This window comes from Bosea sp. RAC05, from assembly GCF_001713455.1.
Taxonomy (GTDB): Bacteria; Pseudomonadota; Alphaproteobacteria; order Rhizobiales; family Beijerinckiaceae; genus Allobosea.
The window spans coordinates 617,414-673,853 of sequence record NZ_CP016463.1 but is presented as its reverse complement, the minus strand read 5'-3'; the positions used below and the strand labels follow the sequence as shown (position 1 = coordinate 673,853).

The 56,440-nt window shown below is 62.0% G+C and carries 56 protein-coding genes and 1 other RNA gene (2 of these 57 cut by a window edge); 28 read left to right on the top strand and 29 right to left on the bottom strand.

The genetic code is table 11. The annotated features are described in order from the left end of the window. Together BSY19_RS26890 and BSY19_RS03425 are read left to right on the top strand one after the other, a co-directional pair. Positions 1-66: the 3' portion of a DUF4031 domain-containing protein gene (locus BSY19_RS26890; RefSeq protein WP_236840347.1), read on the top strand. Its footprint begins 225 nt before the window's first position; only the last 66 of its 291 coding nucleotides appear in the window; the start codon falls outside the window, past its left edge; the stop codon is at positions 64-66. Between the two features lie 193 nt (positions 67-259). After that, on the top strand, positions 260-1,099 hold the full coding sequence (locus tag BSY19_RS03425) for a hypothetical protein (protein ID WP_150129476.1): 840 nt from the start codon (positions 260-262) through the stop codon (positions 1,097-1,099). Between the two features lie 52 nt (positions 1,100-1,151). On the opposite strand, the gene BSY19_RS03420 is transcribed toward BSY19_RS03425, so the two are convergent. The 3 genes from BSY19_RS03420 to BSY19_RS03410 form a co-directional block, all read right to left on the bottom strand. Beyond that, positions 1,152-6,098, bottom strand: a complete 4,947-nt coding sequence (locus tag BSY19_RS03420) for an Ig domain-containing protein (RefSeq protein ID WP_069052888.1) — start codon at positions 6,096-6,098, stop codon at positions 1,152-1,154. Positions 6,099-6,296: 198 nt separating this feature from the next. Next, positions 6,297-7,928 (bottom strand): CTP synthase, encoded by a 1,632-nt coding sequence (locus BSY19_RS03415; protein ID WP_069052887.1) that lies wholly within the window; start codon positions 7,926-7,928, stop codon positions 6,297-6,299. A 24-nt stretch (positions 7,929-7,952) separates the two neighbouring features. Then, a complete protein-coding gene (locus BSY19_RS03410) occupies positions 7,953-8,561 on the bottom strand; it encodes a hypothetical protein (RefSeq protein WP_150129475.1) in 609 nt (202 codons plus the stop codon). A 159-nt stretch (positions 8,562-8,720) separates the two neighbouring features. Here BSY19_RS03410 and BSY19_RS03405 point away from each other — a divergent pair, with 159 nt between their 5' ends. Continuing rightward, a complete protein-coding gene (locus BSY19_RS03405) occupies positions 8,721-9,644 on the top strand; it encodes a hypothetical protein (RefSeq protein WP_150129474.1) in 924 nt (307 codons plus the stop codon). An 11-nt stretch (positions 9,645-9,655) separates the two neighbouring features. Here the strand turns inward: BSY19_RS03405 and BSY19_RS03400 are convergent, their stop codons facing one another. From BSY19_RS03400 to BSY19_RS03390, 3 genes are all read right to left on the bottom strand, one after another. Further along, positions 9,656-10,057, bottom strand: coding sequence for a hypothetical protein (locus BSY19_RS03400; RefSeq protein WP_069052884.1), 402 nt, complete (start codon positions 10,055-10,057; stop codon positions 9,656-9,658). Between the two features lie 57 nt (positions 10,058-10,114). Next, positions 10,115-10,894, bottom strand: coding sequence for a hypothetical protein (locus BSY19_RS03395; protein ID WP_069052883.1), 780 nt, complete (start codon positions 10,892-10,894; stop codon positions 10,115-10,117). A 96-nt stretch (positions 10,895-10,990) separates the two neighbouring features. Beyond that, on the bottom strand, positions 10,991-11,779 hold the full coding sequence (locus tag BSY19_RS03390; protein ID WP_150129473.1) for a hypothetical protein: 789 nt from the start codon (positions 11,777-11,779) through the stop codon (positions 10,991-10,993). Positions 11,780-12,015: 236 nt separating this feature from the next. Here BSY19_RS03390 and BSY19_RS03385 point away from each other — a divergent pair, with 236 nt between their 5' ends. Both BSY19_RS03385 and BSY19_RS03380 read left to right on the top strand, forming a co-directional pair. Further along, positions 12,016-13,005: a tRNA(His) guanylyltransferase Thg1 family protein gene (locus tag BSY19_RS03385; RefSeq protein WP_069052881.1), complete on the top strand. Its 990-nt coding sequence runs from the start codon at positions 12,016-12,018 to the stop codon at positions 13,003-13,005. 66 nt (positions 13,006-13,071) lie between these two features. Next, positions 13,072-13,455, top strand: coding sequence for a response regulator (locus tag BSY19_RS03380; protein ID WP_083247356.1), 384 nt, complete (start codon positions 13,072-13,074; stop codon positions 13,453-13,455). A 38-nt stretch (positions 13,456-13,493) separates the two neighbouring features. Here BSY19_RS03380 and BSY19_RS03375 read toward each other — a convergent pair whose 3' ends face one another. Continuing rightward, positions 13,494-13,784, bottom strand: a complete 291-nt coding sequence (locus BSY19_RS03375; protein ID WP_069052880.1) for a hypothetical protein — start codon at positions 13,782-13,784, stop codon at positions 13,494-13,496. A gap of 88 nt (positions 13,785-13,872) precedes the next feature. Between BSY19_RS03375 and BSY19_RS03370 the strand changes: the two genes are divergently transcribed. The 3 genes from BSY19_RS03370 (at position 13,873) to BSY19_RS27415 (ending at position 17,207) form a co-directional block, all read left to right on the top strand. Further along, positions 13,873-14,610, top strand: coding sequence for a hypothetical protein (locus tag BSY19_RS03370; RefSeq protein WP_150129472.1), 738 nt, complete (start codon positions 13,873-13,875; stop codon positions 14,608-14,610). Further along, a complete protein-coding gene (locus BSY19_RS03365) occupies positions 14,600-15,073 on the top strand; it encodes a hypothetical protein (protein WP_069052878.1) in 474 nt (157 codons plus the stop codon). The genes BSY19_RS03370 and BSY19_RS03365 overlap by 11 nt, the downstream gene beginning before the upstream one ends. Positions 15,074-15,173: 100 nt before the next feature. Beyond that, positions 15,174-17,207: a hypothetical protein gene (locus BSY19_RS27415; RefSeq protein WP_150129471.1), complete on the top strand. Its 2,034-nt coding sequence runs from the start codon at positions 15,174-15,176 to the stop codon at positions 17,205-17,207. A 21-nt stretch (positions 17,208-17,228) separates the two neighbouring features. On the opposite strand, the gene BSY19_RS03350 is transcribed toward BSY19_RS27415, so the two are convergent. Together BSY19_RS03350 and BSY19_RS03345 are read right to left on the bottom strand one after the other, a co-directional pair. Beyond that, positions 17,229-18,728, bottom strand: a complete 1,500-nt coding sequence (locus BSY19_RS03350; protein ID WP_069052875.1) for a hypothetical protein — start codon at positions 18,726-18,728, stop codon at positions 17,229-17,231. Then, a complete protein-coding gene (locus BSY19_RS03345) occupies positions 18,725-20,137 on the bottom strand; it encodes a hypothetical protein (protein WP_069052874.1) in 1,413 nt (470 codons plus the stop codon). Before BSY19_RS03345 ends, BSY19_RS03350 begins: the two co-directional genes overlap by 4 nt. A gap of 26 nt (positions 20,138-20,163) precedes the next feature. Here BSY19_RS03345 and BSY19_RS03340 point away from each other — a divergent pair, with 26 nt between their 5' ends. From BSY19_RS03340 to BSY19_RS03325, 4 genes are all read left to right on the top strand, one after another. Next, positions 20,164-20,556 (top strand): hypothetical protein, encoded by a 393-nt coding sequence (locus BSY19_RS03340; protein WP_069052873.1) that lies wholly within the window; start codon positions 20,164-20,166, stop codon positions 20,554-20,556. 55 nt (positions 20,557-20,611) lie between these two features. After that, a complete protein-coding gene (locus tag BSY19_RS03335; RefSeq protein ID WP_150129470.1) occupies positions 20,612-22,123 on the top strand; it encodes a hypothetical protein in 1,512 nt (503 codons plus the stop codon). A 39-nt stretch (positions 22,124-22,162) separates the two neighbouring features. After that, positions 22,163-22,948: an SIR2 family NAD-dependent protein deacylase gene (locus tag BSY19_RS03330; RefSeq protein ID WP_069052871.1), complete on the top strand. Its 786-nt coding sequence runs from the start codon at positions 22,163-22,165 to the stop codon at positions 22,946-22,948. 98 nt (positions 22,949-23,046) lie between these two features. After that, complete coding sequence (locus tag BSY19_RS03325; RefSeq protein ID WP_069052870.1) at positions 23,047-23,517, top strand: hypothetical protein; 471 nt, start codon at positions 23,047-23,049, stop codon at positions 23,515-23,517. Positions 23,518-23,526: 9 nt separating this feature from the next. Here the strand turns inward: BSY19_RS03325 and BSY19_RS03320 are convergent, their stop codons facing one another. The 5 genes from BSY19_RS03320 to BSY19_RS03300 all read right to left on the bottom strand — a co-directional run bounded on the left by BSY19_RS03320 (position 23,527) and on the right by BSY19_RS03300 (position 26,308). Then, positions 23,527-23,913 (bottom strand): hypothetical protein, encoded by a 387-nt coding sequence (locus BSY19_RS03320; protein ID WP_069052869.1) that lies wholly within the window; start codon positions 23,911-23,913, stop codon positions 23,527-23,529. Continuing rightward, positions 23,910-24,404 carry a hypothetical protein gene (locus tag BSY19_RS03315; RefSeq protein WP_150129469.1) on the bottom strand — a complete coding sequence of 165 codons (495 nt, stop codon included), beginning with the start codon at positions 24,402-24,404 and terminating at the stop codon, positions 23,910-23,912. Before BSY19_RS03315 ends, BSY19_RS03320 begins: the two co-directional genes overlap by 4 nt. Positions 24,405-24,488: 84 nt before the next feature. Next, on the bottom strand, positions 24,489-24,746 hold the full coding sequence (locus BSY19_RS03310; protein ID WP_069052867.1) for a hypothetical protein: 258 nt from the start codon (positions 24,744-24,746) through the stop codon (positions 24,489-24,491). Beyond that, on the bottom strand, positions 24,743-25,585 hold the full coding sequence (locus BSY19_RS03305) for a DNA/RNA non-specific endonuclease (protein WP_069052866.1): 843 nt from the start codon (positions 25,583-25,585) through the stop codon (positions 24,743-24,745). The genes BSY19_RS03310 and BSY19_RS03305 overlap by 4 nt, the downstream gene beginning before the upstream one ends. Positions 25,586-25,666: 81 nt before the next feature. Further along, complete coding sequence (locus tag BSY19_RS03300; RefSeq protein ID WP_069052865.1) at positions 25,667-26,308, bottom strand: hypothetical protein; 642 nt, start codon at positions 26,306-26,308, stop codon at positions 25,667-25,669. A gap of 161 nt (positions 26,309-26,469) precedes the next feature. Here BSY19_RS03300 and BSY19_RS03295 point away from each other — a divergent pair, with 161 nt between their 5' ends. Next, positions 26,470-28,254 carry an ATP-dependent metallopeptidase FtsH/Yme1/Tma family protein gene (locus BSY19_RS03295; protein ID WP_069052864.1) on the top strand — a complete coding sequence of 595 codons (1,785 nt, stop codon included), beginning with the start codon at positions 26,470-26,472 and terminating at the stop codon, positions 28,252-28,254. Positions 28,255-28,267: 13 nt separating this feature from the next. Here the strand turns inward: BSY19_RS03295 and BSY19_RS03290 are convergent, their stop codons facing one another. Then, positions 28,268-28,492, bottom strand: a complete 225-nt coding sequence (locus BSY19_RS03290) for a hypothetical protein (RefSeq protein WP_069052863.1) — start codon at positions 28,490-28,492, stop codon at positions 28,268-28,270. A 107-nt stretch (positions 28,493-28,599) separates the two neighbouring features. Between BSY19_RS03290 and BSY19_RS03285 the strand changes: the two genes are divergently transcribed. Beyond that, positions 28,600-28,944: a hypothetical protein gene (locus tag BSY19_RS03285; protein WP_069052862.1), complete on the top strand. Its 345-nt coding sequence runs from the start codon at positions 28,600-28,602 to the stop codon at positions 28,942-28,944. Positions 28,945-29,138: 194 nt separating this feature from the next. Here the strand turns inward: BSY19_RS03285 and BSY19_RS03280 are convergent, their stop codons facing one another. The 3 genes from BSY19_RS03280 to BSY19_RS27825 are packed head-to-tail and all read right to left on the bottom strand — an operon-like array spanning position 29,139 to position 31,373. Continuing rightward, on the bottom strand, positions 29,139-30,104 hold the full coding sequence (locus BSY19_RS03280; protein WP_150129468.1) for a metallophosphoesterase: 966 nt from the start codon (positions 30,102-30,104) through the stop codon (positions 29,139-29,141). Positions 30,105-30,114: 10 nt separating this feature from the next. Continuing rightward, the gene (locus BSY19_RS03275) at positions 30,115-30,939 is read right to left on the bottom strand and encodes a metallophosphoesterase (protein ID WP_069052861.1); all 825 of its coding nucleotides are present in this window, start codon (positions 30,937-30,939) and stop codon (positions 30,115-30,117) included. Positions 30,940-30,977: 38 nt separating this feature from the next. Continuing rightward, positions 30,978-31,373, bottom strand: a complete 396-nt coding sequence (locus BSY19_RS27825) for a hypothetical protein (protein ID WP_171905074.1) — start codon at positions 31,371-31,373, stop codon at positions 30,978-30,980. A gap of 97 nt (positions 31,374-31,470) precedes the next feature. Between BSY19_RS27825 and BSY19_RS03265 the strand changes: the two genes are divergently transcribed. Then, entirely contained in the window at positions 31,471-32,079 is a 609-nt protein-coding gene (locus BSY19_RS03265; RefSeq protein ID WP_069052860.1) for a YqgE/AlgH family protein, read from the top strand. Then, a complete protein-coding gene (locus BSY19_RS03260) occupies positions 32,079-32,762 on the top strand; it encodes a hypothetical protein (RefSeq protein ID WP_069052859.1) in 684 nt (227 codons plus the stop codon). Before BSY19_RS03265 ends, BSY19_RS03260 begins: the two co-directional genes overlap by 1 nt. Before the next feature lie 4 nt (positions 32,763-32,766). Here the strand turns inward: BSY19_RS03260 and BSY19_RS03255 are convergent, their stop codons facing one another. Then, a complete protein-coding gene (locus BSY19_RS03255) occupies positions 32,767-33,285 on the bottom strand; it encodes a hypothetical protein (protein ID WP_150129467.1) in 519 nt (172 codons plus the stop codon). Between the two features lie 122 nt (positions 33,286-33,407). On the opposite strand from BSY19_RS03255, the gene BSY19_RS03250 reads away from it, so the two are divergent. Together BSY19_RS03250 and BSY19_RS03245 are read left to right on the top strand one after the other, a co-directional pair. Then, on the top strand, positions 33,408-33,788 hold the full coding sequence (locus tag BSY19_RS03250; RefSeq protein WP_069052857.1) for a hypothetical protein: 381 nt from the start codon (positions 33,408-33,410) through the stop codon (positions 33,786-33,788). Between the two features lie 52 nt (positions 33,789-33,840). Next, on the top strand, positions 33,841-34,599 hold the full coding sequence (locus BSY19_RS03245) for a hypothetical protein (RefSeq protein ID WP_150129466.1): 759 nt from the start codon (positions 33,841-33,843) through the stop codon (positions 34,597-34,599). On the opposite strand, the gene BSY19_RS03240 is transcribed toward BSY19_RS03245, so the two are convergent. Genes BSY19_RS03240 through BSY19_RS03220 form a run of 5 tightly spaced genes read right to left on the bottom strand, consistent with a single transcriptional unit; the run spans position 34,587 to position 40,187 of the window. Further along, on the bottom strand, positions 34,587-35,576 hold the full coding sequence (locus BSY19_RS03240) for an NUDIX domain-containing protein (RefSeq protein ID WP_069052855.1): 990 nt from the start codon (positions 35,574-35,576) through the stop codon (positions 34,587-34,589). The two genes, BSY19_RS03245 and BSY19_RS03240, sit on opposite strands and share 13 nt — an antisense overlap. After that, positions 35,573-36,292, bottom strand: coding sequence for an isochorismatase family protein (locus tag BSY19_RS03235; protein WP_069052938.1), 720 nt, complete (start codon positions 36,290-36,292; stop codon positions 35,573-35,575). The genes BSY19_RS03240 and BSY19_RS03235 overlap by 4 nt, the downstream gene beginning before the upstream one ends. 13 nt (positions 36,293-36,305) lie before the next feature. Continuing rightward, positions 36,306-37,100, bottom strand: coding sequence for a hypothetical protein (locus BSY19_RS03230; protein ID WP_069052854.1), 795 nt, complete (start codon positions 37,098-37,100; stop codon positions 36,306-36,308). Positions 37,101-37,146: 46 nt separating this feature from the next. Continuing rightward, positions 37,147-38,487, bottom strand: a complete 1,341-nt coding sequence (locus tag BSY19_RS03225) for a nicotinate phosphoribosyltransferase (protein ID WP_069052853.1) — start codon at positions 38,485-38,487, stop codon at positions 37,147-37,149. Positions 38,488-38,507: 20 nt separating this feature from the next. Beyond that, positions 38,508-40,187, bottom strand: a complete 1,680-nt coding sequence (locus BSY19_RS03220) for an NAD+ synthase (RefSeq protein WP_069052852.1) — start codon at positions 40,185-40,187, stop codon at positions 38,508-38,510. A 201-nt stretch (positions 40,188-40,388) separates the two neighbouring features. On the opposite strand from BSY19_RS03220, the gene BSY19_RS03215 reads away from it, so the two are divergent. From BSY19_RS03215 to BSY19_RS03205, 3 genes are all read left to right on the top strand, one after another. Then, entirely contained in the window at positions 40,389-41,399 is a 1,011-nt protein-coding gene (locus BSY19_RS03215) for a hypothetical protein (RefSeq protein ID WP_069052851.1), read from the top strand. A gap of 86 nt (positions 41,400-41,485) precedes the next feature. Continuing rightward, a complete protein-coding gene (locus tag BSY19_RS03210) occupies positions 41,486-42,094 on the top strand; it encodes a hypothetical protein (RefSeq protein ID WP_069052850.1) in 609 nt (202 codons plus the stop codon). A 188-nt stretch (positions 42,095-42,282) separates the two neighbouring features. Then, positions 42,283-42,477, top strand: a complete 195-nt coding sequence (locus BSY19_RS03205; protein WP_069052849.1) for a hypothetical protein — start codon at positions 42,283-42,285, stop codon at positions 42,475-42,477. A gap of 34 nt (positions 42,478-42,511) precedes the next feature. Here BSY19_RS03205 and ssrA read toward each other — a convergent pair. Continuing rightward, positions 42,512-42,932: a transfer-messenger RNA gene (gene ssrA / locus BSY19_RS03200) on the bottom strand. 116 nt (positions 42,933-43,048) lie between these two features. Here ssrA and BSY19_RS27410 point away from each other — a divergent pair. The 3 genes from BSY19_RS27410 (at position 43,049) to BSY19_RS03190 (ending at position 46,984) form a co-directional block, all read left to right on the top strand. After that, on the top strand, positions 43,049-45,061 hold the full coding sequence (locus tag BSY19_RS27410) for a hypothetical protein (RefSeq protein WP_150129464.1): 2,013 nt from the start codon (positions 43,049-43,051) through the stop codon (positions 45,059-45,061). 155 nt (positions 45,062-45,216) lie between these two features. Then, entirely contained in the window at positions 45,217-45,627 is a 411-nt protein-coding gene (locus tag BSY19_RS27405; protein WP_150129463.1) for a helix-turn-helix domain-containing protein, read from the top strand. A 439-nt stretch (positions 45,628-46,066) separates the two neighbouring features. Then, the gene (locus BSY19_RS03190) at positions 46,067-46,984 is read left to right on the top strand and encodes a hypothetical protein (protein ID WP_069052847.1); all 918 of its coding nucleotides are present in this window, start codon (positions 46,067-46,069) and stop codon (positions 46,982-46,984) included. Here the strand turns inward: BSY19_RS03190 and BSY19_RS03185 are convergent. Then, positions 46,942-49,209 (bottom strand): diguanylate cyclase domain-containing protein, encoded by a 2,268-nt coding sequence (locus BSY19_RS03185; protein WP_150129462.1) that lies wholly within the window; start codon positions 49,207-49,209, stop codon positions 46,942-46,944. The genes BSY19_RS03190 and BSY19_RS03185 overlap by 43 nt on opposite strands. Before the next feature lie 357 nt (positions 49,210-49,566). Between BSY19_RS03185 and BSY19_RS03180 the strand changes: the two genes are divergently transcribed. The 3 genes from BSY19_RS03180 (at position 49,567) to BSY19_RS03170 (ending at position 54,025) form a co-directional block, all read left to right on the top strand. Further along, on the top strand, positions 49,567-50,655 hold the full coding sequence (locus BSY19_RS03180; protein WP_150129461.1) for a hypothetical protein: 1,089 nt from the start codon (positions 49,567-49,569) through the stop codon (positions 50,653-50,655). 61 nt (positions 50,656-50,716) lie between these two features. Beyond that, positions 50,717-51,595: a crotonase/enoyl-CoA hydratase family protein gene (locus BSY19_RS03175; RefSeq protein WP_069052844.1), complete on the top strand. Its 879-nt coding sequence runs from the start codon at positions 50,717-50,719 to the stop codon at positions 51,593-51,595. A 90-nt stretch (positions 51,596-51,685) separates the two neighbouring features. Continuing rightward, the gene (locus BSY19_RS03170) at positions 51,686-54,025 is read left to right on the top strand and encodes a putative bifunctional diguanylate cyclase/phosphodiesterase (RefSeq protein WP_083247353.1); all 2,340 of its coding nucleotides are present in this window, start codon (positions 51,686-51,688) and stop codon (positions 54,023-54,025) included. A 21-nt stretch (positions 54,026-54,046) separates the two neighbouring features. Here the strand turns inward: BSY19_RS03170 and BSY19_RS03165 are convergent, their stop codons facing one another. Further along, positions 54,047-54,793 (bottom strand): Clp protease/crotonase-like domain-containing protein, encoded by a 747-nt coding sequence (locus BSY19_RS03165; RefSeq protein WP_069052843.1) that lies wholly within the window; start codon positions 54,791-54,793, stop codon positions 54,047-54,049. Between the two features lie 278 nt (positions 54,794-55,071). Between BSY19_RS03165 and BSY19_RS03160 the strand changes: the two genes are divergently transcribed. Further along, positions 55,072-55,560 carry a DUF6283 family protein gene (locus BSY19_RS03160; protein WP_069052842.1) on the top strand — a complete coding sequence of 163 codons (489 nt, stop codon included), beginning with the start codon at positions 55,072-55,074 and terminating at the stop codon, positions 55,558-55,560. Between the two features lie 5 nt (positions 55,561-55,565). On the opposite strand, the gene BSY19_RS03155 is transcribed toward BSY19_RS03160, so the two are convergent. After that, positions 55,566-56,306, bottom strand: coding sequence for a hypothetical protein (locus BSY19_RS03155; protein ID WP_069052841.1), 741 nt, complete (start codon positions 56,304-56,306; stop codon positions 55,566-55,568). 4 nt (positions 56,307-56,310) lie between these two features. Further along, positions 56,311-56,440: the 3' end of a hypothetical protein gene (locus tag BSY19_RS03150; protein WP_069052840.1), read on the bottom strand. It continues 311 nt past the right edge of the window; 130 of the gene's 441 nt are visible here — the last part of the coding sequence; its start codon lies off the right edge, out of view; its stop codon occupies positions 56,311-56,313.

Sequence of the window (56,440 nt, the reverse complement as noted above, 5' to 3'; positions counted from 1 at the left end):
ACCCGGCGTTCCTTGCGTCGAGATCCTTCTCTGGATGACCCCAATACGGCACGCTCCCCCCGTTAGACGGGCCATTTTGGTGGATTGCACGATCGATTGGCCACGCATTCGTTGCGCCCCTGCCATGTGACTTCTACCCTTGGCCGTCTGACGAAAGATGACCAAGATGAGATTGCCCCAGACAGCCCTGCCTCTGATTGCCTGCGTTCTCGTGTCGAGCCTGGCTGGCTGCTCCGACAGATCCGTTGATCGTGGCCTCATGCAGACCCTGCAATCGCTGGGTCTAAAGGATCTGTCGTATCGGTCCGCAAAGACGCACGGCTCGACCACCGACATCCAGGCACTCAGAGGAACCGACCAGTTTGGCTCGGCATTCGAAGCCGAGAACCTCGTTGCCTCGAAGACCTCGACGCCGGCGGGATCTGTTCGATGGAACTCGATCAAAATGACCGGCCTGAAGCTCGGCTCGCTCCAGGCACTCGATGCCGATGTCGTCAATCCGACTTCTGAACGGACGCGACGACCGTTCGAGGCAATGAGGTTGTCCGGTATCACGGTTGACCACGGAGGCCGCATCTCGACGATGGAGACGGCAACGCTGGCCTTTGGCCCCGGCGACGACATCGATCTCTCGCTGAACGGTCTTCGCTCGGCCGCTCAATCCGATGGGACGGGCGGACTTTTCGGTCATGCGACTGCAAAGGTCCTCGACGGCAACATCGCCTATGCGACGTTCACATCGGACATCGCGAAAGTGAGCGGCAGCCTCAGCCTGACAGGCGCGATCGCTCCTCGCAGCATCGGCGAAATGGCCAGGTTTTTGGACCTGCAAGCATGGCTCCCGGGGGCTTCCCTGATGTCGGCGGAGATAACCGTCGATATCACCCGTCCATCCGAGGCGGTTCTGATCAGGTCGCCCGAAACGGGTGCGCCGATTCCCGCTGGAGCAGGGATGCAGATCACGACGGAGTTCCGTCCTGGAGAGGCTCCGGTCTCATGGACGAATGCCGTCTCGTCGTGGAAATCAGCGCTGATAGGCACTGGCGGCCCTTGGCGCGTGACGTCACTCCAGTTTGCTGGGCATCAGCTGAGACACTGACACCTGCGCACCCGCTGGAGACGGAGTGAGGGCCGAGCCCTCAGCTCGCCCCTCACTCCACCGGGGAAAACACCCCGTAGCACATCGGTACGCCCGGCCCGCCATTCGTTGCCCCGTCAGTCGCACAGATGTGGCCTGATGGGTCTGCATCGGCGCAATAGCCCGTCGTGCAGCGATAGACCTGCACGCAGGCCCAGCGACCGTCTCCGTTGCGGCAGCTGATGGCCTGATAAGGGTTCCACTTCCCGACTGGGACAGGATCGATCACGATCTGGAACGCAACAGGATCTGCAACGGCGCCCTCGGAATCAATGAGAGACATCGAGAGATTTACATTGGCCTGAGCCTGAGCCGTTCCGGTGATCGAACCGGTTGCAGGGTCGAACGACAACCCAGGCGGCAACGTACCCGTCAACGACCATGACGTCGCTCCGACCACATTGGTGACGGAGGGATAGATCCCGACGACGGACTGGACGTGATAATCGAAGCGGACCGAGCTCAGCCGGATCGTCGGTCCTGGATTGACGACAAGCGAGAACCGGTTCGTTTGAGCACTGCCAGTGGGGTCGACGGCCTTCACCTGGAGGTTGTTGTAGGTGCCCGAGACCACCGGCTTGCCGACAAACTGCCCGGTCGTCTGGTCCACCGACATCCCGTTGGGCATCGTGCCTGCATAGTGAGACCAGGTCAGAGGCGTACCGGCGTATTTCGCCTGAGGCGCCGGATTGGTTCGAGCCGTGACACCGACGCGAGCGTAGACCTTCTCTTCGGATGTCGCATACAGGCGCGGGGTGACATTGAAATTGACAACCGCTTCGACCTTGGCGTTGTCGCAGCCTGTGTCCTCGATTTCAATGACGGCCGAGTGAACCCCCGCTTCCTCGATCGTGCCGTAGATGTAGCCTGCATAATATGTCGCAGACAGACCCTTGGGCAACGATCCTGACTTGACGGAAATTTTTGTGCCGCTGCTCCCCCAGCCGGTGATGCTTAGGCTCTGGAAGACAAAATCGCCTACCCGCGCACTCCTGACTTCCGGTCCAATGGACATGGCCAGAGGCGCTCGAATGTTGACCTTCTGCTCGTAGTAGAAGGTGTCGCCGTCCCAATCATCGGTGACGCTGAAGCGTACGCCGCTCATCTCCCACGGAGCCGTCGGTGTTCCGGACAGGATGCCGGTCGCGGTGTCGAAAGACAGGCCTGCTGGCAGCTGATAGGGCGTCTTGGTGTAATCGGTCATGGCGAAGGTCAGATTGCCCCTTTGCCCGGTGACCTTGGGTGTCGGAAACTCGAACGGCGCGCCGGTCCTGACGCAAACGGTCTGGTACCGATTGTCGATGTCGAGGTCGGCTGCGATGTCGATGTCGAAAAACTGCGAGCTCGTGACGGTCTTCCCTGCATCGTTTTTGCTGTGCCTGACTTCGAAGTTTTTCCAGAAGCCCGGCCGCGGCAAGCCGACCGCGAAGCCCGTTTTGGCATTATCAAGGCCAATCCGGGTGTCGTACTGCGGGTAATGGATCGAAGCGCTTGCCTGCGTGAAGCCAGCAGGGACAGTGATCACGTTGGGACGACGGAACTCAGTCCATTCGCGGCCGGACAGATATGTGTTGCCCCCCGGTCCACGCCGATCCGTGATCGTGATGGTGTGAAGGGCTCCGTCGCAATTCCCATCGTAACTATCGCAGGCGATCACATCGACAACAGTGACGCCAACGACGTCGGGCGTACCCGAAATTTGTCCGGTCGCAGGATCCAGCCGAGCCCAGGCCGGAAGCGTGCCTGACCCGACATGGAACGACAGCGTTCCCAGATGATAGAACACGTATGGCTTGTTTTGCGTCCCGCTATAGAACTCGAAATAGTCGCCGACCTGCCCTGACCGCTCCTTCTGGCCTCCGCCGACGCCTCCGCCATCGTTTTGGACGTTGGGGTTTGAATCGACCATGTACGACTTCTGATCTGTCGAACCGGCCTCGTCGGTGACGCGCAGGTTCCACCACCAGGAATCGCGCGGCAGTGTACCTGTCACAGCACCGGTATCGGCGTTCAGGACAAAACCCGACTGTGTCGGGACAGCCGGCGCCCAGTCGAAGGTCAGCTTGCCGATGCCACCCGTCACGTTAGGCGGGGGCAGATTGACGGCCGATCCCAAGCGGCCCGTCACCGTCGAATCCCTGGCGAGCGTCAGCGAGACTCCGCTCACCACCTGAATGGTAAAAGGAATGGTGAGCGCTGTGGCCGTCGTCGAATCCGTAACCCGCAGCTTGATCCCTCTCCAGTCACCAGTCGCGGTTGGCACACCTGAGATCCGCCCGGTCCCAGCGCTGAAGGCGAGGCCAGGAGGCAACGCTCCGCTGTCGATCGACCAGACGACATTGCCAACGGCATTCTCGGCCTTCGGCGTGAAGCCATAAGCCTTGTTGACCTGGAAAATCTGTAACGGAGCCGCGATTGCGCGCAGCCCGCCCGTGATCGCGATGCTGAACGGCTTGGTCCTCCCGACAAGCCCTTTCGCGTCCGTGACCTGAAGCTGAAGGTTGTTCTGGGTCTCCTCCGTCGTCGGCGTTCCTGCAATGGACCCGAGGGCCGAATTGACATTGAGACCGGCCGGCAGCGTCCCACTGACCAACTGCCAGGTCAGAGGCTGGGTGGCGCCATCGACCTGGAAATCTGATCCTGTATCGAACGGCACGCCGGACTTTCCATTGAGAGACGAGGGTCCGCGAACGATGAGCCCAGGGTCGATCTCAATGGCCACAGGCGGGGTCTGGGCAGACGCCCCATCGAAGCTGTCGGTGACCGTGAAGATCAGATACGGGTAGTTCGCCGCCAGTGTCGGAACACCAGACACCCTGCCACTCGTGCTGTCGAACGACAGGCCCGGCGGCAACTGCCCGCCCGAGATGGTCCAGGTCAGATTCCCGATCTGGCCGACGACGGTTGGCGCCGCACTGAAGGCGTCACCACGCTTGCCCTTCGTGACCGCCGGCATCGAGGCCTGCAGTGTCGGCGCAACTGTGACGGAGAAGGGGTTGGATTCGGCATTCGACGTGCCGTCTGTTGCCGCCATCCTCAGGCCGGTGGCGGATCCCACCGAAGCGGCAATCCCGACGATCTTGCCAGTGCTGACCTCGACGCCGAGACCCTGCGGAAGCGCACCGGTGGCCAGGCGCCAATTGACCGATCCAGCCGCGGGACCGGCGGTTGGGGCCGTCATCGAAATCGCCTTGCCGACGCGAACACTGTAGCGGTCCCAAACGCCGGTGATCGAGAATGCTTCCTGGTAATCCTCGACCTTGACGGAGAATGGAGCTGACGTTCCAGAAGCGCCGTCGGCGGTGTCGGTGACAGTGGCCTGGATGTTGTTGACGACCGACAAGGTCGTAGGTGTTCCGACCAGCCGACCCTGCTTGTCGAGCGTGACGCCTGGCGTGATCAACTGGGTCGACGGCTGCCAGTCTTCCTGACCAAGGACGTTGAGCGCCTCGACCTTGATCGCCGAAGCCACGCCACGCCGCAATGTGTAGACAGGCTGGGCGCGCGCTTCCGGCTGAGGGATCACCGCAATGGTCATCGGAGCAGACCTGCCCTTCAACCCGATCGCGTCCGTCGCCTCGAGGACGATGCCCGAGGCAGTCTTCACCTCGGTGGGCGTGCCGGCGATCTTGCCGCTCGCGGGCTCGACGGCTAGCCCTGTCGGCAGCTCGCCTGCGGCCAGAGCCCACGTCGTCGCGCCTGTCGCATTGCTGGCCACCAATGCCGTCTCGAAGGGGCTGGCGAGCCTTGTCCGGAGGTTCGAGGCACTGGTGATGGCGAGCGTGTCGGCAATGACCGAAATGCTGAAGGGCTGCGATCGGTAGGTTCCACCGACATCCACGACGTCCACGACCAGGCCCGATGCGACCTGCTCGACGGTTGGCGTTCCTGAGATCGTCCCGGTTGCGTCCGACAGATGAAGTCCTGTCGGCAGCGAACCCCTGCTGAGCATCCAGCGAGCGCCCGACTGGATCCCGACGGCTTCCGGCGCGAGCGAGTAGGGTGTCCCCAATGATGCGCTGGCCGATCGATACGAAATCGACGCCTCGCCGATCGTGATCGAAAACGCATTCGACCAGGCGGTCAGCCCATTTGCGTCGACACCCTTGAGGATCAAGCCCGAGCTCGCACCCGCAACGCGCGGCGTCCCCGCCAAAGCCCCGTTCTGATCAATTTCGATACCCTCGGGCAGCCGGCCTGCATCCAGCGACCAGGTGACCGGCCCTGTCAGACCAGCTGCTGCTATCGGCAGATTGAAGGGAAGATCCACGCGACCCGCGCCGTCGAGCACGGCCACGTCCACGGCAGCCTCGACGATTGTCAGCCTGAACGGCTGCGAAGTCGCCTGCACATTGTCGAAGTCGGTTACGGTGACCCTGAGATTGTCATAGACGCCAGGCGCGGTTGGTTTGCCCGTGAGCACTCCATTGGCGTGAGTGACGCCAGCCGGCAGCGTACCCGACAGCAAATAGGTCGCAGGGCCTGCAATGTTGGTCAGGTTTGGGCCGAGACGAACGGTCTGGGTTACGGACGTCGTGAGATTGACGTAGCCGATTGACGGCATGCCGATGACCGAGACCGCATAGGCTCCCGACACGCCGGATTTTCCGTCGCGTGTATAGCCGCGGACGCGGATTCCACCGAAGAAGCCCGGAGTGGTCGGGCGGCCGGTTATGTCGCCGGCGGGCCCGAGGTTCGTCCCTGCAGGCAGAGGGCCCGATTCGACGCTCCAGGTGAAAGGCCCCGCATTGTTGCGCACGACAGGCGCTGGGATGGCAGCCTCGGCGTTGATGCGGCGCGTGAACAATGCACCAGGCGCATCGATCTGCAGAAGGGCCGGGTTCTCGACCGGTTCGCTGACCCGGCCCGCGCGGAAGTATGGCGTGTCTGCAGCTATGGCCCCAGCCACGGTCGCTGAGATCACGGCGGCGACGCCGAAGAACCTGAACCCAAAACGCATGCGACAGTCCCCACAGCAAGATCGCAGGATCAAATCGCCGTTTCAGATCGACGATTGCCCACCTTGCGAATTACTGAGTCATTAAACCAGAGACTGTTGCGCGAATCCAGCAAGCGCGCTGGATCAATCCATGCACGCCAAGAACGCGGGTTGCTTTGATTCTTGCAGGATCGATTAGCGACGTCGCGCGCAATGCCCTCACACGAGGCGAGACCTCTCAACCGAAGCCGCGATGAAGCTTTTGAAGAGGGGGTGCGGATCGAAAGGACGCGATTTGAGCTCCGGGTGATACTGCACGCCGACGAACCAGGGATGGCCCCTCAGCTCGACCGTCTCCGGCAATCGACCGTCAGGAGACATGCCGGAGAACGTCAGCCCTGCATCTTCGAGTCGATCCATATAGCGGGTGTTGACCTCATAGCGATGCCGATGCCGCTCGCTGATCTCGATCGCATCATAGATCCGCGCGACATGGCTGTCTGGACGCAGCATTGCCTGATAGGCCCCAAGTCGCATCGTTCCCCCGAGGTCATCCTGGGCGCCGCGCATCTGGGTGTCGTTACCCTTCACCCATTCACGCATCAGGCCGACAACCGGGTCGTCATAGGCCCCGAACTCCGAGGAGCCGGCACCGGAAACCCCTGCCAAGCCACGAGCGGCTTCGACCACGGCCATCTGCATCCCGAGACAGATGCCGAAATAGGGCACATGCCGCTCGCGGGCGAAGCGGGCAGCTAGAACCTTGCCTTCGGCGCCGCGCTTTCCGAATCCGCCTGGCACCAGAATGCCGTCGGCACGGCTCAGATGCGTCGTGAGATCGTGGGATTCCTGTTCGAGCAGCTCGGCATCGACCCAATCGATGCGAACCTTCTTCCGATTTGCGATGCCGCCATGACCGATGGCCTCGATCAAAGACTTGTAGGCATCCTTGAGCGGGTACTTTCCGACTACGGCGACGACGACTTCGCCATCGGGGTTGCGAATGCGCTCACTGACGGCATCCCACCGCGACATGTCTGGCCGCGGCGCTTGGTCGATGCCGAAGGCGCTCAGCACTTCGCGATCCAGGCCTGCTTCATGGTAGGCCCTGGGCACATCATAGATGCTTGCAACGTCGCGAGCTTCGATGACGGCCGTTTCACGGACGTTGCAGAACAGGCCGAGCTTGCGACGCTCCTGCTCAGGGATCTCGCGATCGGTCCGGCATAGAAGAATGTCGGGCTGGATCCCGATCGAGCGCAACTCCTTCACGGAGTGCTGGGTCGGCTTGGTTTTCAGCTCGCCCGCCGTGGGGATGTAGGGCAGGAGCGTCAGGTGGACATAGACGGCCGCACGCCTGGGCAGATCGTTGCCGAGCTGACGCAACGCCTCGAAGAAGGGCTGGCCCTCGATATCGCCGACCGTCCCGCCGACTTCGACGAGAACGAAGTCGATGCCTTCGTTCCCAGACAGGACGAACTCCTTGATTGCTCCCGTCACATGCGGGACGACCTGGACGGTTCCGCCGAGGAAGTCTCCGCGACGCTCGCGTGTCAGGATGTCGAGATAGATCCGTCCTGTGGTGATGTTGTCCGACCGTCGGGCGGCGATTCCGGTGAAACGCTCGTAATGGCCGAGATCGAGGTCTGTCTCAGCGCCATCATCGGTGACGAAGACCTCGCCATGCTGCGACGGGCTCATCGTGCCCGGATCGACGTTCAGATAGGGGTCGAGCTTGCGTAGCCGGACCGAGTATCCGCGGGCCTGCAGGAGCGCCGCCAGAGCTGCAGAGGCCAAGCCCTTGCCCAGCGAAGACACGACGCCACCGGTGATGAAGATGTACCTGGTCATGGAAACCTCACTGGCTGGCGCGGTTCAGAACGCCGGTTCGAGAACCGGGCTCGAAAGATCACACAGGACGACATTGATCCCGTCGGCCCAGTCGCGAAGCGTCGGAAGACGTGTCGTTCCCGCGTTGTGAGGCTGGCGGAAAAGATAGGAGCGATGACCTGCCGCGATCCCGTCATCGACATGGCCAGGCAGATCGTCGACGTAGACCGCGCCGGGAGAGAACCGGAACAGTTCGTCAGCCTTGGACCCGGCCATCGGCACGAAAGTCACGTCCTCGATGCCGAATTCGCGCAGGTTGGCTCGGCGAGCAGCGCGGGCAGCCGGGTTGCTGCCGATCGCCGTGACCGCAGAGATCTTGATGCCAGGGTGCTCCCGGCGGATCATCCTCACAGCATCATAGGCCCCTTCGATATGGGGGACGGCCGAGAAACTCTCGTCGGCCATGAACTGGTGCATGAGCGCCAGACGATCGGGCCACGACATGTCCGGCCACAGATCGCCCAGACTGTAGTCACGCGATGTATGGAGCGGGATTGCAGCCTGGTGGCCTTGCCTGCGCATGAAGGCATCGAACCCTGCGACGAAGTCGAGCAGAACGCCGTCTGCATCCAAAATCAGTTGTGACGATTCCACTGGCGACATCCTCCGACGACAGAATCGTCGGCAGGGATGAGAACATCAATGGATCGATTCATCGATCCTGCAAGATGATGCGATGGGCTCTATCCACCAATTCCCTCGGGCGGGCGCCAGCCTGGTGCGCTTGCAAGAGGGAATTCGGAGAGCTAGGCCATGCTCATGTACTTCCACCGCATCATCGATGGCTGCCGATCTGCAGAAGGCGGTATTCCGGTCATGTGCACTGGGCAAGGCGTGTCTGAGACCGCCGCGCGCGGCGCTGTGACGGCCTATGCCCGCAAGATGGAAGCGGCGCACGTCTTCAAGTTCGAATCCCTGCCCGTCAGCTATGACGGAGAGGGATCGCTCGACCTGCCGGGCCTTGAGGCCGAGGAGCAGGAGATGTTCATCGAGGGCCTGATCCCTCTGCCGTTCGACCTATGCTGGTTCGAGGCCACCGTCATGGTCCAGGAGCAGGGGCATCGCGAGACTTTTGGCTTCCTGATCGAGAAGATTCCGGCAGGGTTCGAAGTCCGTCCGATCCGGACGGTTCACATGCCGGCGCCGGTCGATCTGGGCGGTCGCGAGGTGAAAGAGTATTGCGATTTTTCGGGTGAGATCTGGCGGATCGTTTCGGTTCCCGGCGAGGACCGACTTCACATCGATGCGACAGACCCGCTTGGGGTCGCCCGCGAGCGAGCCGCCATGCTCGGATACAACGACAGCAGCCGCATCACTGGTGAGACCGGGTTCGCCTGCTGGCTGATCCTGATGCTGTCGTCACGCAGCACATCATTCGACAAAGTCGACGCGCCTGCGAAGCTGAACAAGTCGCGCCTGCTCAAGGGCAAGGCAGCAATACCGGCCTATTCGATCGTGTCCGTCATCCCGAAAGACATCGCCAAGCGGATGCGCTCCGAGGGGGACACTGCTGGCGACGGCCTGCGCTCTTCACCCCGACTCCACTGGCGCCGATCGCATCGACGCACCTACCCGAATGGCCATGTCGTGGTGATTCCGCGCCTGCTGATCGGCTACAAGACCCATGCCGGCGAAGATGTCCTGCCGACCTACTACAAGGTCGATCTCTCAGTCTGACGAGGGTGCCTTCAGGGAGAAGGAGACGGCACCACGTCCTCGTCGACGAACTTTGGCTGGATGTGGCGAACCTGGTCGGCCAGCGCTTCCACGTCTTCGAGGACGTCATAGGTCAGGAAATTGTTGGGACCGCCTGAGTAGTCCTTCATTCCCTCGCAGGTGCGGATCAGAACCCCGTTGCCCTTGTTCAGGCCGATCGTGCTCTGACTGACTTGGATGTAGACGTCCTTGTGGTGAAGCGTGATTTCACCGGACACGGCGATGCCACCCATGTTGGACCGCAGCTCGAACGTGCCCGGCTTGAAGTCGAGCTCGACAGCAAGGTGGCGGAGAACCTTCGTGGCCGCGGCATGGAAGGCGCGCTTCTGAGCGACGTCATAGGCGCAACTCTTGGCGAAATCGAACTTTGGCATGGACCCCTCGACGAGCTGCTGGGATCACCCTACCGGAGCAAGGTGAACCCAACAAACTCAATTCAGCGACTTGCGTCGGTTGAACACCTCGTTTGCCCACCGGTCGATCTCTCGCTCGACCACTTCCACCCGACCGTCAGGATAGACACGCGTGCGGACCCATTGCGGGGATCGAAAACCATCCATCTTGACGATGTCGACGGCGCCCTCGCGATACTTCTGCATCATCGCCATCATCGCGGCATCTTTCTCCGCGTTGTGGTTCGAGACAAGGACGACCGCGGCGATTGAGGTGATCGCAATCACCGAAAGCGCTCCTGCCATCGTCCACGCACCCGTGGCGCTCGTCAGCCACTGGCGCAGCCCCGGCCGAGCCGGCGCCGCCCGCGGCAGGCCGCGGATAACCGGGACCAGTCTCTGAATGGCCTGCTGAACCTTCTGCGGAAGCGTTTCGATGGGATTGCGCTCCAGGAACTCGACCCATCCCTTCGGATTGAAACGCACCCGGCTGGCTTCGATGACGACGGTGAAATTGCGCAGCTCCTCGGCGTCGTTTCGGACGATGTCCTCGGGCGCCGGCACAGCCAGATCATCGCGCTTCTTCATGACGACGGGCTTGAAAGCGAAGGAGCCACGGCTCTTCCCTTCAACCACCTTCAACATCATCGCTTCTGCACCGATATCGTCGATCCAGGGGATAATGCTGATGGTCGTAGAACGAACCTTGTCGTGATCATCGCTTTCCACGATGAGATGCCATGCACCATCGTCGAAGGGTGCCCCAAAATCCGGCGCACGAACCACGGTCAGATAGCGCTTGAAAGAAGGCTTGGACACAACACGATCTCCGGTTCCGATGCACCGATACAGCAAAACTTGAAAACAATCCTTGAAGGTATCGATTGGATTGTCTTCATTCGAAGGAATGCGAGATCAATCCAATCCAAGGATCGTTTCGCCGGCCCTCATTTCGACGACCGGAAGTTTCTGACCGAGATAGTAGTAACTCCCGGTATCGGGAACGATCTTGCGCGTCCCGTCAGGATAGACCCGTACGCGACGGACCCAGCCCGTCTCCGGATTTCTCTGCAGAATGTCATAGGCCCCGGCGCGCCATTCCTTGATGGAACGCTCTTCCGCCGCCGTCAGCGGCCGAGCTGCCTCCGGCGTCGAGCTCGCCCGCGCCACCATGCCGGTCGCGACGACGGCGAGCAGGATGGCGGCGCACACGCTGTAGCCCCTGGTCGTCCGCAGCCACTCCAGCGGAGACAGCTTCGGAGGCTCGATGACAGACCGCGGGATCATCCGCTTCAAAAGCGACACGACTTCGGAAGGCAGCCCCTCGAACGCACCGCTTTCAAGGTATTTTCGCCAAAGCGCCGTATTGTAGCGCTGATTGCTGGCCTCGACGAGGAGATTAAAGCCGCGCAGATCTGCATCATCGTCCCTGGCAATCTCGTCGAGCGCAGGGAGATTCTTATCGCTGACCCGGGCCATCAGCGACCGAAGAACGACTTTGCCGCCAATGGCATCCTCGCCCTTTATCAGCAAGGCATCGACACCAACGCCGACGACGCTGCAGGCGATGTCGGTCATCCTTGACCGCATTGCGTGGTACGTCGGGCATTCGCTCACGACATGCCAGCCGCCATCACTGAAAGGATGACCGAGCTCAGGCGCGCGGATGACGATGATGTATCGCTTTGCCGTATCGAGGATCACAACTTGGCCCCTTGTGGAGGAATCGTGATAGCGATGAAGCTAGAAGCCGGGATTACCCGTTTCATGACAATTCGAACGAAATCCATGGATGGCAATCCTAAATCATCGAGCATTTGAACGATTTACCCTTTCGTACAAAAAGGAGTGACCCAAACGAGGCGAAGGATCGATTGGCGAGTTGTCCTTGAGGCGTTAGTGTCTTGCCGCCGCCCCAAACGAAAATCCGCAGGTGAACCATGCCGCCACGCAACGATCCTTTGGGGGATCGCATCAAGGCCTTCGAACGCTCCGAGACTGATCGACGGGCCCAGCCCGGCCAGGTTGCCGTCATCAGAATCGACGGCATGGGCTTTTCCCGTTTCACCCGCTCGATGATGAAGCCCTACGACCCCGCTCTGGGTGGCCTCATGATCGAGACGTCCCGCTACCTTGTCGGGCGACTGGGGGCCCATCTTGCTTTCACGCAAAGCGACGAGATTTCGCTGATCTTCCTTGATCGAGGACCGCGCCCGTTCGACGGCCGCCTCCACAAACTCGCAACCGCGGCCGCCGCGATCGCAACGAGCTTCTTCGTGCAAAAGGGGCTTCATCATTGGCCGGACCTTTGCCGAAGATCGCCACCGGCGTTCGACGGCAGAGCCTTCTGCGTGCCATCACGCGACGATGCTGTCGCGGTTCTTGTCTGGCGTGAGCTCGATGCGTCTCGCAACTCAATGTCCATGGCCGGTCGCTCGCATTTCCCGCAGCGGGCGCTGCAAGGTGTGTCTCGCTCAGAGGTCAGACTGATGCTGTCCCAAGCCTCTGTCGCCTATGACGAGCTTTCGGTTCATTTCCGGCGCGGCTGCTATGTCGCGCGCCGGCCTCTGGCCTCGACGCTGACAGAGGCTGAGCTCTCGCGTATCCCGCCGGCCAGGCGCCCACAGGGTGCGATCGTTCGCCAGCCCGTGGTGGTCCTGGACACGCCGCCGATCGGGCAGCTGTTGAACCCGGCTGCGTTCCTTTTCGACGGTGAAGATGCGCTTTTGCGACCCAGCAACGGTGTCAAGACGATTTGCGATGATGCAGACTTGGTGTCGGCTCAGGCTGAGGCCGAAGCTCTCGCTGGCGCCATCGAGGCAACGCCACCGGACTCCCGTCGCCAGGAGTTGTTGCGGCTGATTGCAGCCTACGTGGCGACACGTGATGGTGGAGATGCTAAGGGGGACCCCGATGCATCCGCTGCATGAAGAGCCCAATCAGCGACAGCTTCTCGATGACAGCACGGCCCCGGTGTCGTGTAGGAGGACCAGTCAGTGACCGATGCGCAAGGGAACAGGGCGAGAGCTCTGGTCGTCGAGGATGAAGCCCTGATCGCGATGATGATCGAAGAGATGCTGACCGACCTGGATTGCGGGATCAGCGGCATCGCAGGGTCTGTGGCCGAAGCTCTTCAGATGGCTGAGCAACACGAGATCGATTTTGCCATTCTCGACCTCAACGTGGCCGGCGGTCAGACTTACCCCGTCGCAGACGTGCTGGTTCAGCGCGGCATTCCGGTGATTTTCGCTTCTGGTGGGCATCAGGCCATGGCGGATTATCCTGATGCCCTGCAGCTCCCGAAGCCTTTCAGCTTTCACGATCTATCCAAAGCGGTCGACGGAGTACTCTCCCGGACCCAATCGCCGCGCCCCGCCTGACGAATTGCGCCGGCGAGGACAATCGCCGCGCTTTTCCATCACGGTGACATGACTGGCCCGATCAATCGGTGGCGATGAGCCTCGACGATCGAGACGAGCTCGGCCCAGCACAGATCGCCATGCTCGATACCTAGGTGCTTGCGGTTGGCACGCTCGGCATCCCACCACTCGTCCAGTGCTTGCTCGTCCAGCGCAAAATGCACCACATTCCGTGCAAGGTCGACATAGGCCGCCCGTGCCGCGATGACGTCGCTGATAGGACGCCGCCCATTGGTTGCCTCTGTATTGCTGCGCGCTGCATAGGCCCGCCTGATTTCTGCAAGGCTCATAGTCGTAATCCTTCTATACCGGTATCCACCGATTCATGGCGGCGGTGCATTGCACAAGGATTGATAGGTTCGTTGGGATCGGTCTAGCGTGATCTCCATGAAATGCGCACCGCTCCACATCCTTCCGGTCATTCATCACGTCGATGGTCGGCTCAGTCGGGAACAGGCCAAACTCGCCCTCGATCTCGGTGCGGATGGCATCTTCCTCATCTCGCATCATGACGACGATGCTGCGCTGCTACCGCTGGCTGCAAGCATCCGGGTTTTGCGACCTGATGCGTGGATCGGGATCAACTTCCTCTCGATGACGCTCTGGGAAGCTTTCAGCCTTTCGCTGGCCTGCGATTGCCGCATCGACGCTGTCTGGACCGATCGTCCAGGCATCACCTCTCAAGGTGTTGATACCGACACCCGGGAACTCGCCGAGCTGCGCGGCGTCCTCGTGCGATCGGGGCGTCCGGCACCGCAGGTCTTCGCCTCGGTGGCTTTCAAATATCAGCCCCATGAGGCGGATCCGGCCCGCGCGGCTGCCAACGCCACCCAGCTCGGCTTCATACCGACCACCAGCGGCTCGGCGACTGGCTCGGCGCCTCACCTCGACAAGATTGTCGCGATGAGAGAGCAGCTGGGAGATGGCGATGCGCTGGCCTGCGCCAGTGGCCTTACGGTCGGCAACATCTCAGACTTTGCCCCGCACCTGTCCCACGCCCTCGTGGCCACGGGCGTTTTGCTCGACGAGCACCACTTCGATCCGGCCAGGCTGTCTGAATTCATAAGCCTCGCCAAGAGCATCCGAATGGCCGGCGCGCTTGCCGATGCCGGCTGATCGCCCGGTGATCGCGAGCCCGAAATCGCGCAGCGCCTCGGCTGGCATTGTCTGGCTGTGGCTTGTGGCTTTGTGCAGCGTTGCGGCATCGGGCCAGCCCAGCCCTTCGGATGAAGCCGTTTACTCCGACGCGCAGGCCGCGATAGCGGTACCGGTCAGCGATCTATTCTCGCCTCTCCCTGCCGCGCGGTCACAGCCGACCTTCGCCGCGGGATCGTCGGCGGCCGGCAATGGCCTCGCGGCAGCGTTCGATCCCGAACCCAGCATGCCTGACGCGACGGCCTATCTGAGCCAGGACGCTGGTGATCATCCCCAGACCGAATTGTCCAACGGCAGGCGGATGCGGATCATACTCATTGCCGTCAGCCGACACCGGGCCGACGAGCTTGGTTGGCTCGTTCGGAACACAACCTCGATCTCGATATCGCAGACGGCGTCGGCGATGCGATTCCAACGCAACTGAGATGATCAGGCCGGCCGATGTGGGTGATGCGCCTGCGTCCGATCCAGATATCACCTCGTCTTCAGCTCCCAGCAAAAGTGTTCACCTCATGCCTCGTGCAGTGACCAACACGACCCCAGCGCCGTCTCCCGAGCGCACGTCACGCGCGCAGCAGGCCATTGCCCGGCGCAAGCGTCCCGCCAAAGGCGCGCCCGATGAATCGGCGGCGAATCCGACGTCGCCCCACAGCGTCTCTCACGTCTTCGTTTTTCCGTCACTAGCAGCAGAAAACATCGCATTCTTGCGTCTCAGAATGGCTTTGGCCGGGCAGAAACTCAGATTCGACAGCGCTGCCGCCAGCGCCATTCTCCAGGATATGGTCGGCAGCGCATTGTCGCCTGGGACAGAATCACATCTCGAAGACGAGCTCGTGAGCGGCGAGACACGGCATGCTCGCAGATCTCACCAGATCGAAGTGCTGCGACAGGCGGGTATCCCCGATGATCGTGTCGCCGGCGTCTGGGCTATTGCACAGCCAACAGCGTGCGAAACGAAAACCGTCGGACGGGCTCCCGCCGAATTGCGGCTTGCGAGCATGGCCAGACATCTCGGCAAGCGTCAGCACGAGCGCTTCACATGCGCCGATGGCGAGGGTGTCGTTTGGACACCTTCTAAGGCCGCGGGATCTTCGGGCGAGGAGTTTTTCCATCTCTTCGTCAAATCAGACGGCTCGGAGATCATCTGTCTAAGATACCCTCGCAAGATGGAGGGCCTCGAGGCGCGCTCCATTGGCCAGATGCGCCATGATAGCGAGAGCGTATCTGCAGAGTGCCTGGCAGATGCCCTGGACGATTTGGGGTATTGGCCATCCAGCGATTTCAGGGTGATCGATGGGGACCATTTCGGTCTATTCGACTGTCTCAATCGCGACGCCCTTGAAGTCCTCGCGGCCGCCCATGCTCCAACCAGCTCAATGTATGGAACTCTCGCTCGTGTCAGCGACGAGGGTGGCCCCCTATGGGACCTGGTATCACGCCACCCTCTCCTGGTGGACCTGCTGCACTTCGAGCTTTCAGTGGAGCCGAGCAATCCGTTCAACCCGATCCGGATGCTCGAAAATGCCATCGCGGAAGCGGACGCCCGTGTCGCAACCACCACGCACAGGCCATCATATGTCGATCTGGCTCCGATCCAGCATGTCACGCCGCGGGCGGCCCACGGCTTCGGCAGCGCGCATCTCGGTCACTTGGTTCGGTTTGGCCAAGACCGAGCGCCTCGCACAACGTCCGAGTGGGACTCTTTTTTGAATTTTTACGGCGTCATCACTGGCAGCGCCATCGAGCTTGCCATGGAGAAAGCGCGCGAGGATGCCTGGGTAACGGCCAGGGCCACCCGGAATTTCGATGCCATCGACTGGGCCGGCAGGGTTCAAGACTGCGTGGAAGGCCTGCGCAAGCTTCCTGACGGGCTGGCTTGGCATCGCGCGATGAACCTCAGCCTCGCCTATCTCAGTGAGATCCTGGAGACGCTGAAGCTCCACTGTGAAAGCATGCTCGTGGTTCAGGCGAGCACCGCCCATCTCACCAGGAACCAGGTCAGGAACGTTCCGGCTCCGATCGATTCACCGCCGTCCGGTCCTCTCAGCTATCCGTCGACAGTGCTGGATGTTGATGGCACGGATGTCGCGATCGCGATCATCTCCGACAAGACGATCGAGATCCGCTCATCCGAGCTGTTCATTTCCGATCTGATCAGCACGATTGCGCTGGTGCAGGGCCGGCTGGTCATCAAAAACGGAACCGTTGCCCAGAACAATCTCCTTCTCACCGATGCTTCGAGCGGCGCGCCGCTTCTCCAGCAATCAGCCAAGGCCGCATGCGATCGCTTCGCCAAAAGCGTTTCAGAGGCGTTCCTCCGGCTTTCGCGGCTCGACCCGCAGATCATCGCTGAGGCGATGACGGCCTACGATCTAAGGAAGAAGAAGCGGCTCGACGCCATCCCGGCGGGAGACAGATCTCCTGCCCATGTCGCTGCGCAGAGCAGGAAGGTCGCCGAAATGCAGCGGGATCTCGCCACCGGGCTCGACAACTTCAAGGCTGAGCTCGACCGTCTCGGTCTGAGCCACTATCGCGCAGCTTTCACCCGATCTCATTGACGGGTCGGCAGAAGCCGCCGGTCACAGAGCAGGCAGCTCGGCGAGGTCGTCGCCGCCCAGTTCCGGATAGCGTTCACGCGAATGCTCGCAGTGAAGGGCGGCAACCTTTTCGAGTTGAGCCAGGGCAGCATTGTTGCCGCTCAGCTTCGCAGTCTCAATCGGTGAGGCCGCATCAGCGAAGATGAAAGCTGCCTTGGGCGCCGCGAAATCCACCACCGAGCCGGCTTCCCCCTCGCGCGTTTTTGCGAGCACAAGGCGGTCGACGCCAGGCGTGAATCCTCTCGCGATCATCTGGCGAGCGACTGGACGGGGCAGGCTGGTCCACCCTTCGATCTGCCAGGCCGTCGCAGCTTCATCGTAGGTGTCGGCAATGGGGCTGGGTGCCAGCCACGCACGCCCTGTCTCCAGGGCCATGGCATGTTCGTCCAGTGCGATCTGGATCATGGTCTTCAACCAGTCCGGCACCGCGGGATCGGCCTCGGCAGCCTGACCGAAAGCACGCAGGGCCTCCCTGGTTGCGGCCGTGCCATGTCGTGCCGTGAGGCCGAGATCTCGGAGGTCGGCCCACGTCGCCAGAACTTCTTCACTGTAGGAAAGGAGGTGGTTGGGTGAGAGCGCGGCTGTAATGGCGCACCGAATACCATGATCAGCGTCGAAAAGGACGGATGCCTTATCGATGACACCGATCAACGGCCACGCGGCCATCTCGCACGCGGGAAGGCCTTTCCCAACCGCCTCTTCGGTGACGATTGCCTGCAGATAGGCAGCGTATGCCTTGGCCTGCTCGAACCGGTCGATCGCAAAGCTCATCGTCTGCAGTCCGAATGCCCGTCGACTCTCGTCGCCATAGACGCATCTGAACGCAGCGTGGCTTGGGCCGCTTTCTGTGACACAGATCTTCACGCGGTCGGGTTCAGGCGCATCGGTGCCTTGACCGGCACCCTGCTCGATGACGACCAGGAAACGAGGTTCTGCGACCGGTACGAAAACGCTGCCATCGACGACGCGCAGCTCGCTGGCGCGCAAGGCCAGCAGTGTCTCGCTGTGCGCACCCTGATCGTCGTGGATCTCGGCAAAACCCTCATCCGATTTGCGGTTGAGCTCGTCCCTGCCGAGAGCGACGCGCGGGAGGTTTCCGCGCTCATCAGCGCGCGGGCCCATGATGGTCTCGTGCGAATAGTAGCCCTCAGGCGAGACCTCGAAGGGCGAGCGCTCGATTGCCATCGCGGGAATGTCGTTCAGATCGGCGACCGTGCAGCGCTCGACGTAAAGTCGGTTGTCGATCTCCACGACGCGGGCAGGACGGAGCGAACCATCATCGTTGATCATCGGCATGAACGCGCGATGCGATCCCTTGCTGGGCTCGGCAAGGGATGCGACCTCGAATACCATACGCACATCGCCGAGGTTCGCCTCAGGAATGTCGACCTCGGCGATTGCGAAGTTGTACCCGCTCTCAAGCGTGCGTCGCCGCGGCTTGCGCATCCGGATTTCATAGTGATGCGGGATCGAGATCCTCATGGCGCGCACTCCATTCCGTGGTTGCGCTCCAGCGCGGGATAGGCGGTATGCAACGCCTCGGCCCGCACTTCAGGGTGGGCGATAGGGGCAAAATGGTATGACGGCGAGTGCCCGGGCTCGGTGATCCTGACGCCGACAATCGTGCTTCGGGTGAAGCCGCTATTGAACTCCTGACCGTCCTTGAACCGCATTCGGGGAAGCCCTTCCTCGATCAGGACCACGTCGATCAGGCCTGCCGAAGCTCCGTCGAACAATGCAACAGGGTCGACACCGGCAATCACTGCCGCACGCATGACCTCCCCCTTCGTGTGAGCGCGTCTCATGCCGGCCTGACTTTCTGGCATGACGACCAGGTCTGCGCTTTCAGCCTGGTAGAGACGGCGCCCGACATGATCGCGCATCGCTGGAACGATCTCGGCCAATCGGCTCATGCTCTGCGCGGTCGTTCGGCGTGCGATATCGACAAGATCCTCACGTGTATGGGGGTGACGCCGATATGCATAATCATATGCCTGCCTCATGGCATCGAACTGCCGGTCGTTCCGACCGGCCGCCAGAAAAGCCTCGACTGCTTCGATAACTCGCTCGTCTGGATGAACCGAAACCCCGGCAACTGCCTCGCGCAGCCGTCGGGTTGCTACCAGGTTGGGAAGCGGCAGTTGTTGGGCGCATCGGATGAGCTCGCCCAGTGTATCGCGAAGCGCGCGCATCTCGACCCCGACAGCGAGGTCGCCGCCGAGCACTTCCGGCATCAGCACGCTGACGCCAGCAGGAGCGCCTCCGTCATGGTCGATCAGGTGCGCGAATTTGTGGTCCCATGTTGATTGCAGGTTCTGCCCGCCGATCGGCAGTTCCACACCAGGCGTTGCGGGGGCGAAGCCAAGTCCGACGACGCCTTTAAGAGTGACCACACGAACAGGCTCAGGGCACTGCTCCATGACGCGCCCGCCGACCACGATGACCCGGTCGACAGCCTCGTGGATGACAGCGACGGCCTCCGCCACCTTCGCCTTCGTTTTCGCCGTGTCGAAGGCAGAAACATGCCTCCGCATTCGCTCGGTGCCGCCCTGGAGCAACCGCGTTCTCCGGAACGGTCCGACATGAGGCTCAGACCAACCGAGATGGACATTCTCAAGCGCCGAGACAGGTCCTTGGTCGACATAGAAATTTCCGGAGACCCAGCGCACCACTCGCGTCGACGCCGTATCACTTTTGCGAAAAAGGGGGTGGCTGTGAGCCGCGCCGGCCACGGCGAGATCGACCTCGACCGCGACAGGCGCATCGGCCGGATCCACTTCCCTGACGTCGACCTCGATCGTGTTCTCGACAGCGAAACGCAGAAAGTGGCCGCGCGATCGCTGATGAGAGAGTTGCTTGAGCTCGAACTCGAAGGGGATCGTGACTTTCATCTCAGGCTCCGCGCAGGAGCTATAGCATGCGCCAACCGGCTGAAAGCCACCACACGGCGAGGTTTGGGATCAAGTTCGCCGTAGCCTGGTTGAGGATGGACATCTGCAGTCAGGAGATTGCCATGCGTGTTTCCCAACCGCTCGCCGAGCGCCGATCCGGCTCGGTCCTCGTTGCCTTCATCGTTGCCGCACTGTTTGCGGCCGCGCCACTGTTTGGCAGCCTCTCACGCCTGATCGCGCTCGATCCCGCGGCATCCGTGTCCGACCTTCTCCTTGGCCTGATCGTTTTCCTCGTCGCGTTCCTGGGTATCCTCGGGGTCCTGAAGCTGGTGTCATGGGTCGGCCGCCCCAACGATCTCGATAGCGAAGCTCAGGTCGTCGTCGTCCGGCAGGAATTGGTGGATCGCCGAATTGATTGATTGATCGTTCCGCAAAAGATCCTCTACCGTCGTCCAGATGACGACGGGCGGGACTATGGACGATCAGCCAGTTTCAGACGGTGAAGCCGCCATTTCCTATCTGAGACAGCCGTTCGAGAACTTTCCGGCTGGGGCATTCTTTTCGGAGAAGGCTCGCGCGCTGCCGCTGGCCAAAGACACCGAATTCGAGGCGATGGGATATGGCGCCACGCCGCTGCTGATGCGAGCGAGGCATCTGCCGACAACCGAGATCATCGCGTTGGTGGGCAAGGCCTACGGCGACAGAGCTACCCGTCTGTGTGAGGACTGGCGCAGGCTTTGGCACGAACTCGTCGACGATGTCGATGAGTTCGCCCGTATCGTCGGATACCAACCCACCCCCAGCCAGCCGTTTCCTGTCGACGCTTTGGACCGATGCCGCAGCAGGATCGCGGCGGGCCGGGCACAATCCTCTGACGCAAACCTGATCGAGGCCGCCGGCCGGTTTTCCGCAGAACAGGCTCGCTCGCGCGAACAGCACATCCTTGAGGATGCCAAGGTCGCCCTGGCCCTCGCAGGTAGAGGGCTTCATTTCGCTCTCTTCATCCATTCCACGAAGCAAAGCTGGATTGTCGGCAGGAACGCCATCGGCCAGCGGACCAAGCGTCGGCTGAGCAAGAAAGCCGAGGCCGAAGTTCAAGAGGGGTATCGCCAGGTCAACCCCTACTGGACGCTTCCCTCCTTTCTGGCCACGGCTTCACGCACCATTCTGGAGGTTCTAGGAACGCGGCATCTCGGCGCCGTCCTGGCCGATATGGCCAAGCTGGGCCATTCGCTTGCCTTCCTGAAGGACTGCCGGCTGAAAGGCGGAACCTGGGTTATCGATCTTGCCGGTGTGCACTGCCCGGATGATGCCCTGAAGGCCTGTCTGGCCGCGATGGGCATGAGCTTCATCCGACTGGTGGAGCGAGGGGCTGTGGATGACCGCAAGGCGCGGTTCCTCGTCCAGGAATTCCGCCCGTTTCGGTCGGAGCATCGCTTCTTCTGTGTTGCTGGACGCATCGTGGCATCCACGGCGTCCCATCGGGGCTCGACGATCCTGGATGCGCATGCGATGCGCCTCGACCCTCATGTGGCAGTCCTCGACCAGCCGGCCGCGGGGCCAGGCCCTTATGATCGTGGTTCGAGCAAGCTCGTGGAAGATCGCGCGCTTGTCGCGCGCATGACGAGGCTGGTGCGAAAGTTCCTGCGCTCTATGCGCGAAGACGAGTGCGCTCTGACAGCGCTCCCCGACAACTTCGTGATCGACGTCGGTTCGAACGGGGACATGATCGACCTCATCGAGATCAACACGTTCCGCAATGCTGGTCTCTATGGCGTCAATTACGACCGGATCGCCGACGCGCTGGCAGGCGACCTCCATTGGAGGGATGATCGCAAAGCGCTGAGGCTGCGGCTGACGCGCATGCTGGAAGAGGTTGGCTTCAGCGCCGAGACGTCGCGGTCGGCCGGACAGGGACAAGGCGGCTGGACCTGGGTCACGACCCAGCTGCCGGTTTCCAGCACGCAGTCGAGCATTCGCAAATGAGCAAGCTGCGGGTTGCCGCCTGGGTCATGGAGCTACCTCGTGAAGCGTGATCGCAGGCTTGTTCTGTTCAGTGGAGCAGGCGTCAGCGCCGACAGTGGTCTCCAGACGTTCCGCGATGCCGGCGGCCTGTGGGAGAACCACAAGGTCGACGAGATCGCAAACTACCTCACATGGCGGGATCGATCCGCCAGCGTCCATCGCTTCTACGATGCGCGACGCGCGCAGCTGGCGAGCGCATCGCCTAACGCCGCCCACCAGCTCGCAGCAAGGCTGCAGAAACGCCATGGGGCGGTCATCATGACGCAGAACGTCGATGACCTTTACGAGCGGGCTGGATGCGAAGACGTCATCCATTTGCATGGGCGGCTGACGCAAATGCGATGTGTCGCCTGCGGCCGCGTCTGGGACGTCGGCTATGAGGCCTGGCCCGAGGGTGGCCGTTGCGCCTGCAATTCCAGGCGAGGCGTGAAGCCCAATGTCGTCTTCTTTTACGAGCCTGCCCCGGAATACCCGAAAATGTTTAAGATGCTGAGCTCACTCGGCCCCGAGGACGTGCTTCTCGTATCCGGTACCAGCGGCCAGGTAATCCAGATCGGTGATCTCGCGAGGAAGTCCCGCGCAAGAACGATCCTGTCCAATCTCACAACCGACAGAGGAGACAAGGATGGAGTCGTCCATATCGACGATCGTCATTTCAACCATGTCCTGCATGGGCGGGCCATCGATACCGCGGCCAGGTTGGAACACCTGATCGACTGGTTGATGAGCGCGCCCCTGCAACGACCCGCAGAACATGAGCAGGGATCACCCGACCCCGCCTTCTGAACATGCGACTGGAAGAGCGCACCCGGCAGCCGAGACAGGGATTTGCCCATCGCATAAGCCCGCTGCATCATTTCAGGGTGCCTCATGAGGAGAGCCCTATGGCCAATGCCAGCATCCTGTTCTCGACGCCTGCAGATATGACTCGGCTCGGCCCGGCGCTTGAAGAGGCCGGCGCCACCAGCGACGATCTGCCGGGTATCCATGAGCATTCGTTGGCCGAGCTGCTCTCGGAGGTGACGGCCGGCACCGCCCTCTCGATCGACTTCGATGATGACGAGCCCATTCATGGGGTGCTCGATGCCGCCAAGGCGCTCGAAGCTGAAGGGGTCAGCTTCTGGGGTCATTTCGACGCTTTCACCGAGCGCTCAAGAGGTCTTCGTGTGCTCGGACGCGTCATCGTCAATCTGACTGGCGCGCCCGACGATCGCGTGGAGCTCGAAATTCCCTGGACCCACGGCTCTCCGAGCTTCGACGAGCGCACGCTTCGAGCGGCCGGCTTCGACCCGAGCGTGGTCGACGAGATCGTCGGCCGCTTCTTCTCGCCGGCTGCCAATCAGCCCCGTCCGTGACAGTGAACGTCAGGGGCGGGGTGTCGTTGTGACAGCGATCTCGCCCATGCCGTTGCATCGAAGCATGTGAGCGGAAACCATCCCTGAGAGGTCGATGGCAGGCAGGCGCTCGACGCCGGTCTCTCTGGCCTGAAACAGGCGATGCTTGCCGTCGAGAAACTGGCCATCGGCAATCAGGATGGGCGGGGTCTCGCTCAGATCCATGTCCCTGGCGTGAGCTTCACCCCGATCCCGCTCATCGAGGGCGACGTAGGGAAGGGTGTCGACATCCACCAAGGTCACCAAGAACGCCGCCGGATGGTCGTCCTCTTCGAGCTCCAGAAAATCCCCGATCAGCACCTGCATGTCTTCAGGCAGATCGGCGTATGCGATCGCATCCAGCTGTTCCCTGGTCACGGCGTTGGGCCTCCCACGTCCTCATCCATCGGATCCTCGGGCCACATATCGTTCCCAGTCAGGGTTGAGGCAGCGGCCGTGAAGGAGATCCCCGCCCGGCCAAGCGTGTCGAGGCTGGCCATGTCTGACGTTCGGATCCCGACCATCGAGCTCGACACGAAGGCTTCTGGAAGCAGGCTTCGAGCCTCACCGCGGCGATCTTCGCCAGCGCCGATTTCGAGATAGTCCAGTTCGGCGAGGCTGACCCGATCGACGAACTCCCAGCCGCCATGCTGGTCGATGGCGACAGCGCGGCGCAGGGCCTCCTCGAGGTCATGGCCTGCGCCGATGTAGCCGATGCAGTCGGGAACGAGGGCTTTTCGCAGATCGACCTCGGCCTCTGCGATTCGCGACAGATGCCCGATGTTGACGACGCTGCCATCGCTGCGGTGGCTGCGCTGATGAAACACGAACCACTGGGGCTCGTGCATGGAAATCCTGGCCGGCCGCATCCTTGTCGTCCCTTGCGATCATTCGATCCAGGGATGATGCCATGCCGTGATGAAACCGAGAGGGTGCGGTTCGAGCCTTTGCCCTTATGGGGCTTCGAACGGGTTCTTGACCGTCGTGACGGCATCAGCGTCGACAGTCTCGATGATGTCTGGGAGGTCAGCTCTGCTCGCCAAGGCTGCATGGACCGATGTGACGATCTCAAGGAGTTTTGCTGCGCGGTCGAGGCCCGCCTTGTCGGCAGTGATCTTGAGCTGCCCGAAGAATGCGACCTCCGACTCGCCATTCTCGATCGTCATGTCACCGATGGTGATCGATGTCCCATCGTCCGAAAACGGCTTCATTGCCAGACCTTCATCGCGCGCTTCGCCAGATCCCACGCCACCGACCCGGCTGACTCATTCGACGGCGTCGATTTCGCGGCGCGCGGCCGCGGCACAGGCAGATCCATCAGGCTTGCCTTGGCTTGCGCGGGCAAAGCCGGAAAGACGTCGATGCCTGTGTATCCCTGAAGTTCGAGCAGCGTAACCGCCTTCCAGCCAAATCCCGGTACATTCTCCGCGATATAGGCGCCGGCGCGGCGCGTGCGACCGTCATAGACCGCCTTGAACAGATGGGTGGGCACGAGCACCCTGCCTCGCAACGCCTTCAAATCGGTTCCGCTGAAGATCGGGCCAGTGACAACGTAGACCTCACCCGAGCGGATCGCGAGATCGCGCACGGCGGTTTCGATGGCTGCCCAGAGGTTGCGATTGTTGTCTGGATCCTGCGGGATCATGTTCGCCAACGAGAAGCTCTCGTCCTGAGCTTCGGGATCGGGCATATCGCCAGACGGCGCCAGGTGCCCCCGATCAAAGCCTGATCGGCTGTAGTCGGACAACTCGGCGCGCTCGGTGGCCGGCAGCCTCATCTCTGCTTTGAAAGTGTTGACCCGCTCCATAGACCGCGCATCGCCGACGCTATCGCGCGTCAGGCGCTCGGCCGACCACAGGGCTGTCCGGGTGACGCCCGAGTGCAGTACGGAGAAGGCTTTGAAGCAGAGCGGTCTCGTCTTTGCCGCGAGGCTTTCCTGAGCGACTTCCGGTGGGCGCCCGCCAAGAAAAAGCGTTGGGCATTCCGTCGCCTGCGCCGGTGCCGCGGCGAGCACGAAAAGGATTGAAGCAATGATCCGATGCGATGTCATCAGACGGTTTTGCTCGATCGCCAGGAAAGGAACAACGAGGGTGCGCCTACAGAGCCGGCACCCAACCAAGATAACGGTGGATCATCCCATACGTGGCAGCATGCCGGGCTCGTCGGGGACTTCAGGGAACTCAAGTGTCCGTGCGCAGGCCAGCACGGCTTCCGGCAATACAGCACGCCCGAAATCGCGCAAAACCAGAGAGCCGTCGGCACGGCGCCCGATATTGCTGCCACGCACATCGCCGATGTCGAACCCCAGGTGGACCCTGGCCCACAAGAGCCCGGAGTAGAGTCCGAGCAGCCCGCGTCCTGGCCACATTGCGATCGCCTGATCGATCAGCGGGAATTGGTTGTTCTGCCAACCCTGCCCGAACATCGAAGACGCGCGTCGCCAGAGCTCGATTTCGCCTCGGCTGGGATCTTCCAGTACCTCTGCGATCTCTTCCCTCAGGATCGCGTAACGGACGAATTCACGCTGTGTCCCTTGGATCTCGACCGAGCTCTTGAACCAATGCACTTCGTGAATGGCTGGAAAAGCCGGATGAAGCTTTGCCCGGAGCGAGAAGGCGTAGGATATGGCGGCTTCCGTCATCGAGCCGGTGAGTTTCAGAACCCGACCGTCTTCCAGCAGGTAGGCTGAGCCATCATCTCCCGAACCGAGATCACACATGATCTCCAGGCCCAGTCGCTGGGCAATCGCGTCGGATTCGTGAGTCCGGATCATCAGCCAAGCGTGCTATCCGATCTTGAAATCGACAAGGACGAGGCGCCGGCACGTTCACCATCATGCCGATCAAATTCGGTGGATAGCGATTACGATCCTTTAACTCGCCCCACCTCCATGCGATTTTGTTCCTCGAACTGTATCAGTCCCACCGAGGATCAATGCGCCGTTTTCTCAATATCCTCCTCGTCTGTGTTGCTCTGGCGTCGCAGCCGGCTCTTGCCGAGACGGTGGCGTCTCCTCTCTCGTTTTCCGAGACGCTTCGCCTCGGGCAGGAGGGCCAGATCAAGTCCATCGTCGTCCGGGAGGACCAGCAGGCTGTGGTCACGACCAGGGACGGGCGGGTGGCGACCATCCGTGTCCCGCTCAACCAGATATGGGCCATCGACCTGGCCAAGAATGGCGTCGATATCGAGTTCCCAGCGTCACCTCCCAATGCGGCCGGGTTCACGCTGGCGATTTTCGGGCTGATCGCACAGCTGCTCGGCATGATCCTGCTGATGGGTGTCGTGATTTTTGTCGTCCGCATGGGACGCAACAAGTTCCGCATGGGCTCATTCGAGAAGGCCCGGCCGCAAATCGAGCGGACGTTGTTCACACATGTCGCAGGCGCCGATGAGGGGAAGCAGGCGCTGATGGATGTCGTGGCCTATCTCAAAGATCCTCAGCAGTTCGAGGCTGTCGGCGCAAAGCCACGCAGGGGTGTCCTGCTGGCTGGTGATCCCGGCAACGGCAAGACGCTTCTGGCGCGCGCCGTCGCCGGCGAGGCGGGAGTTCCCTTCATGGCTGTCTCGGGTTCGTCCTTCCAGGAGATGTTCGCTGGTATCGGCGCAGCGCGAGTGCGAGCGATCTTCAAGCAGCTTCGCAAGGCGGCACCCTGCATCCTGTTCATCGATGAAATCGACTCGGTCGGTAAACGGCGATCTGACACTTCCGGGTCGGTCGAAAACGACTCCGCCAACACGCTGAACGAACTCCTCACGCAGCTCGACGGCCTGACAACGAGCGCCGGCATCATCGTGATCGGCGCCACGAACCGCATCGATGTGCTCGATCCAGCCCTGGTTCGCTCAGGTCGCTTCGATATGCACATCACGGTCCCGGCGCCCGACCAGCGTGCCAGGGAAGCGATCCTCACCGTGTCGGCAAGGGACGTCGAGATCGCGCCCGACGTGGACTTCGCCATTCTTGCACGCGGCACGCCCGGCTTTTCGGGCGCCGATCTTGCCACCCTGGTGAACGAAGCGGCTCTGCGGGCCGGTAAGCGCTCCGACTTCCAGGTCCGGATGGCGGACTTCGAGGAAGCACGCGACGCCAAGCTCCTGGGCGGGGACCATCGGAGCGGCCTCATGATCGATGCGGATGAAATGGCCACGATCATCGCCCATGAGGCCGGGCATGCGTTGGCCAACATCCTGCAGCCGGAATGCGACCCCATCCACAAGGGGACTGTCGCCGCGCGTGGTCGCGCCCTCGGCTACGTCGCGGCTCTACCGATCAAGGACCGGATCCTGCTGCGCAAATCCAAGCTGATGGCAGAACTGGTGGTGATCATGGCCGGGCGAGCCGCCGAGGAACTGAAATTCGGTCCCGACGCGATCACAAGCGGCGCCGCGGCCGACAGCCAGGAGGCGACGCGCATCGCCCGTGACATGGTTGCTCGTTTCGGGATGGGCTCGACCATGGCAAGCCGAATCGATACGGCAAGTCCGTTCTCGGCTCGGACCATCTCCGAGCACACCAAGCAGAGGGTTGACGAGGAGGTTGAGCAGCTTCTGCAGGAGCGCTACGTGCGAGCCCTGTCGCTACTGCGCGATAACCAGGCCGCACTCGACGCTCTCATCGCACGCTTCGAGGAGGTCGACACCCTGAGCGGCGACGAGATGCGGGCCATTGTCGGCAAGGCAACCGCCAGCGCGAACGCTAGCCTCGTCGTGGCCGCGTGACGACTGCGGCGCCTCAGGGCGAGGGCGTCGGCGCGATTTCCTCGTACTCGTCCGGATCGGGCAGATAGGCGCTGCGGGCCAGGTTCTCGTCGTCGATCTCGAACGTGGCGTTGGCCGGGTCGTTGAACCATGACGGCTTCAGGGCGATCTCCTGGGCGGCCTCGATCGTATCGGCTTCCACCTCGACCTGGGCGGTGGCCGTGATGTCCTTGGTGATCTGAAAGCTGAACTTCGGCATGGGTAATCTCCTGTTCGACCGACAGTGAGCGGTGCCCTCGCAAGCCACCAGCGTTGTCCCATGCGTGATGTCGACGGAAGCTCGGAACTCACGACAGGAGCAGGGCTATGGACTTCATCGAAACCGATCGCAGCTCGACCGAGCTCTTCGCAGCCATCAACAAGGGCGCAATCGACGCGCTCGTCGCCGAGATCCGTGCATTTGGATCAGACGACGGCTGCCTTGATGAGCTTGTCCTGGATGGCGCGGCCGCGCTTGGGTCGCAGGCCGCCAACCAGGTCGGCGATGGCGCCGAAGCAGCTATCACGAACGCCGAGGGGTATGGTTCGTCGATCAACAACGATGGTCTGGAAGCACAGGTCGCGTTCATCCTCGCCGGCAACGGGATTACAGACGGCGAGCGGCTCGTGCGCGACGCAGCCGGCATTCCCTCGGCTCCCGTGCCAGCCTGACCGCGTCAGCCATAGCTCGAATCTTCGGATGGCGCCGGCTTCGCGGGCCATCCGAAGCATCCCCAAAACCGGCTTGAGCATAGCGAAGGCACGAGTCCCAGGATTCCACTGAAGGTCTCGGAATCCCACTTAAAGCGAACACGGTCTCAGTTGCGCACTCGCAAAGGCGCGGCGGATGCGAGAACGATTTCGCCCTATCGAGCCATGACAGCGATTTCCGGCTCGCAATCATGCTCAGCTGAAACCCAGATCAGCCTGGAAGGATCGAGTTCCCGCTCCCCGGGCGACATTCGATAGGCCGTCAGGTAGCCCGACCGCGCGACCGAGAAGTCGAGACATGCCTTCGTGGGCGATGTCAGCTCGGGCAGGCCGTTCATCCAATAGTGCCCGAAGAAGACCGGTTTCTCGTCGTCGTACGGCACCAAAGCGGTTTCGGGCAGGGGCTCGTCGGGCATTTGGGATGCCGTCGTCTCGTCGACCAGAGCCGCCTTGCGATAGGTATCGGCTTGGCCATCCCACCAGCGGATGCGGGTATTGCGTCGTTCATGCCCGTCCTTGTCGAAGAAAGTCACGCCAGCAGGGAGTGCAACCTCAGGGCCCTTCAGGATGACTTCGACCGCCTCATAGGCGGCGCTACCCCTCTGATGGACGGCGTGGATCCCTTCCGGCGTCAGGACATTGCCGCTGTCGACCCATGGAGCGAGCGCGGCCATGTGACGGGGATGCCAGCAAGCGTGGACGAGCCTGCAATCCCCGTCATCGATCCAGAGCGGCAGGGTCTTGAACCACGCGACGACTTCCCGATGAAGGTCGCTGTCCTCGCCGACCGCGTCGAGAAAGGCCTGATGCTGATGCCGGTTCTTCGAGCCGCGGATCCGGTAATGACGGCCAGGCCTCTCCGGATTTTCCGTTCCCCAGCCGATCGCGTTGAACTCGTGGTTGCCCATCACGATCGAGCCCGACCCGTCGTCAACCATGCGGCGGACGATATCGATGACTTCGAGCTGCTCGCCTCCTCGATCGATCAAATCGCCGACGAAGTTCGCGTGGCAGTCGCTGCTGCGCCAGACGCCGCGAGTGCAGACGAAGCCGGCTTTCGCCAGCAACCGCTTCAAAGCGTCGGCGTGCCCGTGAATGTCGCCGATGTTCAGCTTGTCCAAGGAAGCTCCTTCAAGGCGCCATCAGAGCTGAGAACGGCTCATCGGGGATTGCATCAGGCGCGATTGCGAAGACGAGGTCTTCCGGCCGCTGCATGCTGGCGACACTGCGGATCGCGTTGGTGCCGGTCAATACATCCAGGAACGTGAGCGCACCCTCGTCGGCTTCGAGGACACCGTAAACGGCAGCGGTGTCGATCGCGTAGACATTGCCGATCTTGGCCATTCGCTTCAGCGGGGTGTGGCCGACGAAGAGCCGCCCGATTCCGGGGACGCCGCTCTCGTCATGTCGATGGATCCTGTCTCGACCCCAGACCGCAACCTCGCCGACAGCGCGATCGCCTGCATCCAAGGCCGCCGTAAACGCCTGCCAGGTCATGCCCTTCGGGACATCGGCATGGACCAGTCCAACCGGCCCGCGCGCCGTCTCGACCTCAATGGCCATGGGAAGGCGGCGCACCGCGGCCAGGATATCGGCCTTCACCTCGTCGGGTGTGTCCCTCCACCAGGCAAATCCATTCCGACTATGAAGAAACTCAAGTACGGCGGGGTGCGCTTGCCCATCCTCGTAAGCCTCGAGGAGCATCGCCTCGTGATTGCCGAGCACGGCATGAACCCAATCATGGGACAGGAAGCGCGCCGTTCGATGCGATCCGGGCCCGCGATCGATCAGGTCGCCGACCGAGAAGATCCGATCAACCGCCTGGTCGAACCGGACGCGATCCATGGCCCTGAGAACGAGATCGAACGACCCATGGATGTCGCCCACGACGAAGTCGCGGCCGACGGTGTTTTTCGGAACTCTGACGAAGGCGGGTTTGGGGAGGCGCTTGAGCATGGTGCGATGATCGCTCGATATGGTGAAAGCCGGAAAGTTCAGCCGCGCGGCTGGAGAGAGCGCGCCATCAGCCCGATCCCGGCCGCCAGCATCCCGAACATCACCAGCGTGTCGAAGAGCGACGTCGGACGGAAATAGATGGCGAGGTTCATGAGGACGCCGCCGGCGACGATGGCGCTCCCGACTGCGATCAGTGTCCAGGCCAGCGCTGCTCGACCGCCGAAAAACAGCAGCCCGATGCCGAGCAGAAGCGGCAGCAAGGCCAGCCCGAACGTGTTGTAGCCCCAGAACCTCCCCCATCCCGAAGACACGGAAATCCTGCTGGTGAGCATGTAGGCCGCTGCACCGGATGCGCAGGCTCCCACGAGGAATTGCGTGAAACTGCCACGAGCCGGTCGGAGGTCGCGGTGGTTGCTCTGATTGGTCATGTCCATCCCTGGGATTCGGTGCATAGCTTCGATCATCGTGGATTAAGGAGCAATCATCCGATCCTTCCTTGCTCGGCCACGAATCTGCTGACAATCATGAATCATGACGATCCGTTCTGCCACACCTGTCCACACAAGCCTTGAGGGCGGTTTCCTTGTCGCCGCGCCCGGCAAGGACGGCGTCGCACCCCGTGGCGTGATCTACGTCTGCCAGCACTCGCCCGACGGCGCGATGGGCTTTGTCCTGAACAAGCCCAGGCCCGAAATCACGTTTCCGCAGCTGCTGCAGCAGCTCCAGATCGTCACAGAAGATGACGTGATCGGACTGCCTGCGCAGACCGCTGCCATCCAGGTGCTCGACGCCGGCTTCGTCGAGACCACTCGGGGCTTTGTTCTGCACACCCGCGACTTCGACAGCGAGGGACAAACGCAGGCAATCGACAGCAACGTCGCCTACACCGGCAGCATGGACATCCTTCACGCCATGGCGCGCTCAGCTGGTCCCCAGCGCGCCGTCATGGCGCTCGGTTATGCCGGCTGGGGACCCGGCGCGATCGAGACTGAAATTCGCTCCGGCGACTGGCTCTTTTGCCCAGCCGACCCAGATCTGGTTTTCGAATCCGAGACCGACCCCGGCAGGAAATACAGCCGTGCTCTGGAGCTGATCGGGATCACCGACATTCGCTTTCTCCACAAACAGGGGACCGCCTGATGCCGATCATCGCTCGACATCACGCCCAAGATGCGTGGCGCCCGCTTCAGGCCTGGCCGGCTGACTGCGCTGTGCAATGGGGTGGCCACGGCATCGTCCTTGGCAAGGCGCCCTACCGCACCGCTTTCTTCGAGGCCTTCCCAGCTCCAGGCGGTTTTATCCGGGGGGAGGGTGCGACCATCGAGGCCGCCGAGCTCGACGCGTACGCCCGATTCGAAAAGGAGAGCGCCTGCGATCACCGCTGGGGGCGACGCGGATACCTCAACGGCGGCGCCAAGTGCATTCGCTGCGGGGCTTTCGCCGTGAAGTTCCAGAGCGTAGAGCCGCTCGGACAGTGGCGGCGGCCGATCAGCGACATGGAGGTCAGCTCCATCGCAAGTGGCTTCATTCTGCCGAAAGCCGATGATGAACCACGAACGCGCAAATGGCGTCGTGGGCTACATCTGCGCGCACGGCAGTCTGGGATAGCAATCCCGTCCGATCTATCTGGCTTCGATGACGAAGATGCGTTCGAAAGCTTTTGCCACGAGGCAGTCATCGTCTGGCTCATGGACCGGCTCGCTGCAGGCACCAGCAGCTCAGAACACGCATCGTCAGGCATCGAGGCGCTTCTGAGCGGCCTCCACATCAACTCTTTGGTTCGAGAGGCCAAGTCCCGGCTGGAAACGTCAAACGCCGCCTGATCGGTCAACTGTCATCGTGCAGGAAGAGGAACTCCTCCATGATGGACCGGTCGCTCATCGCGGCAACCCGGTTGCGCTCATAGGTTCGAGCAAAGGCGGTCTTTTCTCGCTGGACCTCGTGAATGATGCGCTCGGGCGACATGTCCTTCATGATCGACCAGGCCTTTGCGATCGCATCGCCTTCGCGCCCGATCTTGAACGGAGCGGCGGCGAATGGGTAACGCAGAGGGGCCTGTCCGCGCTTGCTGAGCTGGAGCTGCATCTCGGGCGTGCCAGGGCCGGTCGGCATGGCGAAGAACCGGTCGGAAACCAGGAGGCCGCCTTCGGTTTCACCCATGTGCAGCATGTGAGCGAAATAGACCACGCGCGACGCCGTCAGCGCCACGACAGTCTTGTTGCTGACTTCGATGAGGTGGTTGGTGGCCTGAGCCAGCGTGATAGCCATAATACAGTCTTTCGCTGAAATCGGCTCACCGAGCTTGGCGGCCTCTACGGATCTTGTCTTTCGCGCGCGCTGGGTCAACCAGATGAGTGTGATCTGACGTGGATAGCGATTGGATTGACCATTCAGGCCATGCCTTCGATCCTTCCGTTTGTGGATGTCGGTATCGACCTGTAAGCTTTCAGGACAAGGAGCCAGCAGCCATGAACCCGGACGTCCCCAGCTACCCCAGCCCCCTCGAAGTCGGCGACGAGGCTTTGGTGACCGGGACGCTGTGCGTGACCAATTCCTCTGGCGGCACAACGATCATCAGGCATGCCGGCATGACGTGTCGCGTGACCAAGTCGTTCTGGGACTATGAATGCGGCTGGCGCTTCCATGGCACGCCTGTCAACCAAGGCGACGTCGGAGAGTTGCGCCGACAGGGCACGACCGGGATCGATCCCGAGGTCTACCGAGAGAGGTACCCGAATAACCCTGACCTCCACACCTCCGCGGTGGAAGCGGCTCGAACATTCGATCCTGGCCGCGTCTTCTTTTCCGAGCACGATGTCGCGCCAAGCCCGAAACCCGGACCAGCCTGAGCCATTCAGAGTGTTACTCTGACCTCTTGATATGACGCTCTGGCTTTCTTAAGTGTCGCTCTGCCACTTAAGAAAGGATGCTCCTGTGACTGCCCAGCCCACCCTTGTCTACGGCGTAACGCTGCCACCCGAAGCCATCGCCGTTCTGGCGGCGAAGGGGCTTCTTCCCGGCCTTCACCTGCCGCAGCCCAAGCCTTCCGCGGCTGCTGCCCAGCTAACGCCCACGCCGCCGGCGCCGAGCCATCAGGCACTGAACCCGCTGCAGAAGCAGATCTACGAGGCGCTGACGTATCGGCCGCTGAATGAGAACCAGGTGCAGCTCATCTCGATCTATCTGGCCGCGGCAAAGGCCAACGAGGGGCCTCTTTCTGTCTTCGATTCCGGTGGGCGGCTGGCCAAGGCCACAGGTCACAGCCATGGCAAGGCTGAAGAACTCGTCAAGGGCGCGCTGCGCGCCTTCGGCAAGCGCCTGTTCAAGAAGCTCAAGAAAATCCCGCTCAAGCACGGCAAGGACAAGTACGGCGAAGGCGTCGCCGACGAGATCCCGCTTCTCGCCTTCGTGAGCATCACCAAGGGCTCCGATGGCGGCGCCTGTCACCAGCTGACTGCAGATGGCGTGATCGTTGCGGAGCTTCTGATCTCGATGTCTGACCTCGAACTGCCCGCCGCGGGCGCGACCGAGATCACGGTGACGGTTGAGATCAAGGCGAGCACGGAGGCGCTTCTCAAGCAGCTTCAGGAGGCACTCGGCATGTCGCTCGACGATGTGCTGCACCACCTTGCCCTTCAGGCCGGCGTTCAGCCGGTCTGAAGGGCAACCGCCTCCAGCAATTCCCTGATCGCGTGCCAGTGGTCGAATGCGAGATCCTGCGGCGACAGCTCGGCCCACTTTTCCCAACGGAAGCCTTTGGCATCTGAACCTGCCTTCAGACCCACAGGCTTCTCTTTCAGGATGAACAGGTAGGCCTGCGAGATGAAGCGACCGCGCGGATCACGCCAGGGATAGTCCAGCGTGCGCGAGCCACGCAGGAGCTTTTCCAGATCCTCCCGCTTCACCCTGACCTCTTCCGCCGCTTCGCGAAGCGCAGCGTCGAAGAGCGTCTCCCACCGTTCGAGGAAGCCTCCCGGCAGAGCCAGCAGCCCTTTGAAGGGCCAATTGTCCCGCTCGATCAGCAGGATCTCGTCGCCGCAGATGACGATTGCGTCGCCGGCATTGAACGTCGGTGGGAAAGGCGAGCCCCGCCACGTTCTCTGGAATGCGACGCAGTCCTTGTGTTCCGCAGCCATGCGTTCGGCGGCCGTGGTCCTGCGCCAGCGAGAAAACCACAGCGAGGCCTTTTCCGGCAGCTCCAGCTTCCCGAAGAGAGAGGCCGCCGGCCGAGCGCCTCCAAACTCCCTGATCGCCGGCGCCACTCCAGGAAGAAAGCGCGCCAGCTCGTCGCCTTGCGCCTCCGTCCTGGCGACGAAGACCGGTTCAGAGCCGTGGCCGAAAGCCTGGTCCACGGCTTCTCTGCAGGCTGCCAGCCGCAGCCCCGGCCGATAGGGCTCGTCGACCATCGGCGCGCAGACCAACCGCCCTTCGCTGAGGGCGGGACCGTAGACGGAGGCCAGGAAGTCCTGGCGCTCGTGAATCGTCAGCGGGTGCTGGTGGCTGGACCGAGGCCGATCGGATCCCGGCAGCAGCAGCAATGTGCGGTCGAACGTCGAAAGGAGATGATCGAGCCAGCTCAGATCGGCCTTGTCCCAAAACGCCAGCGGCAAGCCGACGGCTGCGATGCCGGCGGTCACAGGAGCACAGAGGCGACGATCGCGCCCTGGTTTTGCATGATCGCCAGGCCCATGCGGTGGAACAGGTCCTGCGGATGGGCCGCCGAGGCCGGCAGGCCCAGCTCCAGCGCGACCTCCAGCGGCAGGTCATAGGTCGCGCAGCCCGGCTCGTAGACGACGATCTGATCGAGCGCGCCGAGAAGGCCGCGGTTGCGTGCCGAGAGCAGGCTGCATACGGGGTTGAGGACGCAGATGTCGGTGCAGATCCCGACGAAGACGACCCGAACCAGGTTGTGCCGGCGGATCCAGTCGAACACCGCATTGCTGCCGTCCGGACGGAAGCCGGCAATGACGCCGTCGATGCAGTCTTTCCGCATCACGGTCGTATCGGGGTCGTTCTCCAGCCAGGCCAGCTCGTCGACGAGCATGTCGTCGCCGGTCCCGACGACACAGTGAGGCGGGTAGGGCTTCTCATCCTGCCCCGGCTCGTGGCTGTCCCTGAAGACGAGCTTGGGCCCGATCCGGCGGGCGAGGGCGGCCGTCTCGTCGATCATGGTCGCAACCTGCGCATTGGGGACCGCCGGAGCGAGAGGTCCGCGCCCGACGGTGCAGAAGCCATGAACTTCGTCGACGATGATCAGGCCGGTCCTGCCCGTTGAGATATCGACCTCCTGGGCCAGAAGGGGCGAGGTGGCTTCGAAGGCGGTGAGCAGGGGGGATGCTGTGATGGCGGTCATGATCGTCTCCTCGTCAGTTGCCGCGCCGGGCGCGGGCATATTCGGCCTTCTCGTCCTGGGTCTGCTGCGGACGCCAGTGACCGTCGTCCTTGAGCTCAAGCACGTCCTTCGTGCCGGCTCGGATGAACCGCGTCCCCACTGGGTAGTCATTGGAAGAAGGCGGCATGGGGCCCCGGAGCGCCACCCGCAGGTGAGGGGGATAGGTCCATTCCACATAGTCGTGGAGGAGAGGCGGAACGTGGTCTCGCCACTCGGGATCGCGGGCTTCGATCTGAGCCCTGATCTCGCGGCCCGACGGAAGCTGGAGGCGCTCGCGGTCGATCACGTGGAGACAGCGGTCCACACCACCTTCCCAAGAACCGCGATAGGTCATCGAGAGGCCGCGCAGCTCACCATCTTGGTCGAAGCTGCCGAAGTGAGGAGCGTACCAGCGCTTGCCGTCGACCTGGCTGCCGACGAAGCAGTCTGTCGGTTCCGGCAGGCCCTGCCCGGCGGCCTTCTTCAGCACGTAGGCGACCCATTCGCCATTGTCGGCCGAGGCGTCGATGTCGTTGAGCGGCAGGAATTTGAACCGGTCGCCGAAAACGGCCTGGACCATCTCTTTGCGCTGCTCGAACGTGAAGGGATGCCCGTCGACACCATGCTTGCCGACCGAGCCGATGGCGACGATCCCGACCTCGCAGGCCGACGCCATGTGCGAGAGAAGGACAACGTGACCCTCGTGAAGGGTCTGGATGTCGACAGGCGCGATCCCGACACGGCCGGTCTGGGTGAGGGGATGGCGTTGGAAGGTTTCCTGGCGTGCCATGGTTTGCTTTGCCTCTTCAATCAAATGCGGGGGTGCAAGGAAGGCCTCAGACCGTGACTGCCCGGGCTTCCTGGCCAGCATGGCCAAAGACTGCCAGGTAGTGTTTCACGTCATCGGGGGCACCGGTCGCCTTCTCCGGGTTGTCCGAGATCTTGACCGCGCCCTGAGCCTTGCCGGGCTCGTCCCTCCGCTTGGCGTCGCGCACCTTGCAGACGAGCGAGATCGGGTCGAGCCGGCTTCCAGCCAGCGGACTGCAGCCGCGGAAGTCGTTGGTGAGGTTCGTGCCCCAGCCGATGGCAACGTTGACCTTGTCGCGGAAGTGGCGAACGGAGCGCTCGATCGTGTCGACGTCCATGCCGTCCGAGAAGATCGCGAGCTTCTGGGTCGGGTCCTCGCCATGTCGGAGCCACCAGGCGATCGCCTCCTCGCCGGCGGCGATGGGCTCCTTGGAATCGGGGCGGAAACCCTTCCACTCCGCGACCCAGCCTGGGGCGTCGCGAAGGAACTGGGTCGTGCCGAAGGTGTCGGGCAGGAAGACGAGCAGGTTGGAGTCGTAGAGCGACTGCCAATCGTCGAGAACGCGGTACTGCGCCGCCTTCAGCGACTTCTCACTCTGGTTCGTGAGGGCGGCATAGGTCATCGGCAGCTCGTGGGCATTGGTCCCAATCGCCTCGAGGCCGGTCTCCATCGCGAGCAGGGCGTTGGAGGTCCCGGTGAAGTTCTCGCCGAGTCCTGCCTGCATGGCCTGCACGGCCCAGCGCTGCCACAGGAACGAGTGCCGACGCCGGGTGCCGAAGTCGGAGATCTTCAGCGTACCCTCACGCCCCAGCGCCTGCAGGCGCTCGACCTTCTCCCAGAGCTTGGCCTCGGCCCGCGCGTAGGTGATGTCGATGTCGAAGCGCCCATGGTCGGCCAGAGCGGCCCGCGTGCGCATCTCGTTGACGATCGCGAGCGCCGGGATCTCCCAGAACGTCGTCTCGATCCAGGGGCCGCTGAACGTCAGCTCGTAGCTGTCGCCTGCGGTGCGCGAGAGTTCGTATGCCGGCAGCTGGAATGCCGCCAGCCAGTCGAGATAGCCGGGATCGAAGATCCGCGTCTTGCCATAGAAGGTGTTGCCGGCGAGCCAGATGCGTTCTGCCTTGGACAGCCGCACCGTCCTGGCGTGATCGAGCTGGTCGCGCAGCGCCCGCTCGTCGATCTCGCGCCCGAGCTTGACCGCCTTGGTCCGGTTCTTCATCGCGAACGTCACGTCGACGTTCCGGTGCAGCTTCCAGATGAGCTGGCCCATGAGGATCTTGTAGAAATCCTGGTCGAGCATGGAACGCCAGATCGGGTCCAGCTTGAAGTTGTGATTATGGACGCGTGTGGCGATGTCGATGTGGGTCATGTCTGAGTTCCTGATCAGCGTCAAAGCGCGAAGCGGTTGACGATCGGGTAGCGGCGGTCCCGCCCGAAAGCCCTGGGCCCGATCTTGACGCCGGGCGCTGCCTGCCGGCGCTTGTATTCGGCTCGCCGCACGAGCGAGGCGATGCGCGTCGCGTGAGCCAGAGTCAGGAACGGGATGACGAGAGGGTCGCTTGCCTTGTCACCGAGCTCGCGCGTGGCTCGGCGCAGGGCGGCTGCGACATCGAGATCTTCGTCGACGATCCCCCGGAGCAGCGCATCGAGCACGGCGTAGGGACCGAGCGTTGCCTCGTCCGTTTGGCCATCGGCGAGCTCGGCGCTGGGCGGCTTGGCGATCACGTTTTCAGGGATCGGCGACCGTGCCCCGTACATGCCGAGCGGACGGTAGCCATTGCGGAAACGCGCGAGTTCCCAGACCTCGGTCTTGTACAGGTCCTTGAGCGGATTGAAGCCGCCGGCCATGTCGCCATAGAGTGTCGCGTAGCCGACCGAGTTCTCGCTCTTGTTGCCGGTGGTGACGACCATGTCGCCATACTCGTTCGTCCACCCCATGAGAGCGATCATGCGAACGCGCGCCTGGATGTTCTCGTCGGTCAGCCCCGGCACCCTGTCACCGGTCCCGAACAGCATGTCCTGAACGGCCCTGACGGCCGAACCGATGCCGATGGTCTGGACGGGGATGCCGATCTGCTTGCAGACCTGCACCGCATCGTCGAGGCTCTCCTGCGATGTCACCTTCGACGGCAGCGTGATGGCATGCACACGCTGCGCGCCGAGCGCGTCGACGGCCATAGCGCCCGCCAACGCGGAGTCGATGCCGCCCGACATGCCGAGCACGACGGTCTTGAACCCATTCTTCTCGACATAGTCACGCAGCCCGATCACGCAGGCGACATAGTCGGCTTCGACGTCGCCGGGATAGCTCTGGAAGGGCCGCTGCGAACTGAAGGGGAAGGTGAGCTTGAGCACATCCTCCGAAAAGGCCGGCATCTCGCGACACAGCGTCCCGTTCTCGTCGAGGACGAACGAGGCACCGTCGAAAACGAGCTCGTCCTGTCCGCCGACCTGGTTCAGATAGACCAGCGGGAGCCCCGTCTCGCGAACGCGGGCACGGGCATGGGCGAGCCGAGGGCCCTTGTGCTTGCCCCTGGTGTAGGGGCTGCCGTTGATGAAGATCAGCAGGTCGGCCAGCTCGCCGGCGAGATGCTGCGAGACCTGTGGGTGCCACATCTCCTCGCAGATGCCGATGCCGATGCGAACGCCGCGGTAGAGCACCGGCGCCCTGAGCGAGCCTGGGGCGAAATGCCGGACCTCGTCGAACACCGTGGAATTCGGAAGGTCGATCTTGCGAGCGACCTTCTTGGATCCATCCGGATTGATGAAATAGGCGGCGTTGTAGGGAAGATCAGGCCCTTCTTCGGGCGCGCCGACGATGACAGCCGGGCCACCGATTTCTAGGACCGCCTCCGTCAGTCTGGCCACCTGCCGTTCGACCGCTGCGACGAACCCAGGCCGGAGCACGAGATCCTCGACGGGGTAGCCGGACAGGAAGCATTCGGTGAAGACGACGAGGTCTGCGTCGCGATGATCGCGGATCAGCCCGATGGCTCTGTCGGTGTTGGCTTGGAGGTCGCCGACGCACGGGTTGAGCTGCGCCAGCACCAGTTCGAGACTGGGGGTCATGTCGTTCCATCCTCATCCCACCCGGTCCCCGGATGGATTGGAGCGGCTTGCCTGCGACCCCGGTGCGGGATCCAGATCAGCGGCTTACCCGATTAGAATAGTCCCTTGGGCGAATACGTCAATGATGAATTGCAAAGGCGATTCTTGAAGCGCTTGTGGGTTGCGTTGTCCGGCGGCTCCTTGGAGCCTCGGAGGCCACCTATGAAGATCATCGACGTTCCGTTCAGCTATGAGGCCGTCGTCCGCCACAAGCGGAAGCGCAACACCTCACGGCATGTCTATGTCGCCACGGTCCCGGTCGAGATTGCCGAGCTCACGGACGCGCAGGCTCCGATCGCATTGCGCTACCAGGACCACAATTATGGCGAAGGAGACCCCGTCGAGATGCGCTGGTTCGAGGGCCATCTCTGGGCCCAGAAGATGATTTCCACCGATGACGACACGAAAATTCCTGCCGACTTCGGCTGGCTCCTGGGAGTGAACCGGGAGTTCGATCAGTACGGCAACCCACTCAGCTCACATGACTGCCCCAAGACCGGAGCGACAACGGCCAGGATCGAAGACGATGTCGACATCCAGGAAGTTCATGTCAGCGGCCGCGAGTCCATCGAAGCCAAAATCAGGGATCTCGCCGCGGAGATCGTCCTGATTGGCGGGACACTCTGGGAGCGCTCAAAAGAGCCCTACCTTTATCTCACGACCTCCGGCGGCTATGCGTGGATCAACGTCGCGAAGCCATTCCAACAGCAAGCCGAGCGCCTGAGCTTTCGCCTCGATCAACTGGGCATCATCAAGCAGGCCTGCGCGCACGATCTGCGCGGTATCGAGACGATCACAGGGCCCATCGTCGAGATCCTCATCCCAGACGCCCTGAAGAAGCCCTGTGACGAGGTGGCTCTGCTGGCATCAGCCAGGAACATCCTCGACGACATGAAAAAGGCGATTGCCACCCAGGATGTTGAGTTCTTCATTGCCTACCGCGACCTTCGCGAAGCAATGGCAGCAGCCGAGAGGCAATTGGAGCTGAACCAGGCAGTCGACGTTACCCCGCTGGCGACTGCGATGCGCAATGGGATGAGCGCCTGCAACCCTGGTCCAGACGGAGAGGATGGGGTTTGCAGTACCTACATGATCCGGTCTGCGGAAGCGGCTCTCAGCCGGATCGAATTGAGCGGCGCAGAGCGATCGCTCTCGGATATTCCCAGCCTCTGAAATCCGGTCTCGCCATTGAGGGTGATGCTCATGCCTTGCGTCGAGGGATGGTAGCTTAACGGCCGTCACCACCCTGGAGCGTTCTCATGGCCGACCAACACTTCGAAACCTCGAAGCCTGTCGTATTCTCAGACGGAGTGTCCCTGCTCGGCTTCGATACCAATGGTGCCGCGCCGCAACGCATCTACGGCCTGTTCGTTGAGGCCGAGCTCCACCCGGACGATGCCAGCAAGGATGGGCTCATGGAGAGCTACTGGCTCAAGGCGTTTTCCAACCCCGATCTCGACCCCGCTCCCAAGGATGGTCCGCGCCCCGAATACGTGATGTATGCTGACAATCTCGCCCAGATCGAGAAGGTGCTCGGCGCGATCGCGAGCGCATCGTGCCTGCCCGGCTATGACCAGCGGCTGCAGGGCCAGTTCGACGGCTACCACAATTCGGCCCAGGCCCAGTTCTCGGATGAGACAGACGAGGAGTGCGTCTACGGGCTCGGCTGCCGGGTGAATGCCAGCGAAGCTGGCTTTGCCCTGCGCCTCTTCGGGATGACACAGACCGTGACCTCCATCGCCGCGAAGCTCGACAACGCCGGCGTCGAAGCCGCACTCGGCGTGGTTCGAGACCTCAATCAGTGGCGCGATGACAAGGTTCGCGAGATCACTGCAGCGCGCTCCGCGGCAATGGCGCCGGCTCCGTAGGACTGGCCGTGAGGCGCCGTGCACCTAAAGTCCCGACAGCCTTAGACCAGGATTGTGATCGCGCCCTGGCCGCCTGCCAGGCGCTGGGACTCAGTCTCGATTTGAGGCTGAAGGACCAGGCGATCGAGATACCCTATCTGGCGCTCGAAGACTGACTTCCGACAGGGCAGGGGACCGGTACAGCCGCGATGGCTCACATCCTCGCTCTGGCGGATGCCCATAACCTGACGATTCTCATCCCGCCTGAAAGCCCGCAATCAGCGCGCTTCTTCAAGAAGTTCGGCTTTGTCTGGCCCGATGACGATCTGATCTGCCAGGAGACCAATCTGCTGCTGATGTGGCGCCATCCACAGCCAGTGCCGTCGCCAGCGCCCGCGTTCTGATCCGCCGTCCGGTTTTCCAGCTACCGAAAGAGGAAGTGGAGGCTTCTGTTGCCAGGTGCCTCCGAACCCCGCCTGAAGGTGCTACCCTACAGGACTAGACGGGATACCCGCACCGCTCACGCGGCGAGAGCGTACCCAGCGTTGTTGTCGTTGACACCTACGCAAGACCCGATGACGGCGGAATCATACCGAGCGAAAGACCACCTTTTACCACCCCACGTCGAGCCTGTTTCGCCCCCATCAAAGACACATGCGATCCGGGTTTACGGCCCTCGCCTGCTATCGCTGCGCGCGCATTTACCGGGATGGCCCGCAGCGCTTGCGCATGTGTCCATGGTGGAGGCGCCGGGTACCGCCCCCGGGTCCGCAAGGTCTATTCCGATGACGATTTATCGCCATAGCCGCCCGAAAGCAGCATTGTTCTGTTACGCGATAACGAGGCATTTTTCAAGGACCGTTGGATTGTTCTTATCGATCTGCGTGCAGCGATCGGTGGATTGAGGACTGAGTCCTGTTGCGGCTGGGATCGTGCCGTTCCACGGTTCGGGCGGCACATCATCAGAGCATTCCCATGCATTCTTCACTCGCCCGCGATGTTCAGGGCCCGACACTTCCACTGACAATCGATGAGGCCCTGGCCGATTGCATCGTCGAGCTCGTCGAAGATGAGCGCGGTGTCGTGGGAATCTGGCAGGCGCACCCTGTCAGCGAGTTGGCCAGAGACGGAACGATGCAGATGCTGGGATTCCTGCGCCGGCGTGACGGGCGAGCGGCCCTGATCGAGCACAAGTTCGACGACGATGGCGACATCACCGCTCAGGCCCGATCGCTGGTCGCTGAAGCGATGGCCAGCGACGTTGACCCAGTCCGGAGCACGGAATGCCCCGGACTGGTCCATCAGCTGTTGAGGCTGGGTATCGTCAAGCATCTGTCAGGCAGACCAGGCGACTGTGCGATCAGCATGGCGCAGTACGTCAGGCGCCGAACCGGCGTCGATCTGACGACCGCTCATCGCCTCGTGCACGGCCATCTCGCCCATCAGATCGAGGCAATGAGTGCAACGCTCGACGCAGAGGCGTTGGCTTTCGCAGCCGCCCACGAACAGACACTCTTCTGGATCGGCGAGCGCGAATGGGAGGGTATGGATGGCTCGTTCATGCCTGGAGCGCCCTTTCGCAAGGCACTTGCAGCCTTTCCGGGGTTCTCGGCTATCTTCATGAGCTTATGGAAGGACGATCGGTCTGCATTCGGAGATGATCCCACCCGTTCTCTCCAGGCCGCCCTGACTGCATCGATGCCTGGCCACATGGCCGCGTACAGGTCACTGTCCCGTTCGATCGCAAAACATGCCGATGCCATCGCCGCGGCAGGTGGCGCATCTCGCGGTGCCAATCGTTTGCTCGACCTCAATCCGTTCTTTCGGACTCCATCCACGTCGGTCGAGTTGCGCGCCGCGGCAACTCTCACGAAGCTACCTTCGGATTGGGTGCCATGCTCTGCAGCCGAATGGGAGGCCCTGCTATCGGTTTCTGATTCTATGGGGACGCTCCGCCAAATAGTGGGGACCGGCCCGACCCAGACCGGGTGGGAGGCTATGGTATCGGCTTCTGATCCCGTCGCGTCATTCCGCCGTATGGCTTACCCCGGCCCCTCCCTGACGAGGCTCTTTCCATCGGGCGGTCGATGGAGCGTCTTTCGTTCGAGACTACTCAAAGCCGCCGCCGTGGAAGACGCTGACGCTCTCCGGGCTGCAACCAATGACATCGGCGACTACCGCGATGCTTTCGGTCGCGAGATTCTCGGCCCGGCCTATGCATTGACCGATCTTGACCCCTCGAAGTGGGAATATGCCACCCCTCGGGGCCTGATGGACAGATCCGCTCAGACCTCGCGCGCGGCCGGCATCATCTTGCTTTCAGGCAAAAGCTTCGCTCGCATTCTTGAGGATTCTCGCGAGTGGCATCATCGGCAGCATGGCATTGCAGACCAGCTGTCTTCGATCACCCCTGGCTTTCTTCCGATGACCCGCTGGGTGGCTGGGCTGCCCGACTGGCGTTGCGATGGTTATGACCTAAAGGTCCTGACCTGCGCCCGCGAGCTCAAGGATGAAGGGCGCCGTGGAGCTGATGCTGATGGGCTTGATGGCCTTTCCCATTGCGTCGGGGGGTACAGTCAGCACTGCAAGGCCAACCACAGCAGAATCATATCGCTGCGTCGGCTAGGCTCTTCGGGTCTGATAGAGCGCGTCTCGACCGTCGAGATCGCGGTCGAGCATGCCGCATCTGGCAGTGCGCCACGGTTCACGATCAAGCAGCATCGTGGATACCGTAATGCAGACCCGCCCGCATGCGCCCTAACCGTAATCAATGCATATCTCTCTGCCATCGACCGCGGCATGATCGCTATCGACCATTCGCAGCTCCTTCCAACAAAAAACGTCGGCACCATTGCCCAGACCGCAGGGTATGAGTTCTGGCGGCCCGGCGCCTTTGCCGCAGCAGTCGCTGCCTGGTCGCCATTCCTTCCGAAATCCATGCGGACGTGGTCAGCTGCCGATTTTGCGGCTCTATCGCAACCGACCTAACGACTGCCAATCCATTCCGTAGCTGACTGCGGGCTAACCACATTCCCTAACCAGAATTTACCGCGCTACTTGATAGCGAAATGCCTTAATGCCAAGTTTCATTGAGGGCTCTAATCGTCCGATAATGAAGCGCGTGTGTTGCATCGAGAGCCGGTATGGACGAAACAGCCGATTTGAAGCCTCGCTCTCGTAAGGACCGATTCAGCGCAAACCTGAAATGGCACCGAATCGCGCTGATGGCGGCTGAGGCAAACCGCTTGCTCCGCCGCAAGGGACTTGATCAGGAAGAGTTTATGCTCGTGATGGTCATCGGATGGGGAAGTTCAGACAATAATCCATTCGATATTTCTTCGCTCTCCCGTTTCACGGGTGTCCCTCGATCAAGTTTGCAGCGAACCATCATCAAGCTTAAACGCGATGGTATCATACAGACTACATCGGATGGCTCGCGTCAGCTTTTGATATTGACCGATTTTGCTGACACTCATCCCGCGGGTCGCAGGCTGATGACTCAAGTGGAGGCTATCGTGGACCGAGCGTTTGCAGACATCGCGCGCCTGACCTGATCTGAGTGTGCCCATTATGGGCATCCCGGACTTCTGCATCCATTGAACCTGTGGCCTCGTATCTATAGAAGCGCGCACCTGCCTGGCCGCTTCGAGGTCATCAAGGCCTCCTTCAGGGGGTGCTGGAATGCAAAATCAATCGGAGCCAATTGATATGGACTGTGGCAGTCGACCTTCTGGTGTTTACCATCAGACCTTAGGCGCGGCCAAAGTTTAGGAACCCTTTCCATTTTGTGGGGTTTCGTTGTCGTTCTGTTGGAGTTGATCCAGCTGCGGAGCGCCCGTTTTTTCGGGTATCCGTCCGGATCTGGAGCTATTGATGAATTTCGCCGAGAGCCGGCTCGTTGCCGGTGAGCCGAAGCAGGAGACAGAACGGGGCTCTCGTGAGCCTGCAAGTCCGGGTGCGCTCCCTCATCGATCATGGACTAGAGGCCAGGATATGAAACGGTCCGCCTTTCACGCCGATACGGCCAGGATCTCGACAGGTCACGAGGCTTTCGACAGCCAGATCGTCAAACCAGGCATTGGACCGCGTATCGTGAGCGCGCAGACGAGCATCTATGTCGCTGCCGCGAGTGAGGTCTACAGAGCCGGCCGGATCTACCGGCGGGGCGAGTTGCGCGAGATCGACCTCGACGGTGCTTTCGAAAAACGCGATTTCGGAACCAATGCTCTGTTGCGGCGGCAGGTCCTCGCGGCAACCGATGAATTGCCGGCATATCTGTACGCCTTCCACCACATGGCTGACGACAAGCGACACATCCACGGCTTCGTTCTGACGCGCACGGCTGAGCGCCTTCACGAATTCATCAAAAGCTGGACGACAGGTGGCGAGGACAGTGAGGTCGTCGTCTCAAAGATGGCGCAGTACGTGTCCAATCCCGCAGGAAGCTTTTCGCGTTTCATGGCTCACACTCGCTCGATCGGGGCGCAATGTGCGTGTGATGCGTTTGATCAGGCATCAGCCGATGCCAGGCTTGTCGGTGAAATGATCCTCAACGGAGCTGCCGATGCAGCTCTGTCAGGCGATTTCACCGAGCCTGCTCGGCTGATCGCTTACAGCCTCGGCGACGATTCAATTGTGCTTCCGACGCGGCTTGAGCCCGCGGCTGCAGAGCTTCGAAACATCATCGCCGATATGCCGCGCCGGGATCGGACCGCCCTGGTGAAGGCTTTTGCGGAGGTTGAAAAACTGATCTCCAAAGGCGTAGGGGACCTGATTCCTGCGACCCGAGCCTGCGTCATCGCGATCGGTTGGATCGGCGTCGTCAGGGGCTTTGCCAACGACGCCGAGAACGCGCGTGCGACGGACCTTCAGCTGGCAATCCGTGCCTCGGACTTGCGCAAGAACGCGTGATCGGCTGTCGCCGGCACCCGCGGCGACAGCGCTTCTCCCTGAGCCCAGAAGGACGCCTGGCGCGGCAGGTTGTCCCAAAGCTCATTCGCATCGACGTCTTCGACGATCATGGGCACGCCCAGGACGGCTGCCATGGCTGCCAAGCCAGCGACCATCACCGCAGTCTTGCGCTCATCGACGCCGGGACACGCCGCTTTCGCGCTGACCCTGATGAAGTCCGGCTGAAACTGCTTGATGGCTTCCAGACCTCCGACGCCGGCCCCGAAGCCGTCCAGCGCCAGCCTCATTCCACAGGCTCTGAGGTCAGCCAGGTTCCGAAGAGCGGTCTCATCGGCGGTCGAGAGCACCGTCTCGTCGATAGCCAGCACAAGCCTGCCTGCCCGCACCCCGCTGTGCTGCAGGATGGACAGCAGTCGGAAACTGAGCCCTGCCGTCTCCAGAGACTGTCTCGAAAGGCTGGTGACGAGAAGGGTGTTGCGCTGTGATCGCCCGGACGCGTTGCAGGCCTTGGCGATGATTTGCTCGTCGAGTGCTCCCGAAAGGCCGAGAGAGTCGCAGGCCGCGCTCAGGTCGCAGTGCCCAATCTCCCCGAGATCGGGGTCATGCCATTTGGGGGTGAAATCAAACGCTGTGATGCGCCCATCATCAGATGCCAGCACCATCTGGCAATCGATATCGATCTTGGCTTCTTCGACCGCCGCGCGCAGCTTCTTTTCGTATTGCGCCATTCTATCCTGCCTGACGCGCTGGGCAGGCTGAAAAACGCGCCAGCAATTACGGCCAGCGCTCTTGGCCTCGTAAAGCGCGAGATCGGCATTCGACATCAGCTCGGCGATCGTTTTCCCATCGGACGGCGCCTGAGCCATGCCGATGCTCGTGCCGACGCTGAGCTCGATCCCGTCGGCGACGAAGGGATACGCGAAAGCTGCAATGATGCGTTCAGCCACCGATTGGAAAGGCTGGCCTCGGGTGAGGACGACGAACTCGTCCCCACCCAGCCTGGCAACGAGAGCGTCATGACCCGATGCTCCCTTGAGCCGGTCGGCGACAAGCTGGAGCAAGCGGTCTCCCACAGGGTGGCCATATGTGTCGTTGATACGCTTGAAGCCGTCGAGATCCAGGCAGCACATCAAGGCACCGTGCCCGACGGCCAAATCCCGGCGAAGTCGAATTGTCCCGGCCTCCTCGAAGTTCATCCGATTGGAGAGACCGGTCAGAGCGTCGGTGCGCGCCAAGCGATTGATCCGCGCGACCTCATGGCGAGCTGCCGTCACATCCTCGACGAGACAGATCAGACCCTGACTGAGATGTCGCATCGATATCTCGATGATGCGACCATCGCGCAGAGGCAAATCGAAAGGGCCCTCGACGTCGCCAGTTGCGATCATCTGCACCAGAGCTTCGGCGTTGGCAGCCCTGAGCAGGCCAGACCTCAGGATCCATAGCCTCACCTTCCGTGCTGTGACCGACGCGTCTCCGGCCGCCTGCGGGAGGTTGAAGATTGCCGCGAAGCGCTGGTTCCAGAAACGGGCTGCGCCAGCGTGATCGAGGATGACCAAGCCCCTGTCCATGTGATCCAGCGCTGCATCGAGTTTCTCGGCAAGATCGATCTTGTCGCGGGCGTTGGTATGACTTTGAACCAGAAAGCCATGCAGGCTGTTCACCACCGAGACCATGGCGACCAGATAGAGCAGTATGAGAACCGACAGGATGCGGAAGAACAGCTGCTGATCAATCATCAAGGCGCAGGCGATCGGCACCATGGCGAAGACCTGCCCGTAGGCGATCAATGGCCGGGCCGCATTACGGCTTGCCGCGGCCGCCGCGTAGCAGAGCGCAAACGTGACAAACACCGCCTGCATCGCGACATCTGAGGACCGCGTCACGATCACGGCCCCGAGCAGGCCAACGAGACTCGAAAACGCCCAGGCACCGGCCGCGTAGCCGATCTCCCAAAATGAGGGAGAAGACGCCCCCGCACTGCCGAACCGCCGGCTCAAATAGGCCCCAGACAGCAAGATCCGCGCGACACCAACGAGACCAATGGCCAGGCTGACGGTGGAAACCAGAGGGTCTCCCATGCGATAGGTGATCAAGGCGCACAGAAAGACAGCCCCTATCACGCCGGCGATCAGCGACGTGACAGACGCAAAGAGCGTCGCGACCAGTTCAGCCCGGAATCCCGAGGCGCTCGCCCGGCCGGTGCCGGAAAACAGATTGATCACCAGGTCCGCCAATCATTCAAGGAATGACGGCACTATCCATGGCTCGCGTGAACGATATGTTTCCGGGATTGTTCAGATGCGAGCGTCTTGCAGGAAAGGACGCTGGGTAGGCCAGACTGCGACAAACGGCCGTATGTTGAGCCGCAACTGCGAGAAAAATGGCTGGCGCGGAGAACCGGCCAGCCAAGTCTAGGGAGGAAACGCCCAGGAAGGGCAGTCGAGGAATCGCTTCTTCGACATACCAAGTGTCCGCGAGTCGAAGGATTGCTGCAATCTGAATCGCAGGCTCATCCGCGCCCAGCGATGAGTTGGCGCCGGTGACACCGAACTCGGGCGCCCGCCGATTTCTCGGCCGCATTGATCCACCTGGTCGCACTCTCTATGACAGCTCATCCAGCAGAGGGTCACGTCATGCTCATCGAGCAGATGAGAGAGCAGATCATCGACCTCGTCTATCCGGACGGGTATCGGCACGCCGACGCACTGAAGCCGGTTCAGGAGCGCATCGAGAAAGCCCAGCACTACTTGCTAGACGAATCTGCCGTGGCGATGGCGGCGTCTGTGGCGTTTTCGAAGCCGTCCTCGATCCTCGCCGCCCTTCCATGGGTCCGGCTTCCATTCGAGACCATCTTCATCGAATTCGCCAACGACGAACTGCGCCGCGCTTCGGCGGCCGCTGGCTCACCCAACATCCAGCACCCTCACGGCATCACTCGGCTCGTCCGTTCGGGCTACCTTCTGACCATGGAAGGCAACTCCCTGAAGATGGACTATGTCGCGGCCCAGGCGAAGCCCGACGGCGACATCGTCGTCGATCTGGCTCCGATCCAGGGCTTCTACCGTCTATCGGCCGCGGATCTTCCACCGGCCGGCATTCCGCCTCTGACCAGTGCCGACGCCGAGGGTCGCCGAGGCAAGGCGAGGGACCAGTTCAAGCTCGTCTCAACCGATCCACATGAGTACGCAGCTGCCATCGAGCTGCAGTCGCGGTACGACTGGGTCCCCCATCCTGACATGCGCCGCGTTGCCAAGAGCTTCGCCACCATGGCCTCGGCCGACAAGGTCGAGGAGATCTGGCAGCGGCAGGCAGACGAGGCCTATCGGCTCTTCATGCTCGCGATCCTGCCAGCCCTGATCCTGCTCAACTGCAAGAATGCCGTTCAGGTCGAGCATGTCCCGGCACCCGCGAAGCTCAACAAGGCCCGCGCCAAGAAGGGCCGGCCACCGATCAGGGAACGCTTCGAGATCAGGATGAAGCTCTCGCCCGCTCGCCAGCGGGCTGCAGACGCCCAGTCTGCCTCTGGCATTCGTCCCAGTGCTGCCAGCTTGGTTGCCGGGCACTTCAAGGTTCGCTCAGGCGGACGCATCTTCTGGTGGAACTCGCATGTCCGCCATGGCTCCTCGATCGACCCGATCCCACAGAAGTCCCGGATCATAACCGCCTGAGAAGCAGGTTGCGGGAAAGGATCGGCATGTTACTCCTTAAGGGTGGCCTTGAGGACGATTCATGGAATTCCGTGTCGACTATACCCCCAACGATCCTGCCGCTTTTCCGGCATGGGAATTCAAGGTCCTCAGGTCGCGCTACCTCGCATCCGCCAAGGCGCTCTACGTCTATCTCGACGCCGACGGCGTGCCGAGTTTCACGCCTGGTGTCATGAACGACCTCCTCAATCTCGGCGATTCCGTTCGGGCGCTCTATGAAGCGGGACGGGGAGATGATCTGCGCTACGTCGTCGTCGGATCGGCCATCCCCGGCATGTTCAACATGGGCGGCGATCTGGGGTATTTCTCCGAGGCGATCATGACGCAGAACCGGCGTGAGCTTTACGCCTATGCTCGGCATGCCATCCGGATCATTCACGACATCTGGGCCGGCTTCGGCCATCCTGTGGTGACGATCGCGCTGGTCGAAGGCGACGCGCTGGGCGGTGGGTTCGAGGCTGCCATCGCCCATAACTTCGTGCTTTCCGAGCGCAACGTCAGGCTTGGCCTGCCCGAGGTGACGTTCAACCTGTTCCCCGGCATGGGCGCCACGACATTCCTGACGCGTCGTCTGGGCGGCGCCCTCGCGGAGGAGATCATTTTCCGCGGCAAGCCCTACAGCGGCGAGGAAATGGAGCAGCTCGGCGTGGTCGATTTCCTCGCCGAAGACGGCAAGGGGTCCGAGACATTGGACGCCATCCTCAGCAACGACGCCGACGCGACCTATCGAAGGCTTCTGGCCGATCGCGACAACCGCCAGGCTCGCTGGCAGGTCAGCTACGAGGAATTGCGCCGGGTTGTCGATATCTGGGCTGGCGGCTGCTTTGGCGCCCTGGATGCAGACGTTCGGCATATGCAGAAGATCGTCGGCCATCAGAAGCGCAGGATCCAGGCCGCGTGAAAACGCGGATCAATGAATTGCTGCATTAGTCCTTCATTGATTGACAAGGAATTCGTGGAAGGGTCGACCTCGTATCAGTGAGGGTCGTCCATGTTCGAGTTGTTGAAACGTCTGTTCGTGAATGCCGCCCGCAAGGAGAAACTTCCCCTTGCGGTCTACACGCAGCTCGTCGATTCGCTTTATGCGACCTATGCCTCATTCGTGGCCGGCATGGTCTGCGGCATCATCGTCGGTGCGATCTCATGGATGCGCACCGGCATGGCAATCTTCCTGTGGTCCACGATCGCGATCATGGCGTCGTGCGCCTTCAGGACGGCAATCCTGTTTCTTTACAGGTCCCGTCCCGTCAAGGCGCCGAAGCTGAAGGAAACCGCCAAGTGGGAGGCGCTCTACGCCCTGGGCGCGTGGTCGTTCATGATCTCGCTGGGCATGATCGCTGCGCTCGGCGTCTATGAAGGCGCGGATCTCACGACGCTGTTTTACGGGGCGATCGTTGTCGTCGGCTGCGCTGGCGCAATCGCCGGGCGCAACTCGGCGCGTCCGCTCATCGTTTCAGGTCAGGTCCTGCTTTGCTGCGGACCGCTTGCTGTGGCCCTCCTGGGGACCGGCGACGGCTACATGTACGGTATATCCGTCATGATCCTGCTGTTCTTCGGCTCAATCTCCTCGACGACGCGCACGCTTTACCGCTCGCTGCGCGAGGCGCTGGTGCAGACGGCCATCAATCATCGGCTCGCCATCGCCTACAAGGCCGAGCGCACGCGCTTCGACGACGCTCTCAATACGATGAGCGGCGGCCTGTGCATGGTCGATGCCCACGGCAACCTGTCGGTGATCAACACCTGCCTGTTCAACTTCTTCCCGAACGCCGATCTCCGGACGGGCGACAGCCTTGCCCGTTTCGTATCCCAGGTCGGTGCGGAAGTCGGTCTGACCGGCAAGGCGCTTCGGTCGTTCGGCTTCGACCTCAGCGAAGCCATCGATGGCTCGCGCACCGTGCCTATCGAGCTTGCGGCCGCTGGTGGGCAGGTGTTCGAGCTCAAGGTCAGCCGCCGGCACGAGGGTGGCGCCGTCGTCGTGATCGACGACATCACCCAGCGCCGCGCTGCCGAGCGCGAAGTCCAGCATATGGCGCATTTCGACATGCTGACCGGACTGCCCAACCGTTTCCAGTTCCGCGAGAAGATGCAGGAGATCCTGGCACGGTCTCGTCGGAATGCGACGAAGCTGTCCGTGATCTACATCGATCTCGACAACTTCAAGGAGGTCAACGACTCCCTCGGACACCCGATGGGCGACAAGCTCCTGATCGAGGTCTCCAGGCGCCTCGAGGACGTCACGCGCGGCGAGGATATCGTGGCCCGTTTCGGAGGTGACGAGTTTGTCGTGCTGCAGTCTTCTCCCAACGGGCAGCCCGAGCTGCTGGCTCGCCGTCTGATTGCGGCCGTCAGCGACCCCTACGACATCGACGGTCATCACCTCGTCATTGGCGCGAGTGTGGGTCTCGCCACTTCGCCTGAAGACGGCGTCAACGCAGACGACCTGATCAAGAACGCCGATATGGCGCTCTATCATTCCAAGGCCAACGGCCGGGGCCAGTTCATGCGCTTCGAAGCCCGCATGGACAGCGAGGCTCAGAAGCGCAGGGAGATCGAGATGGATCTGCGCGAGGCTCTGGCCAACAACGCCTTCGAGCTCCACTATCAGCCCATCGTCGACGGCACGACGCGCAAGATCGCCTCATGCGAGGCCCTGCTGCGGTGGCGTCACCCGACGAAGGGAATGATCTCGCCGGCGGTCTTTATCCCCGTTGCGGAAGAGACCGGCATGATCGTGGAACTCGGTACCTGGGTGATCAATCGCGCCTGCATGGACGCAGCCACTTGGCCGGGCGATGTTCGCGTCGCGGTCAACCTGTCGCCAATTCAGTTTCGCCGGGGAACCGTCATCGAGGAAGTCGTGGGTGCCCTACGCAAGTCCGGCCTGTCTCCCGAGCGGCTGGAGGTCGAGATCACCGAGTCGCTGATGATGAGCGACACCGCAGCGACGCGCGAAGCTATCGAGAACCTGTGCGCCATCGGCGTGAGGCTGGCCATCGACGACTTCGGTACGGGCTACTCGTCACTGGCTCGCATCAACCGGATCCCGTTTCACAAGCTCAAGATCGACAAGAGCTTCATCGACGAGCTCGGCCAGAACCCCCAGGCGCTGTCCATCGTCAAGGCCATCACCGGCCTTGCTCGCGACCTCGGCAAAAGCGTGGTGGCCGAGGGTGTCGAGACGACCGTTCAGCTCGACGTCCTCAGGCAGCTGGGCGTCGCAGAAGTCCAGGGATATCTGTTCAGCCGCCCTCTGCCGGTGGCGGACGTTCAGCCCCTCATGGCAAAGGCGTTCCCAGAGCCGGCCCGAACCAGCCTGCGCGCCGCCTGAAGGAGGCGCGCGCCTGCCATGTCAGGTGCCCGCGATCTCCGTGACTTCGCTCCACCGCACCGGGGCGACGACGCGCTGGGCACGATAGACGAGATACGCAGCGTTGTGGCGCCGCACAGTCTGCGCCATCCATTTGTCGACGCCTGGCGCCACCTCGCCAGGCGGGAACACGTCTCGGACCAGCCGGAGCTCGCGCATCTGGTGAGCCGTCAACGTCACTCCGCCATCGAACGCGCCGGGGCCGAACTTGGGGCCGAGCTTGCTGTCGAGGAACGAGAAGACGTTCCCGTCGCCATGGCCGCGCCGTGGCAGAACGAAGCTCGCATCCTCCTCGGCGAAGATCACATTGCTCGATAGCGCCATCTCCAGATCCGAACCCGCGATCCGGGTACGCGCAACAGCCACGGAAATCACCGGCACCCGCACGACCAGGTTGGCGTAGGCGTGGAGCAGAACGGCGAAGTTGGCTCCCTTGATCGGAGCTGGCCGCGGTTGGGGGCCGTGAACTGGCCGCGAGGCGTGATCGAAGTCCAGCACGAGATACTTGAGCGAGCCATCGTCCACCCAGCCTTCTGCGCGCTCGACGATATCGATGGCGGCAGCCACGTCACGATCATCGAAGCCGGCGCTCCGTTTGTGGATTCGCAGTGCACCCGCCGCGAAGACCGATTCGATCGCAGTCTTTGTCGTCGCAAGCGAAGGAAAGCGCGCAGCCTCCAGGGCGGAAGGACTGAATTGCGTGTGTTCCAGTGCCGGGGCGAGGTCCATCGTTGCTCCTTGAAGGAATGGTTGATGAAATCTTAACAGGCGATTTCAATTTCGATCAACCCGGATGGAGCTGTTTGGATCCTGTCTTTTCGACCGTGACCAATCAGCGACAATGCCGATAGGTCATCGGATGCTTGCGCCGATCAGCCTGTTCATCCACGTCTTCGAGAGTTTTCAACCCTCGCGGGCATTGCCTCTTGGGTGCTGCTGGTGATGATGCTTTGGAATGGGGACGGCGCCTGACCGGCTGGCGGACCTGTGATCTTGGAGAGAGAGCGTTGCCGCGCAGGAAGACGACGATCAAGGCGGTCCATCAGGCTGACGCGAACCATCAGGTGCTTTCGCTGACCACGGAGGTCAGTGATCGGACATCATTCCGTCGGACGCCGTGCAGGGAATGCCCCTGGCGATCTGATATTCCGGCCGGGGCGTTTCCCGCCGAGGCGTTCCGTTACTCCGCGAAAACAGCCTATGACATGGCCGACAGCACATTTGCCTGTCATGTCAGCGGAGCGCGAAAGCCGACGACCTGTGCCGGCTTCCTGCTTCGTGGTGCCGACCACAACCTGTCGGTCCGCCTCGCGATCGCAGCGGATCGGTTTGACCCCGACGAGGTCCATTCAGGTGGGCTGGAGCTGTATGCGGGCTATCGTAGCATGGCGATAGCCAACGGCGTCCACCCGGACGATCCGGCCATTGCGCCGTGCCGCGGTGGCGACGAACTCGATTTCCTGTCCAGGCCTTACCGACGCCAGCAGGGCGCGTAGGCGGATCAGGCCACCATCAGATCGGCAGGCATCATATCGGCCTTGACCAGTCGCCCGTCAGGAAAGGCGCTCATGAACTCGGAGCCCACTTCGATCGTGAGCATCTGGAAGCGCTGATCGGACTGGGAAGGGTCGCGATCAAAGTGCACGAAATCCCGCACGACGCCGCGGGTTCTGTTCAGCATAGCCTTCTCGCCGTCGGTCAATGGCCTGTCGATGACGATATGGACGCCGGCCTCACGCCCCTCCGATATCCAGCGAACGACATGACCGCCCTTCTGCAGTCTGGTCGTGACGGGCAAAAGGATGTCCCCCAGGGAGAATGGCCTCGACTCGACCGGCGCACGAGCAAACACGCGCCCAGTCGCGGATCCGCCGAGATTACGACTGATCACGTCCGACCGGCTCTGGCACCTGAACTTCTGGAGAACTCTCAGAAGGTCGGTGCCGTCCCTGGGGCGATCGAGCATACGAACAACCGGCGCTGACCATTCACCAGTATCGCTCTCGTCGGGCCATTCGAGCATGGAGAGGCCGACGAAGGGAGCTCCGGCATCAAGCGACTGGGCCGCTGCCGCGATCGCGCTACAGGAGCGGTACTCGCGGACAGATGGACCGAACGGGGTCAGCGCCGCAATGAGCGAACAGTCCTCGCGCTCGATGATTCCGACAGCTGCCAAATCCTGGCCTGCCAGTTGCTCCAACAGGGCGACTGGGGAACGATAAAGCCGGATTGCCCCCGTCATGATCTCAAACGCCCGCGCGGTTCACACACTCGGCCATTCGAGCGAAAAACCGCCCCGGTTCCCTTGCCTCCTTCAGGTCTGCGATCCTGACGAAGGCGCCGAGGAACTCGGCCGGGCAGAGATCCGCGACCACC

Excerpts from the sequence above, each read along its gene's own strand:
- BSY19_RS03365 (WP_069052878.1), top strand. The coding sequence starts at position 14,600 with ATGCCGGCTGATCGCCCGGTGATCGCGAGCCCGAAATCGCGCAGCGCC.
- BSY19_RS03300 (WP_069052865.1), bottom strand. The coding sequence starts at position 26,308 with ATGATCCGGACTCACGAATCCGACGCGATTGCCCAGCGACTGGGCCTG.
- BSY19_RS03220 (WP_069052852.1), bottom strand. The coding sequence starts at position 40,187 with ATGACCCCCAGTCTCGAACTGGTGCTGGCGCAGCTCAACCCGTGCGTC.
- BSY19_RS03415 (WP_069052887.1), bottom strand. The coding sequence starts at position 7,928 with ATGACCAGGTACATCTTCATCACCGGTGGCGTCGTGTCTTCGCTGGGC.
- BSY19_RS03295 (WP_069052864.1), top strand. The coding sequence starts at position 26,470 with ATGCGCCGTTTTCTCAATATCCTCCTCGTCTGTGTTGCTCTGGCGTCG.
- BSY19_RS03325 (WP_069052870.1), top strand. The coding sequence starts at position 23,047 with ATGGCCAATGCCAGCATCCTGTTCTCGACGCCTGCAGATATGACTCGG.
- BSY19_RS27410 (WP_150129464.1), top strand. The coding sequence starts at position 43,049 with ATGCATTCTTCACTCGCCCGCGATGTTCAGGGCCCGACACTTCCACTG.
- BSY19_RS03400 (WP_069052884.1), bottom strand. The coding sequence starts at position 10,057 with ATGCCAAAGTTCGATTTCGCCAAGAGTTGCGCCTATGACGTCGCTCAG.
- BSY19_RS03425 (WP_150129476.1), top strand. The coding sequence starts at position 260 with ATGCAGACCCTGCAATCGCTGGGTCTAAAGGATCTGTCGTATCGGTCC.
- BSY19_RS03290 (WP_069052863.1), bottom strand. The coding sequence starts at position 28,492 with ATGCCGAAGTTCAGCTTTCAGATCACCAAGGACATCACGGCCACCGCC.
- BSY19_RS03275 (WP_069052861.1), bottom strand. The coding sequence starts at position 30,939 with ATGCTCAAGCGCCTCCCCAAACCCGCCTTCGTCAGAGTTCCGAAAAAC.
- BSY19_RS27405 (WP_150129463.1), top strand. The coding sequence starts at position 45,217 with ATGGACGAAACAGCCGATTTGAAGCCTCGCTCTCGTAAGGACCGATTC.
- BSY19_RS03265 (WP_069052860.1), top strand. The coding sequence starts at position 31,471 with ATGACGATCCGTTCTGCCACACCTGTCCACACAAGCCTTGAGGGCGGT.
- BSY19_RS03210 (WP_069052850.1), top strand. The coding sequence starts at position 41,486 with ATGGCCGACCAACACTTCGAAACCTCGAAGCCTGTCGTATTCTCAGAC.
- BSY19_RS03230 (WP_069052854.1), bottom strand. The coding sequence starts at position 37,100 with ATGGCACGCCAGGAAACCTTCCAACGCCATCCCCTCACCCAGACCGGC.
- BSY19_RS03235 (WP_069052938.1), bottom strand. The coding sequence starts at position 36,292 with ATGACCGCCATCACAGCATCCCCCCTGCTCACCGCCTTCGAAGCCACC.
- BSY19_RS03170 (WP_083247353.1), top strand. The coding sequence starts at position 51,686 with ATGTTCGAGTTGTTGAAACGTCTGTTCGTGAATGCCGCCCGCAAGGAG.
- BSY19_RS03375 (WP_069052880.1), bottom strand. The coding sequence starts at position 13,784 with ATGAGCCTTGCAGAAATCAGGCGGGCCTATGCAGCGCGCAGCAATACA.
- BSY19_RS03310 (WP_069052867.1), bottom strand. The coding sequence starts at position 24,746 with ATGAAGCCGTTTTCGGACGATGGGACATCGATCACCATCGGTGACATG.
- BSY19_RS03315 (WP_150129469.1), bottom strand. The coding sequence starts at position 24,404 with ATGCGGCCGGCCAGGATTTCCATGCACGAGCCCCAGTGGTTCGTGTTT.
- BSY19_RS03405 (WP_150129474.1), top strand. The coding sequence starts at position 8,721 with ATGCTCATGTACTTCCACCGCATCATCGATGGCTGCCGATCTGCAGAA.
- BSY19_RS27825 (WP_171905074.1), bottom strand. The coding sequence starts at position 31,373 with ATGGACATGACCAATCAGAGCAACCACCGCGACCTCCGACCGGCTCGT.
- BSY19_RS03250 (WP_069052857.1), top strand. The coding sequence starts at position 33,408 with ATGAACCCGGACGTCCCCAGCTACCCCAGCCCCCTCGAAGTCGGCGAC.
- BSY19_RS03350 (WP_069052875.1), bottom strand. The coding sequence starts at position 18,728 with ATGAGGATCTCGATCCCGCATCACTATGAAATCCGGATGCGCAAGCCG.
- BSY19_RS03305 (WP_069052866.1), bottom strand. The coding sequence starts at position 25,585 with ATGACATCGCATCGGATCATTGCTTCAATCCTTTTCGTGCTCGCCGCG.
- BSY19_RS03215 (WP_069052851.1), top strand. The coding sequence starts at position 40,389 with ATGAAGATCATCGACGTTCCGTTCAGCTATGAGGCCGTCGTCCGCCAC.
- BSY19_RS03385 (WP_069052881.1), top strand. The coding sequence starts at position 12,016 with ATGCCGCCACGCAACGATCCTTTGGGGGATCGCATCAAGGCCTTCGAA.
- BSY19_RS03345 (WP_069052874.1), bottom strand. The coding sequence starts at position 20,137 with ATGAAAGTCACGATCCCCTTCGAGTTCGAGCTCAAGCAACTCTCTCAT.
- BSY19_RS03340 (WP_069052873.1), top strand. The coding sequence starts at position 20,164 with ATGCGCCAACCGGCTGAAAGCCACCACACGGCGAGGTTTGGGATCAAG.
- BSY19_RS03260 (WP_069052859.1), top strand. The coding sequence starts at position 32,079 with ATGCCGATCATCGCTCGACATCACGCCCAAGATGCGTGGCGCCCGCTT.
- BSY19_RS03190 (WP_069052847.1), top strand. The coding sequence starts at position 46,067 with ATGAAACGGTCCGCCTTTCACGCCGATACGGCCAGGATCTCGACAGGT.
- BSY19_RS03225 (WP_069052853.1), bottom strand. The coding sequence starts at position 38,487 with ATGACCCACATCGACATCGCCACACGCGTCCATAATCACAACTTCAAG.
- BSY19_RS03285 (WP_069052862.1), top strand. The coding sequence starts at position 28,600 with ATGGACTTCATCGAAACCGATCGCAGCTCGACCGAGCTCTTCGCAGCC.
- BSY19_RS03155 (WP_069052841.1), bottom strand. The coding sequence starts at position 56,306 with ATGACGGGGGCAATCCGGCTTTATCGTTCCCCAGTCGCCCTGTTGGAG.
- BSY19_RS03335 (WP_150129470.1), top strand. The coding sequence starts at position 20,612 with ATGGACGATCAGCCAGTTTCAGACGGTGAAGCCGCCATTTCCTATCTG.
- BSY19_RS03165 (WP_069052843.1), bottom strand. The coding sequence starts at position 54,793 with ATGGACCTCGCCCCGGCACTGGAACACACGCAATTCAGTCCTTCCGCC.
- BSY19_RS03205 (WP_069052849.1), top strand. The coding sequence starts at position 42,283 with ATGGCTCACATCCTCGCTCTGGCGGATGCCCATAACCTGACGATTCTC.
- BSY19_RS03175 (WP_069052844.1), top strand. The coding sequence starts at position 50,717 with ATGGAATTCCGTGTCGACTATACCCCCAACGATCCTGCCGCTTTTCCG.
- BSY19_RS03420 (WP_069052888.1), bottom strand. The coding sequence starts at position 6,098 with ATGCGTTTTGGGTTCAGGTTCTTCGGCGTCGCCGCCGTGATCTCAGCG.